This is a genomic window from Fibrella rubiginis (assembly GCF_017353185.1).
GTDB lineage: Bacteria > Bacteroidota > Bacteroidia > Cytophagales > Spirosomataceae > Fibrella > Fibrella rubiginis.
This window is the reverse complement of the sequence record NZ_JAFMYV010000002.1, coordinates 1-57,671: the sequence shown is the minus strand read 5'-3', so window position 1 is coordinate 57,671 and position 57,671 is coordinate 1. Positions and strand designations below refer to the sequence as shown.

At 54.7% G+C, this 57,671-nt stretch carries 36 protein-coding genes and 1 tRNA gene (1 of these 37 running past the window's edge); 19 read left to right on the top strand and 18 right to left on the bottom strand.

Annotation, left to right across the window (positions count from 1 at the left end):
- A protein-coding gene (locus J2I47_RS03750; RefSeq protein WP_207363224.1) for a hypothetical protein crosses the window boundary here: on the top strand, positions 1-164 show its end. The gene continues 568 nt to the left of window position 1, outside the view; 164 of the gene's 732 nt are visible here — the last part of the coding sequence; its start codon lies beyond the left edge, outside the window; its stop codon occupies positions 162-164.
- Between the two features lie 13 nt (positions 165-177).
- The gene (locus J2I47_RS03745) at positions 178-3,660 is read left to right on the top strand and encodes a VCBS repeat-containing protein (RefSeq protein WP_207363223.1); all 3,483 of its coding nucleotides are present in this window, start codon (positions 178-180) and stop codon (positions 3,658-3,660) included.
- Positions 3,661-3,806: 146 nt separating this feature from the next.
- On the opposite strand, the gene J2I47_RS03740 is transcribed toward J2I47_RS03745, so the two are convergent.
- The 6 genes from J2I47_RS03740 to J2I47_RS03715 all read right to left on the bottom strand — a co-directional run bounded on the left by J2I47_RS03740 (position 3,807) and on the right by J2I47_RS03715 (position 14,223).
- The gene (locus J2I47_RS03740; RefSeq protein WP_207363222.1) at positions 3,807-4,787 is read right to left on the bottom strand and encodes a glycoside hydrolase family 43 protein; all 981 of its coding nucleotides are present in this window, start codon (positions 4,785-4,787) and stop codon (positions 3,807-3,809) included.
- Between the two features lie 146 nt (positions 4,788-4,933).
- Positions 4,934-6,490: a DHA2 family efflux MFS transporter permease subunit gene (locus J2I47_RS03735; protein WP_207363221.1), complete on the bottom strand. Its 1,557-nt coding sequence runs from the start codon at positions 6,488-6,490 to the stop codon at positions 4,934-4,936.
- Between the two features lie 120 nt (positions 6,491-6,610).
- Positions 6,611-7,723: an HlyD family secretion protein gene (locus J2I47_RS03730; RefSeq protein WP_207363220.1), complete on the bottom strand. Its 1,113-nt coding sequence runs from the start codon at positions 7,721-7,723 to the stop codon at positions 6,611-6,613.
- An 85-nt stretch (positions 7,724-7,808) separates the two neighbouring features.
- Positions 7,809-9,155 (bottom strand): TolC family protein, encoded by a 1,347-nt coding sequence (locus J2I47_RS03725; RefSeq protein WP_207363219.1) that lies wholly within the window; start codon positions 9,153-9,155, stop codon positions 7,809-7,811.
- Positions 9,152-9,583 carry a MarR family winged helix-turn-helix transcriptional regulator gene (locus tag J2I47_RS03720; protein ID WP_207363218.1) on the bottom strand — a complete coding sequence of 144 codons (432 nt, stop codon included), beginning with the start codon at positions 9,581-9,583 and terminating at the stop codon, positions 9,152-9,154. Before J2I47_RS03720 ends, J2I47_RS03725 begins: the two co-directional genes overlap by 4 nt.
- A gap of 491 nt (positions 9,584-10,074) precedes the next feature.
- On the bottom strand, positions 10,075-14,223 hold the full coding sequence (locus J2I47_RS03715) for a two-component regulator propeller domain-containing protein (RefSeq protein ID WP_207363217.1): 4,149 nt from the start codon (positions 14,221-14,223) through the stop codon (positions 10,075-10,077).
- A 482-nt stretch (positions 14,224-14,705) separates the two neighbouring features.
- Here J2I47_RS03715 and J2I47_RS03710 point away from each other — a divergent pair, with 482 nt between their 5' ends.
- Entirely contained in the window at positions 14,706-14,888 is a 183-nt protein-coding gene (locus tag J2I47_RS03710; protein ID WP_207363216.1) for a DUF3606 domain-containing protein, read from the top strand.
- Between the two features lie 327 nt (positions 14,889-15,215).
- Here J2I47_RS03710 and J2I47_RS03705 read toward each other — a convergent pair whose 3' ends face one another.
- Positions 15,216-16,493 carry a flavin-containing monooxygenase gene (locus J2I47_RS03705; protein WP_207363215.1) on the bottom strand — a complete coding sequence of 426 codons (1,278 nt, stop codon included), beginning with the start codon at positions 16,491-16,493 and terminating at the stop codon, positions 15,216-15,218.
- Positions 16,494-17,207: 714 nt separating this feature from the next.
- Here J2I47_RS03705 and J2I47_RS03700 point away from each other — a divergent pair.
- Complete coding sequence (locus tag J2I47_RS03700) at positions 17,208-19,493, top strand: S8 family serine peptidase (RefSeq protein WP_207363214.1); 2,286 nt, start codon at positions 17,208-17,210, stop codon at positions 19,491-19,493.
- 70 nt (positions 19,494-19,563) lie between these two features.
- Here J2I47_RS03700 and J2I47_RS03695 read toward each other — a convergent pair whose 3' ends face one another.
- From J2I47_RS03695 to J2I47_RS03685, 3 genes are all read right to left on the bottom strand, one after another.
- Entirely contained in the window at positions 19,564-20,385 is an 822-nt protein-coding gene (locus J2I47_RS03695; protein WP_207363213.1) for a M57 family metalloprotease, read from the bottom strand.
- Between the two features lie 239 nt (positions 20,386-20,624).
- On the bottom strand, positions 20,625-21,476 hold the full coding sequence (locus J2I47_RS03690) for a glycoside hydrolase family 16 protein (RefSeq protein ID WP_207363212.1): 852 nt from the start codon (positions 21,474-21,476) through the stop codon (positions 20,625-20,627).
- Positions 21,477-21,483: 7 nt separating this feature from the next.
- Complete coding sequence (locus tag J2I47_RS03685; protein WP_207363211.1) at positions 21,484-22,167, bottom strand: NUDIX hydrolase; 684 nt, start codon at positions 22,165-22,167, stop codon at positions 21,484-21,486.
- Between the two features lie 113 nt (positions 22,168-22,280).
- Between J2I47_RS03685 and J2I47_RS03680 the strand changes: the two genes are divergently transcribed.
- A complete protein-coding gene (locus J2I47_RS03680) occupies positions 22,281-23,570 on the top strand; it encodes a hemolysin family protein (RefSeq protein ID WP_207363210.1) in 1,290 nt (429 codons plus the stop codon).
- Between the two features lie 110 nt (positions 23,571-23,680).
- Here J2I47_RS03680 and J2I47_RS03675 read toward each other — a convergent pair whose 3' ends face one another.
- The 3 genes from J2I47_RS03675 to J2I47_RS03665 form a co-directional block, all read right to left on the bottom strand.
- Positions 23,681-25,120 carry a leucine-rich repeat domain-containing protein gene (locus J2I47_RS03675; RefSeq protein ID WP_207363209.1) on the bottom strand — a complete coding sequence of 480 codons (1,440 nt, stop codon included), beginning with the start codon at positions 25,118-25,120 and terminating at the stop codon, positions 23,681-23,683.
- Positions 25,121-25,238: 118 nt separating this feature from the next.
- The gene (locus J2I47_RS03670) at positions 25,239-28,061 is read right to left on the bottom strand and encodes a M16 family metallopeptidase (RefSeq protein ID WP_207363208.1); all 2,823 of its coding nucleotides are present in this window, start codon (positions 28,059-28,061) and stop codon (positions 25,239-25,241) included.
- A 134-nt stretch (positions 28,062-28,195) separates the two neighbouring features.
- Positions 28,196-29,527 (bottom strand): Gfo/Idh/MocA family protein, encoded by a 1,332-nt coding sequence (locus J2I47_RS03665; RefSeq protein ID WP_207363207.1) that lies wholly within the window; start codon positions 29,525-29,527, stop codon positions 28,196-28,198.
- A 227-nt stretch (positions 29,528-29,754) separates the two neighbouring features.
- Here J2I47_RS03665 and J2I47_RS03660 point away from each other — a divergent pair, with 227 nt between their 5' ends.
- The 10 genes from J2I47_RS03660 (at position 29,755) to J2I47_RS03615 (ending at position 41,542) form a co-directional block, all read left to right on the top strand.
- Complete coding sequence (locus tag J2I47_RS03660) at positions 29,755-30,789, top strand: threonine aldolase family protein (protein ID WP_207363791.1); 1,035 nt, start codon at positions 29,755-29,757, stop codon at positions 30,787-30,789.
- A gap of 36 nt (positions 30,790-30,825) precedes the next feature.
- Positions 30,826-33,057 (top strand): sensor histidine kinase, encoded by a 2,232-nt coding sequence (locus J2I47_RS03655; RefSeq protein ID WP_229374265.1) that lies wholly within the window; start codon positions 30,826-30,828, stop codon positions 33,055-33,057.
- 14 nt (positions 33,058-33,071) lie between these two features.
- Entirely contained in the window at positions 33,072-34,343 is a 1,272-nt protein-coding gene (locus tag J2I47_RS03650) for an exo-beta-N-acetylmuramidase NamZ family protein (RefSeq protein ID WP_445451875.1), read from the top strand.
- 145 nt (positions 34,344-34,488) lie between these two features.
- On the top strand, positions 34,489-35,544 hold the full coding sequence (gene pheS, locus J2I47_RS03645; RefSeq protein WP_207363206.1) for a phenylalanine--tRNA ligase subunit alpha: 1,056 nt from the start codon (positions 34,489-34,491) through the stop codon (positions 35,542-35,544).
- 192 nt (positions 35,545-35,736) lie between these two features.
- Positions 35,737-36,069, top strand: a complete 333-nt coding sequence (locus tag J2I47_RS03640) for an arsenosugar biosynthesis-associated peroxidase-like protein (RefSeq protein WP_207337584.1) — start codon at positions 35,737-35,739, stop codon at positions 36,067-36,069.
- Positions 36,070-36,187: 118 nt separating this feature from the next.
- Complete coding sequence (gene arsS, locus J2I47_RS03635; protein WP_207363205.1) at positions 36,188-37,234, top strand: arsenosugar biosynthesis radical SAM (seleno)protein ArsS; 1,047 nt, start codon at positions 36,188-36,190, stop codon at positions 37,232-37,234.
- Between the two features lie 235 nt (positions 37,235-37,469).
- Positions 37,470-38,438: an arsenosugar biosynthesis arsenite methyltransferase ArsM gene (gene arsM / locus J2I47_RS03630; protein ID WP_207363204.1), complete on the top strand. Its 969-nt coding sequence runs from the start codon at positions 37,470-37,472 to the stop codon at positions 38,436-38,438.
- Positions 38,439-38,524: 86 nt separating this feature from the next.
- On the top strand, positions 38,525-39,721 hold the full coding sequence (locus tag J2I47_RS03625; protein ID WP_207363203.1) for an exodeoxyribonuclease VII large subunit: 1,197 nt from the start codon (positions 38,525-38,527) through the stop codon (positions 39,719-39,721).
- Between the two features lie 130 nt (positions 39,722-39,851).
- Positions 39,852-40,043 (top strand): exodeoxyribonuclease VII small subunit, encoded by a 192-nt coding sequence (xseB, locus tag J2I47_RS03620; RefSeq protein ID WP_207337588.1) that lies wholly within the window; start codon positions 39,852-39,854, stop codon positions 40,041-40,043.
- 155 nt (positions 40,044-40,198) lie between these two features.
- Entirely contained in the window at positions 40,199-41,542 is a 1,344-nt protein-coding gene (locus J2I47_RS03615) for an OmpA family protein (protein WP_207363202.1), read from the top strand.
- Between the two features lie 101 nt (positions 41,543-41,643).
- On the opposite strand, the gene J2I47_RS03610 is transcribed toward J2I47_RS03615, so the two are convergent.
- The 3 genes from J2I47_RS03610 to J2I47_RS03600 all read right to left on the bottom strand — a co-directional run bounded on the left by J2I47_RS03610 (position 41,644) and on the right by J2I47_RS03600 (position 47,611).
- Positions 41,644-43,266, bottom strand: coding sequence for an NADP-dependent glyceraldehyde-3-phosphate dehydrogenase (locus J2I47_RS03610; RefSeq protein WP_207363201.1), 1,623 nt, complete (start codon positions 43,264-43,266; stop codon positions 41,644-41,646).
- A 71-nt stretch (positions 43,267-43,337) separates the two neighbouring features.
- Positions 43,338-47,195: a PVC-type heme-binding CxxCH protein gene (locus tag J2I47_RS03605; RefSeq protein ID WP_207363200.1), complete on the bottom strand. Its 3,858-nt coding sequence runs from the start codon at positions 47,193-47,195 to the stop codon at positions 43,338-43,340.
- A 332-nt stretch (positions 47,196-47,527) separates the two neighbouring features.
- Positions 47,528-47,611, bottom strand: a tRNA-Leu gene (locus J2I47_RS03600).
- Positions 47,612-47,722: 111 nt separating this feature from the next.
- On the opposite strand from J2I47_RS03600, the gene J2I47_RS03595 reads away from it, so the two are divergent.
- Positions 47,723-48,463 carry a class I SAM-dependent DNA methyltransferase gene (locus J2I47_RS03595; protein WP_207363199.1) on the top strand — a complete coding sequence of 247 codons (741 nt, stop codon included), beginning with the start codon at positions 47,723-47,725 and terminating at the stop codon, positions 48,461-48,463.
- 73 nt (positions 48,464-48,536) lie between these two features.
- Here J2I47_RS03595 and J2I47_RS03590 read toward each other — a convergent pair whose 3' ends face one another.
- Together J2I47_RS03590 and J2I47_RS03585 are read right to left on the bottom strand one after the other, a co-directional pair.
- Positions 48,537-51,278 (bottom strand): TonB-dependent receptor, encoded by a 2,742-nt coding sequence (locus J2I47_RS03590; RefSeq protein ID WP_310587618.1) that lies wholly within the window; start codon positions 51,276-51,278, stop codon positions 48,537-48,539.
- Positions 51,279-51,548: 270 nt separating this feature from the next.
- Positions 51,549-52,787, bottom strand: coding sequence for an ABC transporter permease (locus J2I47_RS03585; RefSeq protein WP_207363197.1), 1,239 nt, complete (start codon positions 52,785-52,787; stop codon positions 51,549-51,551).
- Between the two features lie 169 nt (positions 52,788-52,956).
- Between J2I47_RS03585 and J2I47_RS03580 the strand changes: the two genes are divergently transcribed.
- The 3 genes from J2I47_RS03580 to J2I47_RS03570 all read left to right on the top strand — a co-directional run bounded on the left by J2I47_RS03580 (position 52,957) and on the right by J2I47_RS03570 (position 57,607).
- Complete coding sequence (locus tag J2I47_RS03580; RefSeq protein WP_207363196.1) at positions 52,957-54,216, top strand: asparagine synthetase B; 1,260 nt, start codon at positions 52,957-52,959, stop codon at positions 54,214-54,216.
- 349 nt (positions 54,217-54,565) lie between these two features.
- Complete coding sequence (locus J2I47_RS03575; protein WP_207363195.1) at positions 54,566-55,804, top strand: hypothetical protein; 1,239 nt, start codon at positions 54,566-54,568, stop codon at positions 55,802-55,804.
- A gap of 138 nt (positions 55,805-55,942) precedes the next feature.
- Positions 55,943-57,607: a DUF8832 domain-containing protein gene (locus J2I47_RS03570; RefSeq protein WP_207363194.1), complete on the top strand. Its 1,665-nt coding sequence runs from the start codon at positions 55,943-55,945 to the stop codon at positions 57,605-57,607.
- Positions 57,608-57,671 lie beyond the last annotated feature (64 nt).

Sequence of the window (57,671 nt, the reverse complement as noted above, 5' to 3'; positions counted from 1 at the left end):
TATTTCAGACCGACATCAACCAGCATTTCAATGGCGTCTACTACAGCGTTGGTGTGTCTGTCTTTCCGGCCCTGGTAACGGATATGTGGCGTTTTCTGCGCAAAGGTGATCGTATCTCGCCCGTAAAAGCGCCTCAGCCCCGAACCGGTAGCCAGTATGAATAGTGTATTTTTAACCATGCGTTTCCCCTCCCTCTTCGCCCTAGTCGTATTCATAGCTGGTTGCCAGCAGCCAGCCCCTACCCTCTTTACGGCGCTCGATGCCAGCGATACCCACGTCACGTTTGCCAACACGATCACGGAAACCGCCGGCCAGAACGTGATGACCTATGAGTACATGTATAACGGCGGCGGCGTGGCAACGGGCGACCTCAACAACGACGGGCTGGCCGACATTTATTTCTCTGGCAACCAGGTTGCTAACAAACTATACCTGAATAGATCACTACCCAAAAAAGGCGAGTCAGGCACGGCACTTGTTTTTGAAGACATCACGTCCGCCGCGAAAGTGGCCGGTCGGGCGGGGCACTGGAAAACGGGCGTGACCATGGCCGACGTGAACGGGGATGGCTGGCTGGATATCTACGTTTGCTACTCGGCGCTGAAAGACCCGGCTGCCCGCGCCAACCAACTGTTTATCAACAACTGCCGTAAGCCCGGCGACGTACCCACCTTCACCGAACGCGCCGCCGACTATGGCCTCGACGCCCCCGGCACGTTCTCTACGCAGGCCTCCTTCTTCGACTACGACCGTGACGGCGACCTCGATATGTTTCTGGTCAATCATGGCAACATGTTCTATTCGCCGTTTTTCAACACCCACAAACTCCGCAACAAACGCCATCCCTACTTTGGCAATCGGCTGTACAGGAATGAAGGGGGACACTTCACCGACGTCTCCGACGAAGCGGGTATCCACGGGGGCGGCATCAACTTTGGGCTGGGGGTGGCGGTGAGCGATCTGACCGGCGACGGCTGGCCCGATCTGTATGTGGGCAACGACTACGAAGAGCAGGACTATTTCTACGTCAACGACCAGCACGGGCACTTTATCGAATCCACGAAAGCGGCGTTCACGCACATGTCGCGCAACACAATGGGCATCGACGTTGCCGACGTCAACAATGACGGGCTGCCCGACGTGGTCACCACCGATATGCTGCCCGCCTCCTGGGAACGCCAGAAACTGTTGAAAGGCTCCGACGAGTACGACCGGTTTCAGCTTATGGTCGACAGTGGTTTCGGCTATCAGCACATGCGGAATATGTTGCAACTAAACAGGGGAGACAAGAGCAGAGCGGCAAGAGACAAGAGGCAAGAGCAGGTGATAAAGATTGGAACACCAGACATGACGCTTGCCGGTCCAAACACTGAATTCTCTGCCCTCAACGCAAAGCCCTTCACTCCTTCTTTCTCCGAAACGGGGCAGCTATCGGGCATATCGAACACGGACTGGAGCTGGTCGGCGTTGCTGGCTGATTTTGATAACGACGGGCGGAAAGACCTCTACATTACCAACGGGATTCCGCGCGATTTTACGAGCCTCGATTTTCTGAAATATGACGTCGAGGAGGCCAAGCAACGGGTATTGGCACAAGGGAAAACCGTGGAGCAGAACCTGCCGGCTGCTGACCTCATTGCCAAACTCCCCGCCACCCCCACCGACAACGTGGCCTACCACAACCGCGACGGCCTTCACTTCGACGACGTTACCAAACGCTGGGGACTGGCCGAAGGAGCCGTGTCGACGGGGGCGGCGTATGCAGACCTAGACAACGACGGCGATCTGGATCTGGTAATTAACAACACCAATGCCCCCGCCGCCATCTACCAGAATAACGCTGAGCAGCAGACCGCCAATCAGCACCTGACTATCAAGCTGGCGGGAGAAGGCGGCAACCGGTTTGGCGTTGGTGCACTCGTGACCATCACGCGGGGCGATTTACAGCAAACTGAAGAGCTTATACCCACGCGGGGCTTCCAATCGTCGATGGCACCAGTGCTGACGGTGGGCTTGGGCAGTGGAAAAGATCCCGTGCAGGTGCAGGTGCGCTGGCCCGACGGGCAGATGAGCGTGGTGCCGAACGTAACGCCAAATACGACAATTACGATTCAGCAGGCGGGGGACGTCTTACCCGGAAAAACGCCTTTACCGGCCCAGAACAGCCTTTTTAGTGCAGCCACTGATGCGGGCATTTCGTTTGTTCACCACGAAAATCCGTACGTCGATTTTAAGCAGGAGCCGCTCATTCCCTACCAGTTGTCGCGGCAGGGGCCAGCCCTGGCCCAGGCCGATGTGAACGGCGACGGTCGCGCCGACGTGTTTGTGGGCGGAGCAACGGGGCAGGCGTCGCAACTGTTTTTGCAACAGCCCAGTGGTCAGTTTTCGCCCGCACCCGCTGGTACTTTTCCACCGCCCGAAGGCGGCCTAAACACCCCCGCTGATGCTGTGGCCGCCCTCTTTTTCGACGCCGACGGTGATCATGATCCTGACCTGTATGTGGTGCGCGGCGGCAACGAATATGCCCCCGGTTCACCCGCCTATCAGGACCAGCTATTTTTGAACAACGGCGGACGGTTTGCACTCGCACCAGTGGGTAGCCTGCCCGTAGAACACAGCCCCGGCAGTTGCGTAGCCGCCGCCGATTATGATGGCGATGGCGACCTCGATCTGTTTGTGGGCGGGCGGGCCGTACCAGGTCAGTTTCCGGTGGCTGCCCCCTCCTACCTGCTCAAAAACGACGGCAAAAACAGCGCGGGCATCCCCCATTTCTCCGTGGCCCAAACCCTGACGCCGGGGATGGTAACGGGCGCAGTCTGGGCCGATATCAATAAAGACAACCAGCCCGATCTGCTGCTGGTGGGCGACTGGATGCCGGTGAAACTGTTCCAGAATAAAGCCGGAACACTAACTGAGGCAGACGCTCAAACAACGGGACTAGCGCAGACCGGTGGCCTCTGGACGTGCATTGTCCCTCATGACCTCGACGGGGATGGCGACCTGGATTTTTTGCTTGGCAACCTCGGCGAGAACGTGCAGTGGAAAGCCCGCGGCGACACTGCCCTGACCATCCTGGCGGCCGATGTCAACGATGATGGCCGCGTGGACCCCATCATCAGTCAGCGCATCAACGGTGTCCATATTCCCCTCGCCTCCCGCGATGAACTGCTCGACCAGATCAACGGCCTCCGCAAACGCTACATCCGCTATGCCGACTATGCCAAAGCCACCCTCGAGACGATGTTCGATGCCCAAACGCTGGCAAAAGCACAGGAGCTAACCGTCAACACACTCAGCAGCAGCATCTTGGAGAACCTGGGCAATGGCAAGTTCCGGCTGCGTGCGCTGCCCGCTGAGGCACAACTCTCTACAGTACAAGGCTTTGTCGTCCAGGATTTCACCCACGACGGCATGGCCGACATCCTGCTGGCGGGCAATTACTACCCCCTCCGCGTGCAGCAGGGCCGCTGCGATGCCGGGCAGGGGCTACTACTTATTGGGCGAAGTAAGAGGCAGTTTGTGCCCATGACCAGCCGGCAAAGCGGCCTGTTTTTCACCGGCGATCTCCGGCGGTTGGTGGCAATACCCATCAACACAGGCACGCTGGTGATCGGAGCCTGCAACAACGGCCCAATAGTGGGACAGGTTAATGTACAATGAATAATGTACAATGAATAATGTACAATGAATAATGTACAATGTACAATGTACAATGTACAATGGCTGACGCACGAGCATTACGCGTACGCAGACCATTGTACATTGTACATTATTCATTGTCCATTAACCATTCATTGTCCATTAACCTATTTCCCAATCACCCGTTTCGCCACCCCTTCTTTGGTGATCTTGACGGGTAGAATCTGGCCTTTTTCGTCGAAGTACATCCGGTCGATGCAGGTCTCGCGGTGATTGCCGTCAGTTTCGGTGAGGGGGCGGCGGTGGTAGACAATATACCATTCATCCGTGCCGGGCACGTTGATGACCGAGTGGTGACCCGCGCCGGTAGCCACGGTGGGGTCCTGCTGCAAAATTTTACCCACCCGACGAAACGGCCCAAACGGGGAATCGGCCACGGCATAGGCCACCGAATAATTCGGGCCGGTCCAGCCGCCTTCCGACCACATAAAATAATACTGCCCTTTCCGAATAAACATAATCGGCCCTTCTACGTAGTCCTGGGGCGTGATTTCGCGGAACGTACTGCCATCGGGGAAGGGGATGAAGCCGGTGTAGTCGGGCTTGAGCTGCGCGATGTTGCAGTGGCCCCAGCCGCCGTAGATGAGGTATTCCTTACCGTCTTTATCCCGAAAAACAAACTGATCGATGGGCTGCGCCTTGTTGTAAATATGGCCGATGAGGGGTTTGCCCAATAGATCTTTAAACGGCCCGGCGGGTGAGTTAGCCACCGCCACACCAATACCGCCCACCTCACCTTCGTGGACGTCGTTAGCCCCGAAAAAAAGGTAATATTTTCCCTTCTTTTCCACTACGGCGGGTGCCCAAAGCGCTTTTTTGGCCCATTTAATATTGGTAGTGTCTACAATGCGCGGGTGCTTTGTCCAGGTGATCAGGTCGTTCGACGAGAACGCGTCCATGAACGTCTGCTTCTCATACTTGTCGGAATAGGTGGGGTAAATCCAGTACGTCTTGCCGAAAATGGTGGCCTCCGGGTCGGCGTACCAGCCGGGAAAAATGGGGTTTCCCGATGTGGTCCTGGCCGTTTGGGCGTTGGCCGCAAAGGCTGACAAAAACAGGCAGAAAAGAATAACGTAGCGGTTGGTCATGAGGCAAGAGTTGAGCGGTTCGTACATCGGGCCAAAAGTACGAAAGGGGAGAAAAAGGAGGAACGGAGGAAAGGTAGGAATGGAGGAACGAAGCGAACAAGCCCATTTCTCCATTCCTACCGTTCCCCCGTTCCTCCTTTTTCTCCCTACTCCATCGCCATTTCGGTATGGGCGGGGGCTTCAATTTTTTTACCGATAAACAATAGCAACAGTGGTACACACAGCAGAAAAAATGCGCCGATGACCAAAAACGCATCGGCGTAGGTCATCACCAGTGCCTGCTTCATCACCGTACCCTGCATCAGCCGGTAGGCCTTGCTCGTGGCCGTTACCAGGGCGTCACCCTTCGACAAAAACAGATTCGTATACTGCCTGATTCGGTCGGTAGACAATGGGTTGTAGATCGACACATTATCGCCCAGCCGCGAACTGTGGAACATGGTGCGGGTAGTGATGTAGGTCGTCATAATGGCCGTGCCGAACGTACCGCCCAACTGCCGAATCATGCCCGAAAGGGCCGATCCCTGCGGAATTTCGACGCTTTTCAGGTCAGACAGCGTTACGGTGGTCAGCGGAATGAAGATCATACCCATGCCAATGCCCCGGATGATGAGCGGCCAGAAAAAGTAGTCTGGTCCGGCGGCGAGGCCGATGTGCGAGAGGTCGAAGCAGAAGCCGAAAAACAGCAGGAAACCGATGGCTGCATACCAGATGGGCGAGATCACGTTTTTGCGCATCAGCCCACCTACCACCGGCATCATCAGGCCCGTCATAATCGACCCCGGCATGAGCAACAGGCCCGTCTGACTGGCCGTATAGCCCAGGATGGTCTGGCAGAAAACGGGGATGATAAACACCGACGCAAACAGCCCGAAACCCAGGATGAAGTTAAAGAGTGTACCCACCGCAAAACGCCGCTGCCTGAGCAATCGCAAATCCAGAATAGGCAGCTTTACAGCCAGTTGTCGCCAGATGAAACCGATTAACCCTACGGCTGCCGCGATAGACATGCCCACGATGAAACGGGAATCGAACCAGTCTTTCTCTTCGCCTTTCTCCAGAATGATCTGCAACCCGCCAATACCCATCACCAGCAGGATCAGGGCCAGCCAGTCTAAGCCCCCAGCTTCCATTTTTTCGGCGGGTTCTCTGATGTAGGCGTAGGTAAGCACCGTAGCCGCAATACCAAACGGGATGTTGATGTAGAACACCCAGTTCCACGACAGGTTATCCGTAATATAACCACCCAGCGTTGGGCCGATGGATGGTCCGATGATGACCCCCACACCAAAAATGGCGTTGGCAATGCCGAGGTCTTCTTTCGGAAACGTCTGAATCAGAATGGATTGCGCTGTAGTCAGGAGTCCGCCTCCCCCAATGCCCTGCACCACGCGAAAGAACACCAGTTCCCACACATTGGTCGACATGCCGCAGAAAACGGAAGCAATTGTGAAGAAAATAATGGAAGCGGCAAAGTAGTTTCGGCGACCGAGTTTGGCACTCAGCCAGCCCGACATCGTGATCATCACCGCACTCGCAGCGGCATAGCCCGTCACCACCCAGCTAATGTCGCCGAGGGAAGTGCCGAGGTTGCCCATCATCTGGTTCAGCGTCACGTTGACGATAGACGAGTCGATGGTTTGAAGCAGAGCCGCCACGGTCACCGTGATCACCACTACCCATTTATCAAAGCCTAGTTTCATAACTACGTTGGGTTAGGAGAAACAAGAGGTATGAGACGAGAAACAGGAACAGGGCGTTAGCAACCACAATCTTGTTTCTTGCCTCTGACGTCTTGCCTCTTACCTCTCACTTCTTGATTCTTACTTGTTCTGCAAATCCACCGCTACCGTGGCGCTCATGCCGGGGCGGAGGCGGGCGTAGAGGGGACTTTTCTTGTCGACTTCAATGCGAACCGGAATGCGCTGCACCACTTTCACGTAGTTGCCCGTAGCGTTGTCGGGGGGCAGGAGCGAGAATTTGGCACCCGTAGCCCCGGCAAACGACCCTACGTGACCGGGCACCTTTTCGTCGCCGAAGGCATCAACGGCAACCTCAACGGCCTGTCCCGGCTGCATCTTGGCCAGCTGTGTTTCTTTGAAGTTGGCCGTTACCCAGACGTTGGCCGCGCTCACTACCGAACACAGCGCCTGCCCCGGCTGAATGAGTTGCCCCACCTGTACCGTCCGGCGCGATACTACGCCCGTCACCGGCGACCGCACGATGGTGTAGCCAAGTTGCAGACGCGCCAAATCCAGCTCAGCTTGCCGTTGTTTAATGGTAGCCTGGACCACCGACACCTGGCTTTCGGTGGCCCGGCGCTGTGAGTTGGTCACACCCGTTTGCGTACCCGCCGCGCTCACCTGCGACTGCGCCGTTTGCAACTGCGCCTGGGCGGCCTGAAGCTGCGCCTGGGCAGCGTCACGCTCAGCCTGAACGGCGTCGAACTGCTGCTGTGGCACCGTTTTTTCGGCTAAAAGGCGTTGGTACCGCTCGAAATCCTGCGATGCTTTGCGGGCGCGAGCCTGCGCCGCCGCCACGTTGGCCTGGGCAGTAGACACCTGATTACGAGCCGTTTGCACCGTGGCTTGCGAGCTTTGAATGGTCGCCGCCGCCACGCTGATGTTCGACCGGCTCACCCCCACCCCGGCCTGCGCCGACTGCAAAGCGGCTTCGGCCTGTGCTACCCGGATGCGGTAGTCGGCATCATCCAGAATAAAGAGCGTATCGCCCTCTTTCACAAGCTGGTTGTCCTGAAACTTGATGGCCTTCAGATACCCGCCCACTTTGGGCGTAACGGGGTCAACGTCACCGTCGATTTGCGCGTCGTCGGTGGTTTCGTAGCGTTGGAGGTAGCGGAATTCGCTGTACCCGAAAAAGAGCGCGGCCACCAGCACGATCATGCCGCCAATACGGAAAATTGATTTGGAATTCATTGTGAGTTCAATGTTCAAGGTCTAATGTTTAAAGTTCCTTTTTCGCTGGCGGAGCGACCTTAGACTTTAAACCTTGGACCTGTAACTAGTTTAAGTTTATGCCCGTGGCTTTAAGCAGGCGTTGGTAAGCCAGTTGTGCATCGACGGTGGCGTTGATGACGTTGAGTTGAGCTTGTACCAGAAAGCTGTCGGCCTCCAGCAGGTCCGTTGAGCCAACCAACCCGTTGCGGAACCGCGATTCGGTGAGGCGGTAGTTTTCCTTTGCCTGCGTCACCGCCGTGCGGATTACGTTCTGCTGCTCCAGCGCCAATTGGTAGTTATTATACGCCGTTACCACCTCCGACCGGATCTGGTCATTCTGCTGCTGACTCTGCAAACTCGCCTGATCAATGGCAATTTTGGCCGTATTCAGCTTGCCCTTCATATTATACAGCGACCCGATGTTGTAGCTCAGCCCCGCACCCACGTTCCAGGCCGAAATAAATTTTCCCGCTTCGGGAAGGATCGTCGCGCTTGGGTTGATGTAGTTGTAGCCGCCCGATACGCCAAAGTGTGGGTACATGCCGCTTTTCACGTTGCGGTACTGGGCGTCGGCAGCCTGCTGGCGCAGGGTGTTGGCTTCCACTTCCGGGCGGGCCTGTGCAGCTTTAACTAAGAAATTGGGCAGTGGTTCCAGCGTCGTGACGGGGTTAGTCAGGGTGGTATCCACCGTTACGGTTTGGTCTTCGGGCAGGCCAACAAGCAGGTTGAAATTATAAAGCGCCGTTTGTCGGGCCTTGTCTACCTGGAGGCGGCTAAGCTGGAGATTGTTACGCTGCAACTGAATCTTCAGCACCTCGTTGGCCGTGACCACACCCTCTTTTTGCAGGTTCTGCGCTTCGCGTTCCCGCTCGTCGAACTGTTTGATATTCTGCTCAATAACCGTAGTTGACTTAATCAGTTTCACGATGTTGTAGTAAGCATCGGTCACGGTATAGACCAGTTCGGCGCGATTGCGCTGGGCATCGAGTCGACTGGCACGAGCCAGCAACTCAGCCGACAGCCGGGCCGATTTCTCAGCGAAACCACCAAACACCTCTTTGCTCACCGTCACGCCGCCAATAGTCGCGTTGAACGCCCCGCCCGGCAAACCAAACAGTGGTTTCCCGTCGGCACCCTGCCCCAGCGAAAACGGTCCCGTGAGACTGTAGCGCGAATAAGCCAGCGAGGCGGCGGCCTGCGGCAAACTCCGGTCTTTGGCCTCCAGGGCGCGGGCCTCGGCAGCCTGCGTGCGCGAGTCGGCCAGTTTTATGCCTTTGTTGTTCTGCAAAGCCAGTTGAATGGCCCTGTCGAGCGGCAGACTGGCCGCACTTGGTTGGGCCGCGTTAGGCTGGGCCATAACCCCGCCAAGCCCCAAGAGCCATAGTCCGGCCCCAATCACGTATTTTTTCATGCTATGTTGATTCTAATTTTATCCAGGAGGGTATTCATCGTCGCTACTTCGTCGGGCGTCAGCATACTGATAATCGATTCGAAATCGTTGAACTCAACCGCCGCCGTTTCCACCAGTTTATGGCCAGCCTCGGTGAGCCGAAGCATCACCCGACGCCGATTTTGCGGATCTACGTCGCGCAGGATCAGGCCTTTGGCAATAAGCCGGTCGGTGAGACGAGTAAGGTCGGGGTTGAGGTCGGTCATTTTAGCTTTCAACTCCCCTGCCGTCAGGCTGTCGGGGTGCACCCTCGACAGCAGCCGCAGCACCACATACTGCTGCACTGACAGGTCGAAGGGGGCCAGTTTTTGCTGGAAATGATTGGTGATGTAGCCCGCCGTTTTGTGCAGGCTACCAATCAGCCGGTGGTATTCATTGCGGTAGTCCATAGTGCCTATCGAACGGATGACACCTAAACAACTGATATTTGTTTAAACGAGTTTTGTTTAAACAAAAATATATGCACAATTGGGCCTGCTCAAACAGACTAGCCAGTTTTTCCGCTGGTGCCCAACCTGCTGTTTTTAATAAGCCGGACCGTCGAAGCTGCTTAAAGTAAATGGGATAGTAATCGCTTCGCCACAAACGGCGGACCCATCCCATCTGTCCATGACAACCAAACTAGACGCTGTCGACCCGCTGATAGAGGCTTTCGTTGCGATTTAGTTGCCACTAAACCCGTTGTCGAACTGTCACCTGACCCACATACCGGACGAGGACGATGCAGATCTCGTTATGCTGTATGCAGATATTATGGTCAACTCAAAACGTTTTGAGTTGATCTAACCGTACTGACAAAAACACTTGATTTCATTTTAGCAATCGTCAACCATAGTCAGTCGCATACGTAGGTGAATCCTACGGCTGGGATACGATTCCGCTACGCCATGCTCCTGAAGCTACTGGGGGAGACTCCTTTCTCTTCCGAAAAAACGCGGCTAAAATACCGGGGATTGTCGAAGCCGACCGCATAAGCAACTTCTGCAACGCTCAGGGCTGAATGTAGTAGCAGTTCTTCGGCTTTTTGCAGGCGAAGCGCCCTCAAATAAGGGATTACCGACGTGCCTGTTAGCGCCATTACTTTGCGGTACAACGCGTTTCGACTCATGCCCATCAACTGACAAATCATGTTGGTGTCAAGAGCCACATTATCCAGATGCTGTTCCAGAGTACTACGCAGTTTGGCCACAAACTGGTCTTCCCGCACATCAGCCCCGTCAACGGAAACCGGACCAGGTTTTGGATTGCCCAGTGCCTGCTGGCTGTAATAATACTGCAGCAACCGCCTGGTATTCAGTAGATTATTTAGCACTAGTAGTAACTCCTCGCGCCCAAAAGGCTTAACCAGATAGGCGTCACTCCCCCGCCGTAAGCCTGTCATCCGGTCATCTACGGCGGCCCGGGCCGTGAGTAATACAATAGGAATATGGCTGGTGCGTTCGTCGTTCTTCAGGGTGTCACAGAGGTCAAACCCGTCTTTGGCGGGCATCATCACGTCGCTCACAATCAGGTCCGGTATGATGTCTATGGCCTGGTCAATGCCGATCTGTCCGTTTTCGGCCCGCACGATCTGGTATTCCTCCCGTAGGCAGGTCTGAATGTAAGCGGCCACATCGTCATTATCTTCCACCAGCAGCAGCAAGGGGCGGTCAGGAGTCTTCTCCACCCCGGCTTCGGCTCCATCGCCGATCTCGCCCGGATCCCTCCAGCGGTCTGTCGTCATGGCCGGATCCGAAGCGGACAAAATGGGCATGAGCCGTATGTCGTCGGCCGGGGGTGCCTGCCGGGTTAAGGGCAGACGAACCACAAATTCAGCGCCCAGCCTGGAGGGGTCTGGTTCATCCAGACCGGATCGGTTACGAACCGCCAGGCCGCCTTGCATCAGGTCAACCAACTCCCGCACCAGCGACAGACCAATACCGGTACCACCGCCGGTAAATTCTGCCTGACGCGGCCCGGCTGAATCGTGGGGCCGCTGATAAAAGCGGTCAAAAATTTTGGTTAGGCTGGCCGGGTCAATGCCAGGTCCGGTATCGCTGACGGTGAGCTGAATCCACGGGTCGTTTAGATGACCGGTTGGCGTAAGTGGCTCGTAGTAGCCCGCCGGGGTAAGTGGCTGCCAACGGGGCAGAATAGCCATTTCACACATTACCTGCCCCCCCGCCGGGGTGAACTTGAGAGCATTGCTCAGCAGGTTAGCCACAATATCCTGTAGCTTATCCGGATTGATATCAGCCTCACAAGTGGCTTCTTCAGCGTGTACGATCAGGCGTACCCCCTTCGCCCGGGCCGTGAAATCAAATGATTCGCCGACGAAGTGTATAAAGTACACCAGGTCCATTCGTACGAGTGTGAGCGGCATCTCGCCAGCCTCCAGCCGGGAAAGGTCCAAAATCTGGTTGACCAGCCGCAACAGGTTGCGGCCGTTGCGCTCGATCAGGACAACCGACTGCCGCAACCGGGGGTCGGCCTGCTGGTGGAGGCTATCGGCCATGCCTAGAATCACCGTCAGGGGTGTGCGGAACTCATGGGAGATATTGGTAAAAAAACGTGATTTGGTCTCGTCGAGCTGTCGCAGATCCTGCGCCTGCCGGGCAATGATCCGGGTTGCCTCGTCGATCTGGGTTTGCAGCCGGATTTGTGCCTGCTGGTGTTGCCAGTTCCGCCACCGGCCCCATCCCCATACCGAGCCGATTAGAAGAAACAGCATGAGCATGAGAAACCAGTTACGCAGGTAAAAAGGGCGTTGTATGCGGACCTGGATGGTCATGTTCGCCGATGATATCTGACCATCGGCCGCCTGCCCTTTTATCAATAATTGATACTCGCCGTAGGGTAAGTTACTCAACCGTAGTGAGGGTTCAGTCTGATACGTCCATTGATTGTCAAGTCCCTTAAACTGGTAAGCGTACACGTTTTTTTGGGAGTCGGCGTAATTGAGCAGCGCAAAGTCCAGTACACTCGTCCGGTCACCGGGCTGTAGAATAATGCAGTTACTTTTTACCACTTCTTCGGTTTTGTCAACCAGTTTGTCTAGCGCGTAATCAAATTGGCGAAACGAGACGATTTGCAGCGGAAGGGTAATTGGAGGTTTCTCGTGTTCAAAATCGGGTGGATTAAATGCGGTTATGCCGTTCAGACCGCCGAAATAAAGCTGGCCGTTCTGGGCCTGAACATGAGCAATGCGGTTGAATTCATTGTGGGTAATGCCATCCTGTACCGTGTAAGACCGGGTGGTCATTCGTACCGGATCAAACTGCATAATGCCGTAGTCACTGCTCAGCCACAGATGGCCCCGCCGGTCGGCATAGACGGCGTAAATATTGTCGTTGGACAACCCATCGGTACGTCTGAGTTGTTGGTAGGTATTTTGCTGCCGGTTCCACCGAACGAGCCCTGCATTAGCCGTCGCCAGCCAAAACAAGCCTTGGGTATCCTGGTAAAAATGCTGATAACTGTCGGTAGGCAGCTGAAAGCGCCCCTGGCCTCCACTCCAGTAACGAGCCGTGATACCCCCTGATGGATCAACCGTATATAAACCAGTAGTCGCACAGATCCAAAGAGTCCCCTGTCGATCGGCACCGATATGAAGCACATGCGACTTGGCTAGTTCGGGAAACTGGTTGTAGCTAGTAAAAGGCAAAACCTGTCCCGTTTTAGTCTCGACAAGCCAGAGACCTACCATTCCACCTGCCAGAAAGTGCTGGTTACTAAATGGGGACATTGTCCAGATCGATCCGCCATTGGGCAATGGAGAGACCGTTTGCGAATCGGTTCGAATGTCATACGTGACTAAATCCATCTGGCCTATTTTTAGTTTTCCAGGCTGACTATTGCTTAAGCCGTAAGAAATGCCACTCACTAATAGCTTTTTGACTAACTCACCCGATAGATCGCAGCTAAATAAGCCTTTTTTTTCCAGGTTGGCGTATAGCTTATCCCCAACAACGGAAATACCCCGAATGGATGCCGCCTTTTCTTGAATGTTGGTTGGCTCGTAAAAGAAGCGGTGAAAGTAGTTTTCCGTTACCTTAACCTGGTACACCCCAAAACTGGTCCCTAACCACATCCAGCCGTTTCTGTCGGCGAAGAAACAGCGATTGTCAATCGACTGGCCTGCCAGTTGCTCCTTCAAATCCAATAGGGTTCCTTTGGTGACACTTCGTAAATGGGTGCCAGTCCAAATCAATCCGCTACTATCAAACGCATAGTATACTGGGGAGAAAAACGCAGTTCTTCCTTGCCGCAGTGAAGCCGGTAGTTGGTGTTGATTCCCCAACTGATCTATACTATACAGTACTCCCTGTAAATCGGTGTCTGAATTGTAGACAGTATAGAAAAATTCGATACCTGCATGTGGCTGGCCCAAACAGACGTTAATGGTGCCTGGATCATGTCGAAAGTTATGGAGAACACGGCCATCTGCGGTTAGTTCGACCAATTGATTGCCATCAGCGGTGGCCCAGATGGTGTTATGGGCGGTAACATGGTGAATGGTCAGATTTTTATAGTGGGCGAGGGGCACGTAGCAAAGGCCGGACCTGGGATGGTAAGATATCAGGATAGCCGGTTGATAACTGGCGAAGAAGATCGTGCCGTCAGGACTGCCTAACACATGCTGCCTAACATGTAAAGAACTTGTCAAGGGATACTTTTTGAATTTCTCATCAAATGAAATAGCCGTGCTCGTCAACGGATTAAACAGGGTAATCCGCACCCTACTGTCCTTATAAGCGCCCATGAGCCACAAAAGGCCATCGGCGTCCTCGGCAATAGACTCTATCTCATCGAAATCGAGCCCGTTACGCTCTTTAGTGAAGGTGGTAAATTTTAGCCCATCGAATCGGTTTAGACCAAACTTGGTACCGAACCACATAAAGCCCCGCCGGTCCTGTAAAATGGCGTTTATTTCCCGATGCGACAAGCCGTTTTCAGGGCCATAATGTTGTACAGAAGCAGCAAATTGCTGGGCCTTAGCTACCGAACAAAGGCAGAACAGTATACATACGATAAGGCGTACAGCTTTCAACTTGAATTATAAAGTGGTTTACCACGAACTAAATTAGCTTGTAAGCTCGCTCATTTGAGCCAAATTCTAACAAATTTATATACGCTAACAGGTCAATACTAGGTAGATAAAATGTCAGATTTCAAACCAAACTCAACATCACATTTTGGTCTCGACACGTTAGCTTTGAGAGCTTATCTGAACAGCTTGATATACTTGCCGCGTCGACGACCGTCCGCAGCAGAGGTCCGATTTTCGACATTAATCAGGGAATAATAGTCTATGCCTAGGTGCAAATGACGCACATTACAATACATGCCCCTCAACCGATATAGTTGATAAGCTAATGATAAGCATTTTCACTGATTATCGCAGGACATACCCCTCAAAAAGTGGTTAAGATTGCTACAAAACGGCCACATTTCACCATGCTGCTGGAATCACTTCATTTGTTTCACATAGCAGGATGATGTAGCCTTTTACTCACGTAAACCCCAATCAAGATGGCAGACGACAAGAGTAAAACTGGACCCGCCGACGACAAACGGATCAATATTCATGAAGACTATGAGGTTGCTTACTGGACCAAAAAGTTTGGCTGTACTAAAGAGCAGTTAACAGCAGCCGTCAAGGCGGTAGGCGTGATGGCCGCTGACGTCGAAAAATACTTGACAAGTAGAAAGTGAGGCTAACTGAATAGCCGTTGCCAGCAGGACTTTCTGCCTGGCTCCGGCATTTGGTTATTAGAGTCTTGAGCACCCTAATCAGGTGGTCGATTTGATTCTAAATATGAACTGAAGCCGCCGACAGTTGTGGTTGGGTAAGCGGGCTCTGTACGCTGATGCGGATGTCTTCGTTGACGTATTGACCTAATGTTTCCATTTAGGTCATATTAAATCTTATTGTCTGGCCAACCTGAGCAGCATACGAGGTGTAAGACCCGTCTATTTTTTCTAAAAGGAGAGGCGGTGGGATGCTTTGGGGTGTGCGCCGTTTATGCCAACCCCGACAGTTTAAACAGCCGGTTTGTGGCGTTCACCGAATTGCAAAATTCGTTTGGCAATCCAGGACGCATCGTCCTGGATACCCCAGATGATGCCTGACGCTCTTTTGCGCAGCCAGGGAAGCCCTAGAAAATACAGCCCATCCACCTCAGCGATACCATTATGGTGTCTGAGTGTTCTGTCTTCGTTGAAAACGGGTAGCTTCAGGTAACTAAAATCACTACTGAAGCCTGTTGCCCAAATCACGGATGTGATGTTATTGGCTTTTAGCGAAAGCGTTGTAACGGAGACTATGCAGGAAGCGGTTTCGTCGGGCAGGTCGTTGGGGTCTTCTTCGGGCGAAGGTGCCGCTATGTTTTCTTGGCGAATGTAGTCGTCAACGGCGCTCTTCAACTTAGCGGAAAACGCATCGGCGAACAGTACATGTTCGGCAGCATTGGGCTGAAGGTAAACCGTATCGCTGTCGGCGTTTTCCACTTTGCCTAAAATTACCGCACCTTTTCGGGCTAACGATTGCAAACTGCAGGTTTTTCCACGAATGCCTACGCCGGAGACCTGCGGTGGTCTCGTCTGTAACAAGTCGGGGCTTGCTTCCTCATGCGTCGTATCGTACAAGCCCATCTCGAACATCCAGTCGAAAATATCCCTACCTCTGTACGTTCGGGGTATGCGGCCTACTTTGCAGGTGGACAGGAAAACTTGGCGGCCCGCATTGCTCAGGTCTTCGGCTATTTGCGTTCCCGATTGTGCACTGCCCACCACCAACACGGCTCCTGGCGGTAACTGCGCCGCACTGCGGTATTCAGAGGCATGTTTTTGGACAATATCGGGGGCGATCTTTTGGGCAAAATGTGGAACGGTTAGTTTGTTTTGCCCGCCGGAAGCAACGACAACTTGTCGGCTGTAATAGACTTCTGGAACGCCCTGGATCGAAACACGAATGGAGAAGAAAGAGCGTGTTTCGTCTTTTTCGATAGCTGTAACAACCGCATTTTCAACAATGGGCAGGGCGAACTCTTGACCATACGCTTCTAGTTGGGTTACGAACTCCGGTGCGAAAGAAAACGCTTCTGAATCCTGGAAAACGGCCGTTTGTCCTGGCAACAGGTTTAGCCTATTGACCGAATTAAGTTTAAAGGAGTCCCAACGTTGCGAACGCCATGACTCGCCAATCTTACCCCGTTCGAATACCAGGTGGCTAAGCTGGTGATCGGATAACAGCTTGCTGATGGCAAGACCCGCATGACCCGCACCGATGACAACGACATCGAGAAAAGGATGATCCATGATGTTAAGCGCTTGCCGACTGGTATTGATTCGTGAATTAATCTGTGAGAGCGTGCTTGGATTGTGAAAAGCTAGTAGTCAGCTCAATTTTGTAGCGGCCAAGCAACAAAAGTATGACTCCTCAACGGTCAGCCGCCCTTGTCTTTGAGTTGGATGGAAGCTGTGCGGGAAAGTACAACTTTTACCCCAAAAACCTGACGCCGGTGGGCAGTATCACCCGTCCGCCGCATAGACACCGCCGCGGCGGACCGTCCCTATGATCTTGATCTCGCTGGTTGCACTGACCACCGCGTCACTTGTCCAAAAGCCCCAACAAGGCTTGTCGGTAGCCGAAACGGTCAGTCTGACAGGAATTAGTATGTCGAGTGCATATGCTACGGATTAGAATTGACAGATATTAAAAATGAAAAGAGGTGATTGTAGCAATACAGTTCTACGTACAGAAAAGCCGCCTTCATGTGCAGTGGGGACGGCTTTTTTTGCTTATAATTAGTTCGGTGCATTTTGTTCATTCTAAAAGCAATGATTCTCCGTCTGGGCACAAACGGAGAATTTTCCCGTGTGTTTGATTGTGCCCATAATTTTTCTGACACCACCGTCCAAACGGGTACATTTGTTTTGTAACCTGATTCTTCCAATTCACCCATGCGATTCTGCTTTACAGTGCGCGTTTTGCTCTGCCTGTGCTTGGGTCTCCTGCGTACGGCAAGCCCATTGGCTGCCCAATCCCAACAGGCTCGCAAGGCCGTTAGTGGCTATGATCTGGGGCAGCATGGTCTTCAGGCAGCACGGTTGCGCTACCCTTCGCTGACCGGCGCAGGCCTGGTGGTATCGGTGAAGGAGCAACCGTTTGACACCTCAGACATCGACTTTCGGGGGCGCGTTGTCATTAGCCGGGCCCTGGCCAAATCATTCACCGACCATGCCTCTACCATGACCACCCTGCTGGCTGGTGCGGGTAACACTGCCCCCAGCAGCCGGGGGGTTGCGTGGGGGGTACGGCTGGTTTCGTCGTCCTACGACAGGCTGGCCCCCGACACCCTGCCCGACCTTCGCAGTCAGGGCGTTTCTATTCAGAACCATTCCTACGGGGTTGGTATCGAACGCTTGTATGGCCCCGACGCTCGCGCTTATGACAGGCAGGTTATAGAGCAGCCCACCTTGCTCCACGTATTTTCGTCGGGAAACAGCGGACTGGAACTACCCAGAAATGGGCCATTGCCGGGGCCGTTTATGACACTGACGGGAGAGTTTAAACAAGCCAAAAACACCCTTGTCGTGGGGGGCATCAGCAGCCGGGGTGTGCTGGAAGCCCGCAGTTCGCGCGGCCCCACCGTTGATGGTCGCCTGAAGCCCGAACTGGTGGCCTACGGCGATAATGGCACTTCCGAGTCAGCGGCGCTGGTGTCGGGCGTGGCGGCGCTGCTGCAACAAAGCTACCGCGACAAAGAAGGTACGTTGCCCACCGTTGCCTGGGTAAAAGCCTGCCTGATAGCCAGTTGTGAAGACATCGACCTGCCCGGCCCCGACCACAGCGCGGGGTTTGGCAACCTCGATGCGCTGGGAGCCGTCACACTGGCGCAACGGAATCAGTACAAAACCGGCACTGTCACGGGTGGCAACACGCAGTCGTTTACGCTGGTGGTGCCGCCCAATATGGCGCGGCTGGCGGTGGCCCTTGCCTGGAACGACACCCCAGCCACTACGGCTGCCCTCCGGCAAAACCTTGATCTGCTTCTTGACTTGCCCAATGGTACTACCATCCGTCCCTGGGTGCTGTCGGCGGCGCTGCACCCCGACTCGGTAACGCTGCCCGCCCGACGGGGAACTGACCGGGTGAATAACGCAGAACAGGCATCCGTCCAGAATCCCATACCGGGCGTGTACCGCATCCGGGTGGTGGGCACTGCCCTGCCCGACGGGCCACAAGCCTACGCCGTAGCCTACACCCTCGATTCGGTACTGACGTGGTTCAACCCTACGGGCGGGGCCGTGCTCACTGCGGGCGAGGCGCAGCCCATCCGCTGGCTTTGGCGGGGCGATAAGGCTCTTCGCGGTACATTGTCAGTGCAAACGGCAGGCGAAACCAACTGGCAACCCATCGCCGAAGACATCCGCCTGGCTGACCAGCTTGCCTGGTGGACTCCACCCAACCGCACACAAACAGCCCGCTTCAGAGTGGTGTCAGACGCTGGCACCTTTCTGTCCGACACCTGTGCCGTGGCACAGACCACGCGGTTGCGGGTAGTACTCAATTGCCCCAACCTGGCCGCAGTTAGCTGGCGCCGGCAACCCGGCGTGGTGGCGTATCAAGTGTACAAACTGGGCACTCAGTATCTGGAGCCGCTCCGGCAGACCACCGATACCGTTGCGTTTTTGACACCGGCCGATGGCCTCTACGTGGCTGTTGCGCCTATTCTTGCCGGAAGGCCTACCCAGCCGGGCTTTACCATCAACTACCAGTTGCAGGGCGTAGAGTGCTACGTGTCAACGTGGCTGGCCCGCCAAACCGTAGCTGACACTGCCCGCCTCGACTTTACGCTCAGTACCGCCTGGAACCTACGGTCACTCACGTTCGAACGAGCTACGAGTGCGCAGGGCTTTGTTTCGCTGGCAACCTTAACCCCTACCGCCAGTCAATTGAACTACACGTTTACCGACCGACCGCCAACAACCGGCACGGTCCGCTACCGCATCAGGATCACTACCCAGACCGGCGAAACCATCCTGACCGACGAGGAAACGGTCTATCATATTCAGGCCAACGAACAGTTTCTGTTTCCAAACCCCGTAGCGGCGGGCCGACCCGTTACTGTGGTGATTCAGGCTCCCGATGGCATTGGCACCTGGATCTCGCCCAACGGGCAGCGCGAAAAATCGGCGCGGCTCACCGGTACCGTGAAAGAAATGCCCACTACCAACCTAGCCACGGGCCTTCATTTCCTGCGGGTAATCGACTCGGCTGGTGTTCAGCACATTACACCGGTGTTAATTCAATAAAAAACGCGAAAGCCCGGCTGTAAATAGCCGGGCTTTCGCGTGGACGTTACTGCCAGGAAAGAGAAAACGGTTAATACAGTGCGTCTAACGCAATTTTGTCATTCGCGTTGAAAGGGCGGTTGGTGGTGCTGCCAATGCAGGCCAGCATCCACGAGTTAGGATCAGCCGTGGCTGGCGTGCCTGGAATCTGGATAGCACCTATGCTGCTGGCTCCTTCGTTGGCAACTGCACCACCGCAACTAAATGACCGGTCCATGTAATCGGTATGGCGGAAGCCAATGCAGTGGCCCATCTCATGCGCGAAAATCGATGCATAGTTATTCAGCTTAACGGTATTAGTAGCAGGGTCGAATGCTGTCAGGAACGCAGTATTTACTTTCACCTGGTTAAAGGGATTGCCACCACTGGGGAAACCAGCCGAAGCCAGATAGCCCACACCAGCGGGCGCGGCTACAAACCTGATATCACCTCCGGTGCGCACGCGGGCAAACTTAATTTGCAGCGGTTCGGCATTATACCGTGCAATAGCTACATCCATTGCTTCCGTGTAACCAGCAGGCAGGCCAGTAGCCAACGACACTGTAATCGTACGGGGAAGGTTATTGACAAGGTTAGTGGTGCGGTACTGCTCTTCATTACCCACCCGCAACAGCTGTAGCTGCTTACCATTATCGAGTTGATGTTCGTCGATAAAGATGTCATTTTCAACGATGTAGCCGCCTGCTACACGTTGCATACCGGCAGTACTGAAACCGAGAGATTTTATATTGGCTTCTATCGCCAAATCGATTTCCGTCAAATTGACAGGTGCTGCGTCTTCAGGAATAGGCTGGCACGCATAAAGTACGCCACCGGCAACGAGTGCAGTCAGGTATAGGGTTAACCGTTTCATAAAGTAAGGGGTCTTTGTGTGTGTTTTGTGTGATGCAGTAACGGAACAAAGCAAGCATTTTTACCGGGCTTATTACAGCCCTCAGGTCAATTATTTATTAGAAGCGTCCTTTTTCCATTAAAAGGGTCTGTTGACGTAAAATAGACTAGCTACACACAAAAAAACGGCAGCTTACGGGCTGCCATTTCAAGTAACGGTTTAGTCTATACGATCACTATACTTCGAGTACACATCCCTCCTTACTGCTTCTGATAAACCCGCACGTAGTCGACCTCAAACCGACCTGGAAAAACCGTGGCTGATGGGTCGCCTCCCTGATCCCCACCAACAGCCAGGTCGAGTAATATATAGTGCGGCTGCCGGAACGGATTGAAGCCGGAACCATCTGTATTGATCGTTTCCGACAGGTTTACGCGGTTAAGCAGCGTGTCATCTACATAAAGGGCAATAGCCGTTTCGTCCCAATCCATACGCCAGATATGGAATTTACTGGCCCAACCCGGATCGTTGAACATGTCGACTGGCTTTCTTACCGTCCGCCATTCCGCTTTGTATTGGGTACTTGTTCCCCAGGCTACGTTGGCCAGCAACATGTTCCGGTAGTATTCCATGATATCAATTTCGCCGTTGGATGGCCATTGACCGGTTTGACCAAGTGTCCAGAACGCGGGCCACAACCCGGCGCGGGTGTCAATACGTCCGCGCATCTCGAAACGGCCATACTGCCAGCTATGCAGGCCACGGGTGATAAGGCATGCCGACGAATACTGAATGGTGGGGCGGCTGGTGTTCCAGACACTGCTACCGGCCGAATAGGTGGGATTGGGCCGGTTTTCGCGACGAGCCTCAATAACGAGGAATCCATTCTGACAGCGGGCATTGTCGGGCTGATACCATTGTAGCTCGTTATTCCGCACGAAGCCCCGTTCATAAGTCCAGTTGGCGGGGTTGGGCGGGCCATTGGTCGTAAACTCATCAGCCCACACCAGCTGGTAATTACCCGGCGCTTGCAGGGGTGCATTAACTGACTGCCCGTAGCAGAACGGCGCAAGCAGTAGCAAATGAGCGATCAGAAACAGCTGTAATTTCATCTATGTATCACGACTGCTTTACCAGCATGGCCTGTTCAACCACATGGCGAATGGAACTGTAGGAGTTAGCTAGGGCCACCTGCGCTTGTTTTGGCTCCATAAACGCTACTTTTTCAATTTGCTCTTCGGCCTGCGGGGCCATCTTACTGTCGTCGATAAGCGACATGCGGTACCATTTTGTCCGCTTCAGAATACGATTCCCGTTAAGGGTATAGGTATGGTAAGTAGTGCAGATTCTGTCGCCGAGGGCCACGCGGGCACCGGTTTCTTCCTCTACCTCCCGCACAGCCGCCGTCTTTGAGGCTTCGCCATCGTCGAGCTTGCCCTTGGGCAGGTCCCACACGCCCCGCCGGTAGATGAGCAGCATCCGTCCCCCGGTCATGACCACGCCCCCGGCGGCTTTTACTACTTTGTAGCGCGATTTGATCCGTGTTTCCACCGCGTCTTTGTCCAGGCACTGCAACGTGACAGACAGCAAATGACTGATGTCTTCATCTTCCAGCAACCCAATGAGCCGTTCGGCGGTAGCGGGCGTGGCGTTCAGAATAAGTAAATGACCGTTGAGGGCGTCGGCTTTGAGCGAATCGAGCCGGGCATCGACAATACGGTCGAAATCAGTGAGAGCCGCCAGTTTTTCGGTGGCTTTTGGGCTGATGAGCCGCAATGGGCGGTCGTCGATAAATACGATCATGCAGAAGAACTACGAGGCTGATTGACCCGTAAAGCCCGCAAAAATAGCGAACTAGGCGTGGTTGAAGGCCCAATAGTTCTGCTATTTTTGCGAGCAGGACAATTGTCTATTACGTGGAGCTACTTATCATCCTGGTGCTGACAATTTTGAACGGCATCTTTTCAATGTCGGAAATTGCGCTGGTGTCATCACGCCGGTCACGCCTGGAAGCAGCGGCTAAAAACGGCGACCGGCGGGCCGAAACCGCCCTCGCACTGGCTAATTCACCCAACCGGTTTCTGTCTACCGTGCAGATCGGCATCACGCTCATCGGCATTTTGCTCGGTATCTTTTCGGGCGACAAACTCACCACCGACCTTCAGAACCTGATTGCGCAGGTGGAGTTGCTCCGCCCCTATGCCCATAGTATAGCCGTGGTTGGCGTGCTGCTGGCCCTGACCTACACCTCGCTGGTGCTGGGAGAACTGGTACCCAAACGCATTGGGCTGTCGAACCCCGAAGGCATTGCCAAAACGATGGCGGCCCCCATGAACATCCTCTCTCGGGTGACATCGCCGTTTATTGCGCTGCTGACGTTTTCGAGCGATTTACTCATTAAACTACTGGGTATTAAGCCCAACGAGAGTGCTGTCACGGAAGAAGAGATCAAAAGCCTGGTGCAGGAAGGCAGCACGGCCGGGGCCATTGATGAGATTGAGCACGAAATTGTGCAGAACGTTTTTCAACTCGGCGACCGTAAGATCACCTCGCTGATGACCAGTCGGCAGAGCATCGTTTACCTCGACCTGGAGGCCGACGTAGCCGAAAACAAGCAGCATATTCTGGAATACCGCCATGCCATTTACCCCCTCTGCAACGGCAGCGTCGACGAGGTAGTAGGCATTATTCACTCCAAAGATCTGCTGGGTAAAGACCTCGACACGGAGCTTACCCAACTGGAGAGCCTCAAGCGCGATGTGCTGTTTATTCCCGAAAACAACCGCGCCTACCAGGTGCTGGAACGCTTCCGCGAACGGCGGCAGTATGTGGGCATCATCGTAGACGAGTACGGCGGGGTGCTGGGCATTGTAACCCTCAACGACATTCTGGATGCCCTGGTAGGGGATATTTCCGACACCAGCGAATTCAGCTACGACATTCACCAGCGCGAAGACGGCAGTTACCTGGTAGACGCGGCCATGCCGTTCGACGATTTTCTGGGGCATTTCGACATCACCCTCTCCGCCCAGGCCCGCCGCGATTTCACCGACTTCGACACCCTCGGCGGCTTCGCGCTCCACATCATCCGCGACATTCCGAAAGTGGGCGAAACCTTTCACTGGCAGCAATTCACCTTCGAGATCGTCGACATGGACAAAAACCGCATCGACAAGATCATGGTGCGCCGGGGAGAGGAAGAGTGATTTACGATGTACGATTTACGACTTACGATTTTTGCTGACGCATGAGTACGCTTACTCTGGCCTACTCATGCGTCAGCAAAAATCGTAAGTCGTAAATCGTACATCGTAAATCAATAAAACACTTCCGTTTTGTTGGCTTCAAGCTGGTCAATCACGCGGGCGTAGGGGCCTACTTTGGCGTCGTCTTTGGTGACTGGGTTGCTGCGCATGTAAAGCTTTTTGAGCTTCGTTAGCTGCGCAAGGGTGGCGGGCAATGTCTGGATGTTGTTGCCCGACAGGTCGAGGTCCTGCAATTCGGGTAGGGCAAGTACTACGGCAGGCAATTCGCTAAACTGGTTGCTGCCAATGTCGAGCAGGCGCAGGTTGGTCAAGCTAGCCATTTCGGCGGGGAGTTCGCGGAGTTTGTTGTGGTGCACAAACAGCGTAGTTAGCCGGGGTAGTTTAGCCAGTTCTTTGGGCAGTTTGGTGAGGCGGTTATTGGCCACGGCAAGTTGCTCCAGCGCCTTCATCTTACCCATCTGTTTAGGCAGGGTGAGCAGGTCATTATGGTATAGATCCAGGATGGTCAAATGTTTCAGCTTCCTGATTTTTTTGGGTATGCTCGTCAGGCCCGCTTCGTAGAGATTCAGGTCATAGAGCCGTTTTAACTTTTTTAGTGGTCTGATAGCCAGCTCATTCAGGTTATTGTGTCCCAACCAGAGACTGGTCAGATGCCGATTATTCGAAACTGACTTAGGTACACGCGTGAGCTTATTGTACTGCACGTTGAGCGCCTCAAGGTGCGTGTTTTTGGCAAAAAAAATACCGTCGTCGCCAATCTGATTTTCCAGCAGACTCAGCCGTTTCAGGTTAGGCAGATCAGCGGTGAGGCGCAGGGGTAGTTGCGTCAGTTCATTCTTCGACAAATCAAGTTCTTCCAGATTCTGAAACCGGTAGAGTTCATCAGGTATGGCTTTCAGATTGAGTTGGTTGAAAAACACATACCGCACTGTATCGGGGCGATTGGTGAGCCGGGCAGCTTCGAGGGTGCTGATGGTGCTGTCGCCGGTGCGGACGGTACGTTTCTGCACGAACGATGGACGACCCACCACATACACGCCATTGAGTGCGAATGGCTTGGGTAACTGAGCCATCAACGGTGTACCTTGATAAAACTGCGTCAATTCTGTCAGTAGTTTACTAACCTCCTGCACACTGGCGTCTTCGTTAGGGCTCACAATGACCCATTCGGCAGTGCCATCGGCACGGTAGAAAGCCTCATAATGAAAGAAAACGTTGGTAGCCAATACTAAGGATATCTTTTTTATCAAGTCCATCTGGGCCGTGTTAAAAGCTTTCATGGCCTTGCGCGGTGTTGTCTGAGCTTGATCAGATAACGCCTGAACTTGATCACCAAATGGTATGTGTGTCTTAGCCAGTTGGGCAGGGCTTACGCCAAACTGAGCCGTGTCGGCTTTCAGAATCACCTGAACGTCAGCGGTTTTTTGCTGCGCCCAACCTATCGTGGCTATACTAAGTAGCCCCCCTACTAAAAGTGCGTTGCGTATCATAATGGTCTATTGAGTAAAGGATAAGTATAGCCTAGTAGATGCATCTGGTAAACGGTTTCCACAAAAAAAGCGTAGCTATTCTTGAGACAGCTACGCTTTTTATACCAGTCCGTTACGATCAATCCTTCTTGCCGGCACCTACTGCTGCGGGGGCGGGCGGAACGGGCTTGTCGGCGAGGGCTTTCTTGGCTTTGGCAAAATCACCCGCCTTGATAATCACCAGCTTTGTGGGGTCGATGTATTTTTTCACCGCCGCATTGATCTGAGCTGGCGTCAGGGCCGCAAACTTCTTGTCGAGGTCAGCATCAAAGGCCATTGTCCGGTTCAGGAACAGGTAATTGTTGAGCGTGGCGGCCAGCGAGGGGTCCTGCGCCCGCGTTACCTGCCGCGACTGCAAAAAGCCCGACTTGGCGGCGGTCACTTCGTCGGCGGTGAAGCCATCGGTGCGCATCTTGTCCAGTTCTTCGCGGAAAGCTTTTTCCAGCCGTTCGGTGTTCTCCGGGTTGTACATGGCGTAGGTGGTGAAGTTGGCTGATTTATCCAGCGAGTTGGCGCTCATCTGCGACCCTACGCCGTAGCTGATGCCTTCTTTTTGCCGAATCCGGGTGGCCAGCCTTGAGTTTAAAAAGCCACCACCGAGCATGTAGTTGCCCAGCACCAGAGCCGGGTAGTCGGGGTCGTCGTCGCGGAGGGGAAACATGTAGCCCGCCAGCAGCATGGCGTTGGCTTTGTCGGGCGTTTCCAGGGCCATCGTTTCTGCTTTCACGGGTTTCACCTCGCTCACCAGGCGGCTGAAGGGCATTTGGGCCTTCCACGAGCCAAATTCGTCCATAATCACCTTCCGCAGTACGGGTTCGTCGAAATCGCCCACCACAGAGACGGTGGCGTTTTGTGCACCGTAGAACTGCTGGTGAAAGGCCTTCAGGTCTTCCAGTTTGGCTGCTTTCAACGCGGCCACCTGCTCATCAAAGGTCTGCGTATAGCGCACATCGGCTTTGTCGTAGGGGCTGATGGCCCGGCTGTAGGCAATGCTGGCCTGCGACATCGGCTCGGACCGTTGCGACTCGATGTTGGCCAATTGCTCCTGCCGGAGTTTGTCGAATTCATCGGCACTGAAAACCGGATTTTTCAACACATCCGACACCAACCGCACTACGGCGGGCAAGTTGTCCCTGTCGGTTTTGATGATCACGTTTACCGTGTTGCCCCCGCCAAACACGTCTACCTGCGCTTTCAGCTTATCCAGTTCGTCTTTGATCTGCTGCCGGGTGCGACTGGTTGTGCCTTTGTTGAGCATGTTGGCTGTCAGTTCGCTGATCGTTCCTTTGTTCATCAGGCTCTTCACGTCGCCGTAGCGGAGGGTCATGCGGGCATTGACCTCGTTGCCTTTGGTCAGCTTGGGCAGCAGGGCCAGTTCAACCGTGTTGGGCTGCTCGATGCGTTTGGTCCGCCCGTCGATGTTAGCCGGCGAGGCATCAAACGCTTCGCCCTGCGCCACCAGCGCACGGCCTTTGTAGCCGCTCACCAGCGCTGCCACGTCGGGGGCTTCGGGCACTTCGGTGCGGTCGGGGGTGGCGTCGGGGATAAACAGGCCCACGGTGCGGTTGCTGGGTTTAAAGTATAGCTTAGCCACGCGCTGCACATCGGCGGGGGTCACTTTCTCCAGTTGGTCGCGGTAGATGAACCCCAGCCGCCAGTCGCCGGTGGCAATGAACTCGCTCATGGCCAGACCTACGCGGTCGGTATTACGAAACTGAAGCTCTACGTCTTTGAGGAGTTTGGCACGGGCACGGCTCACTTCTTCTGCACTGGCCACCTCCACCGAGGCCGAGTCGAGGGTGTTGAGCATGGCCGTTTTCGCGTCATCGATGGATTTGTCTTTCAGCAACTCAACGGCGAAATAAACGAAGCCCGGCTCTTTCAGGCTGAAGGTGTAACCGTACTGGCTCGACGCTTTTTTGGTTTCTACCAGCTTCTTATACAATCGCCCGGCGGGTTCGCTCGTGAGCAGTTCCACCAGCACGTCCATGGCGGCGTAGTCAGGGTGCGAACCAGGCATGATGTGGTAACCAGCGGCTACTACTTTGGTGTCGCCCACGCGGCGCAGCACCACGTTACGCTCCCCGTCCTGAACAGGCTCGATAGTATGCGAATCCTGCAGCAGGCGCGTTGGGCGGGGAATAGCGCCAAAATAAGTGTTGACCATCGCCAGCGTTTTGGCCTCGTCGATCTTGCCCGCTACCACAAGCACGGCATTGTCGGGCTGGTAATAGCGCTTGTAGAACGCCTGCAAATTTTCGATGGGTACGCGCTCAATATCAGACCGGTTGCCTATAGTGCTTTTGCCATAGTTGTGCCATAAAAACGCCGTAGCCACCACGCGCTCGTTGAGTACATTCTGCGGCGAGTTTTCGCCGATTTCAAACTCATTGCGCACCACCGAAAACTCGGTTTCGAGGTCCGTTTTTTTGATAAACGAGTTCACCATCCGATCGCTTTCCAGGTCGAGTGCCCACTTCAGGTTCTCGTCGGTGGCGGCGAAGGTCTCGAAATAGTTGGTGCGGTCGAGCCAGGTAGTGCCATTGGGGCGGGCACCGTGGGCGGTGAGTTCCTGCGGCACGTTGGGATGCTTGGTCGAGCCTTTGAAGACCATGTGTTCCAGCAGGTGAGCCATGCCCGCTTCGCCCAGCCCCTCGTGCCGCGACCCCACCAGGTAGGTGATGTTGACGGTTATGGTGGGCTTCGAAACGTCGGGATACAACAGCACTTTCAGGCCGTTTTTCAACTGGTATTCCGTAATGCCTTCTACGGAAGCGCCTTTGGTGACACCAGCCGGTAACGGAGGTGCTGCGGTTGTTTGGGCGAGGGCCAGCAGCGGACCGCCCAGAGTGAGTGCCGCAGCAAAGCTCCAGCGAAGAAGTAGGTTGGGGTTATGTGTCATGAACGTAGAAAGTGGTTTTTAGGAAGTATGGGGTTGGGTGCTGGTTTTTTGTCACCCAACACCGCATTAACGATAGCAAAATACACCAAACAGTTGCAGGCCTGTTTTACTATTTATCTGTTGGTAAGTGACTTTTACACCGTCGGCAATTGCCAGGGGCTGTTGTAGTGGGCCTTCACCATCTCGGTGGCTTTGGGGTCATCGACTACGGTTTGGGTGGCTTCGTTCCAGACCAGCTTACGACCCAGTCGGTAGGCCATATTGCCCAGATGCGCGTGCAGGGCTACATTCCGCCCCACTTCGGCGGGGGCGTTGGGCTGCTGCCGACTGCGAATGCACTCCACAAAATTGCGCGTGTGCCGGTCCAGGTCGTTGCCGTACATCCGTTTGGGGGGCTGGGCGGGCAACAGGTATTGGCCGTTGTCTGTTTCGGGCAGCAGTTCCCAGCCATTGCGGTCTACCACTACCGTGCCCAGGTTGCCAATAAAGGCCACGCCATGTTCGCGGTCGTAAGGGCCGCGGGCAATGCCAATGGCCTGCTCCCAGAGTAGCGTGAAGTGGCCGAAATCATAGACCACCTGCATGGTGTCGGGAGTTTCACCGGCATGGTCGGGAAAGCCGAACCGCCCACCCGCCGCCACGACCGATTTGGGCGCGGTAACATTCATGCCCCAGAGCGCCATGTCGATCATGTGGGCACCCCAGTCGGTCATGAGCCCGCCGGCATAGTCCCAGAAATAGCGGAAGCTGCCGTGGAATCGGTTGCGGTTGAAGGGGCGTTTCGGGGCCGGACCCAGCCACATGGCGTAGTCAACGCCCGCGGGTGCCGGTTCATCGGGCAATACCGGAAACGTTTTTCCGTAGGGCATGTAGGCCCACGTCTTCACTGTCCGGATGGTGCCCAGCTTTCCCGACCGCACAAAGTCAACGGCGGCTTTCCAGTGCTCACCACTGCGCTGCCACTGCCCCACCTGCACAATGCGCTGGTGTTTACGGGCGGCAGCTACCATCAGGTTGCACTCGTCAATGGTGGTGGCCATCGGTTTTTCCACGTACACATCTTTGCCAGCCTGGCAGGCCATGATCGCAGGCAGGCAGTGCCAATGGTCGGGTGTGCCAATCACCACGGCGTCTATACCCTTGTTTTCCAACAGCTTACGAAAGTCATTATACAGCACTGGCTTTGTTGGCGGTGTACCGACAGGTGTCATCTTCTCCAGTTCAGCCGCCCGTTTGTTCAGCACGTTCTGGTCAACGTCGCAGAGGGCCACGCAACGCACACCCGGATTTTTGAGCATGGATGTCAGGTCGGCCCAGCCCATGCTGTTGCCCCCGATGAGGGCTACTGAAATAGTATCGGCTGCCACCGACGATGGCGGGGCAGCTGCAAGGCCCGTTGGTAGCAACGCACCAGCGGCAGCGATTTGGGTAGATTGCCGCAAAAAACGGCGACGGGAAGTAGTCATAGTGGAGAACGAGGATGACGCGGATTTAGCCGGTACGCCGGTGCGGGATCAAAACGAATTTTTTACCGGAACGCGGATTAGTCGGATAAGCAGATTAGCACGAATTTTACCTTTGCAAGCATAAACAAACGTACCGCCGACTTTAGTCCGTATCTACCGCCCTGCGGACTAAAGTCCGCGGTACGCGAAAAAATCCGCACGGTCCGCCGCCGCGTTCCCCTTAAAATCTGATGATCGATCTCCGTAGCGATACCGTTACCCGCCCTACCCCTGCCATGCTGGCTGCTATGATGGCGGCCTCCATTGGCGATGACGTCTTTGGCGAGGACCCCTCTGTGAATGCCCTGGAGCAAAAAGCCGCAGCCATGTTCGGCATGGAAGCGGCCCTGTTTTGCCCCTCCGGCACCATGACTAACCAACTCGCCATTCGTACCCATGTGCGCCCCGGCGATGAGGTCATATGCGACCAGCTCTCGCACATTTACTTATACGAAGGCGGTGGCATTGCCGTCAACGCACTGGCCTCGGTGGCCCTGCTGGCGGGTGAACGAGGCAAGCTCACGCCCGAACTAATCGCCCCCGCCATTAACAACCCTACGGATCCCCACCGCCCCCTGTCGCGGCTGGTGTCGCTGGAGAATACCGTCAACAAAGGCGGAGGCTGCTACTATACCATTCCCGAAATCGCCGCCATCCGTCAGCTTTGCGACGAACGCGGCCTGGCCCTGCACCTCGACGGAGCGCGGCTGTTCAACGCCCTGGCAGAAACCGGCGATGCACCCGAAGCCTACGGCCGGCTGTTCGATTCGATCAGCATTTGCCTCTCAAAAGGGCTGGGCTGCCCTGTAGGCTCATTGTTGCTGGGGTCGGCGGCGTTTATTGCGCAGGCAAAACGGTTCCGTAAACTTATGGGCGGCGGCTGGCGGCAGGCCGGTTTTCTGGCCGCAGCGGGCATCTACGCCCTCGACCACCACGTGGGGCGGCTGAAACAAGACCACGCCCGCGCCCGCCGTATTGGGCAGATCATGGCCGCTCAACCTGATGTCCATTCGGTGCTGCCGGTTGATACCAACATCGTAATTATCCGGTTGCATGAGGGCATCACCAACACCGATTACATCGCAAACCTGAAAGAGCGCGGCATTCTGGCGGTAGCCTTTGGTCCTCAACTAGTGCGCTTTGTAACCCACCTCGACCTCACCGATGAGCACATTGAGCAGTTTGGGCAAGCACTTGCAGGGCAGACCGTTGGTGCTGCCTAACTTGCGGGTATCCCTGCGGTGAATAGACCGAACCTTATGCGCCTGCCTATCTTCCTCATACTCTTTCTATCGACCCGGTTTGCCATTGCGCAACAGCGTGTAATCGCGCTCGACACGCTGCCAAAGTCAGGGGAGATCACATTACAGAAAGGGTGGCGGTGGCATGACGGCGATAACCGCGCCTGGGCCAGCCCTACCCTCGACGATAGCCACTGGGACAGCATCCGCCCCATCCGTACGCTCGACATGCAGCGCAAACCCCTGGCCGGTAATATCGGCTGGCTTCGGCTGCGTATTAGTATAGACAGTTCATTAGTTGGCAAGCAACTATACTTCAATGTAGATCAGGCCGGCGCATCTGAACTCTATCTGGACGGGCGGCTGCTACGGCGGTTTGGCAGTGTCAGTGCCAACGCCAGCAGGCAGGTTGATTATTCGCCTACGCGCTTTGAGTGGTATCCGCTGACCACCAAACCTGGCCCGCATGTGCTGGCTGTACGCTGGGCATACCACAAACCCGCCTGGTATGTACCCATTGACCGGGTCACCAACCAGTCTATGTTTGAGGTCACGCTTCGTCCCGCCGACACGCTCATGGAACAGGTGGCCCTACCCAAAGCGCAGAATTTCCGCAGTCCGCTGATCGTGGGGGTTTTTCTGATGCTCAGTGCCGTACAGTTCCTGTATTATTTGTACCGGCGGCAGCGGGTAAACCTCTACTTCGGCCTCACCAGCCTGTTTTTTGCGCTGGCACGGAGCAACGCCATTATTCGCCCGTTCCAGACCGATCTGATTACCGCCAGCTGGCTGGCGTTTGTGAGTGGCTTATGCTACATGCTCTATTGCATCTACCTCTGCGCCACGTTTTACGTGTTTCTGAATAAGCGGCTTACCTGGCTTTTCTGGGCCTTGACGGCCGTTGTCTTGTTTGCCTTTTTCGTCGATCATTTTACGGAACAGGAAATCATACCTATTATATTGCTTATGGCTGGCCTCGGCGGGTTATTTATCGACCTGCTCGTTGCCAGCGTAACGGCACTTCGTACCCAGCAGGCCAATGCCCGGCTCGTGCTGATTCCTCTACTGACTATGGTGGGTGTTATGGTGGGCATGATCATCGTTACCATCATTCTGCGAGATCGTAATTCGGTAACGATGGAACTGATTGGCAACGCCGCCACCCTGATTATCAACCTGACTATCCCGCTTACACTGGCCGTGATACTGGCCCGCGAAAACGCCCAGACCAACCGCGACCTGGAGGCACGGCTGAAAGATGTGGAGAAACTGTCTGTTGAGAAAGAAACCATTCTGAAAGACCAGAAAGCCACCTTGGAGAAGGAGGTGGCTCAGCGCACGGCCACGCTCAACCGGTCGTTGCAGGAGTTGCGCAACACCCAGACGCAACTGGTGCAACGCGAAAAAATGGCCTCTCTGGGTGAACTGACAGCAGGTATTGCCCACGAAATCCAGAACCCCCTCAACTTTGTCAACAACTTCGCTGAGGTGTCGGGTGAGTTAATTGCCGAACTCCGGCAGGAACAAACCCGCCCCGACCGTGACCCCACACTGGAAGCTGAACTACTCACCGACATTGAGCAAAACGTGGTTAAGATTGGTCAACATGGCGGGCGGGCAGCCAGCATTGTGCGCGGTATGCTCGAACATGCCCGCACCAGCACCGGCGAACGTCAGCCTACCGACATCAACGCCCTCGCCGATGAGTACATGCGGCTGAGCTACCACGGTCTTCGTGCCAAAGACAAACGTTTCAACGCCACGCTCGTCACTGAGTTCACCCCCAGTCTCGCCCCTATCAGCGTGGTGAGTCAGGACATTGGTCGGGTGCTGCTGAACCTGTTCAACAACGCGTTTTATGCCGTACAGGAAAAAGCAAAAACGACCCCGGAAGGCTACAAACCCACGGTGACAGTCTCTACCCGACTTGTTTCCACACCGCCCACAGAACCCTCGAACCGCCCTGAAGGGGCACCATCATCAGCCCGGTCTACCGGACCGGGGCCAGAGAACGGGGGGCCGGGGAATGGGCATGTTGAGGTTCGGGTGAATGACAACGGCAATGGCATTCCGCAGCACCTGCAACGCAAGATTTTCCAGCCGTTTTTTACCACTAAACCTACCGGCGAAGGAACCGGCCTTGGCCTTTCGCTTAGCTTTGATATCGTCACCAAAGGCCATGGCGGCAGTTTATCCGTAGATACCAAGCCCGGCGAATACACCACGTTTATACTGATGCTACCAGCCTGATAACCTTACTCACTATGATCACTAAAAGCATTCTGATTGCTACAGCCATTGCGCTGCTTGCTGGCCCATCACCAGCAGTCCTGTGGGGCCAAGAGCGGGCGGGCACGATGCGCCATGTAGGGGCGGGCACGATGCGCCTAGAGCGGGCGGGCACGATGGCCCGCCCCTACAAGGTTTTTACGCCAGCAAAAGCCTCCGTTCAGACTGGGGCGGAACAAACCAACCTGTACACCAGCAGCCTGCGGGGTAAGCGGGTAGGCATGGTGGTGAATCAGACGTCCATGATTCGGCAAACGCACGTGGTAGACAGTCTGCTGGCCCTGGGCATTACCATCAAAACTATTTTTGCACCGGAGCACGGTTTCCGCGGAACGGCCAGCGCAGGTGAGAAAATTGGCAACGGGCGCGACCCAAAATCGGGTGTGAGTATTGTGTCGCTCTACGGCAAAAATTACAAACCCGCCGCTGCGCAACTCGATTCGCTCGACGTGGTTGTGTTCGATATTCAGGATGTTGGCGCCCGGTTCTACACCTACATCAGCACGCTTCACTACGTGATGGAAGCCTGCGCTGAGGCCAAAAAACCGCTGGTGGTGCTGGATCGGCCCAACCCCAATGGCCATTACGTTGACGGCCCCGTGCTCGACCCGGCCTTTAAATCGTTTGTAGGCATGCATCCTATTCCGGTGGTGCACGGCCTCACGGTGGGTGAACTGGCCCGGATGATCAACGGCGAGAAGTGGCTGGCCGGGGGTGTGCAATGCTCACTGACGGTGGTGCCCGTGAAAGGCTACACCCATGCCACGCCCTACACGCTGCCCGTTGCGCCCTCGCCCAACCTACCCAACCGGCAGGCGGTGCTGCTGTATCCCTCGCTCTGCTTTTTCGAAGGCACCAACGTCAGCCTGGGCCGCGGCACCGACACTCAGTTTCAGGTAATAGGCTCACCTACTTACCCCAGCGGCCCCTACACGTTTACCCCCGTCGACAAACCCGGCGCCGTAAACCCACCCAACAAAGGCAAGCTCTGCTACGGCTATGACCTGACCAAAATTGACGCCCAAAAACTGGGACTTTCGCTCAAATACCTACTCGATTTCTACCAGAAAACACCCGATAAAGAGACGTTCTTTCTGAAAACCAACTTCATCGACAAGCTGGCGGGTACGGACCAACTGCGCAAACAGGTCATCGCGGGCGTACCCGAAAAAGCCATCCGCCAAAGCTGGGAACCTGCCCTAAGCCGTTACAAACAGCTTCGCAAAACATATTTGCTTTACCTTTGAAAAAACACCCCACCCCCAGCCCCTCCCCTGAAAAACAGGGGAGGGGAGCCGCTCTAGAGCAACTTCGCTAAGCGGAGCTTACGCCAAAGTAGCTCCCCTTCCCTGTTTTTCAGGGAAGGGGCTGGGGGTGGGGTCACCCCTTTTTATGATCGAATCCATTGCCCAGCTATACGCCGAAATTGAACAGGCGACCGTAACCAATAAAGAGCAACTGGAGCAGTATCGGCTGCGCTACCTGAGCAAGAAGGGGGCCGTTACCGAACTGTTCGAGGGCCTGAAAACCGCCGCTGCCGAAGACCGTCGTGCACTGGGTCAGCAGCTGAACGGCCTTAAAAACCTGGCGCAGGACCGTTTTCAGGCGTTTCAGGAGCAGGTGGAAGCTGCTGAACAAACCACGGCGGCCCAACCAGCGTTTGACCTGACCCTGCCCACGGTGCCTAACCTGATGGGTACGCAGCACCCGCTCAGCATTGTGCGGCAGCGCATTATCCAAATCTTCGAGCGCATTGGTTTCAACGTGGCCGACGGTCCGGAGATAGAGACGGACTGGTACAACTTCGGGGCGCTCAACTTTGCTGATAACCACCCCGCCCGCGAAATGCAGGACACGTTTTTCGTGGAGAAAACAGATACGCCCTCGCAGGACATACTGCTGCGGACGCACACCTCCAACGTGCAGATTCGGTTGATGGAGCAGGTGCGCAACTCCCCCGGTGGCTTTCGACCCATCCGGTCGATTATGCCGGGACGGGTGTATCGCAACGAGGCTATTTCGGCGCGGGCGCACTGCCAGTTTCACCAGGTCGAGGGCATCTACATTGACCACAATGTGGGCTTCAAAGACCTGAAAGACACGCTCTATCATTTTGTGAAAGAGCTGTTCACGAAAGACACCAAAATCCGGTTTCGTCCCTCCTATTTCCCCTTCACCGAACCCAGTGCCGAGATCGACATTTCGTGCCAGATTTGCGGTGGTAGCGGTTGCAACGTCTGCAAATACACGGGTTGGGTAGAAATCGCGGGGTCGGGCATGGTTGACCCCAACGTGCTAACTAACTGCGGCATTGACCCCGACGAGTTCACCGGCTTCGCGTTCGGCATGGGCATTGAACGCATCACAATGCTGAAATACCAGGTCCGCGACCTCCGCCTTTATTTCGAAAATGACGTCCGCTTTTTAAGGCAATTTGAAGGACTTTAATCAATGAGCGATTGAGTGAATGAGCGACGGTCCGGCGTCCCGGTGAGTGAATAGCTTGGAGCGCTTTGCGCATGTACCTTATGTGCGCAAAGCGCTCCAAGCTATTCACTCACCGGGACGCCGGACCGTCGCTCATTCACTCAATCGCTCATTAAGCTCTTCTCGTACATACCTTCAATTAACCTCCTCCCTATGCAGACCTATTATGACCCCGCTGATCTGAAGAAGTTCGGCAAAATCGGTGAGTTCCAGAAAGAATTTGCCGATAAATTCTTCGCTTATTACGGCGCTGTTTTTGCCGAAGGTGCCCTCACCGCCCGCGAAAAATCGCTGATTGCCCTGGCTGTTTCGCACACCGTGCAGTGCCCTTACTGCATCGACGCCTATACGTCTGATACCCTCGAAAAGGGCTGCTCGGAGCAGGAAATGATGGAGGCCGTCCACGTAGCCGCCGCTATCCGGGGAGGTGCCACGCTGGTTCACGGCGTGCAGATGATGAACAAAGCCAAGGAATTGAGCATGTAGGGATTTACGATTTACGATTTATGAATTACGATTTGGGCTTACGCATGGGTTTACTCCAGTGCAAGCCGAAGCGTAAGACCAAATCGTAATTCGTAAGTCGTAAATCGTAATTCATAACGTGAAATCCCTCAAAGCCTCCGGGCATGCGCTGGCTAGTTCAGCGGCGCAACTTGATCTCATCGAAGGAGACAACTTTGGTAAACTGGGCTTGCCGTCTTTCCACGAGCAACTTGGCCACATTGGCTTGTTTCCATTAAAGCCCACGCAGATCGACATTTTTCAGGTCAACATAGGCAAAATGTGCAACCAGGTTTGTCAGCACTGCCACGTCGATGCGGGGCCAGACCGGAAGGAGATCATGACCCGCGAGACGATGCAGCAATGCCTCGACGCGCTGGCCCAAACCACCATCGGCACGGTTGACCTCACGGGTGGCGCGCCCGAAATGAACCCCGATTTCCGGTGGTTTGTGACGGAGTTGACCAAGCTGGGGCGGCACGTGATTGTGCGCTGCAACCTCACCATCATCGTGGCTAATCCGAAGTACCACGACCTGCCCGAATTTTTCCGCGACAACAACATCGAAGTGGTCAGTTCACTGCCCTTCTACAACGCCGACAAAACCGACCGGCAGCGGGGCAAAGGGGTCTTCGCCGACTCGATTCGGGCCATGAAAATGCTCAATGACGTGGGCTATGGCGTGGAAGGTACGGGCCTGTTGCTAAACCTGGTCTATAACCCCAACGGCGCTTTCCTGCCGGGTAGTCAGGAGGGCCTGAAACGCCAGTTCAAGCGCGTATTGAAGGACGAATTTGACCTGACGTTCAATGATTTATACGCCATTACGAATATTCCCGTCAGTCGCTTTCTGGACTATCTGCTCAAGTCGGGCAACTATGATGGCTACATGGAAAAGCTCGTCAATGCCTTTAACCCGGGTGCAGCGGTGGGCGTAATGTGCCGCAACACGATTTCCATTGGCTGGGATGGTCAACTCTACGACTGCGACTTCAACCAGATGCTCGACCTGACCGTAGCCAGCCCCATCACCCACATCCGCGACTTCAACGCCGACACCCTCAACCAACGCGCTATCATCGTAAACGAACACTGCTACGCCTGCACGGCGGGAGCCGGTTCGAGTTGCGGAGGAAATACTGTTTAGGTTAAGGTCTAAAGTTGGCTACGGCGAGTGGCTTTGCGCTGTGGTGTGGCTTCGCGCTCGCAGCCCTTCGACAGGCTCAGGGTGACAGTCCATCTGATACAGTTCAGTGAACTTGATTCAAGTTTCCTGTCACCCTGAGCCTGTCGAAGGGCTGCGAGCGCGAAGCCACACCACAGCGCAAAGCCACTTGCCACAGCCATCAATCCGAAATCCGCAATCGTAAATCCCAAATCCCTTGTCCTACCTAGACGCGACCATCGACGTATACAAACAGGCTGCCGAAACGCCTGACGTTGGCCTTTGCTGCACCACCAACCCCGTGTGGCAACTGCCCGGCCTGAGCATGCCCAAAAAAATGCTCGACATGAACTACGGCTGTGGCAGCACCGTAAACCCACGCGACCTTGTCAACAGCCCCACTGTGCTGTATGTGGGCATTGGCGGGGGCATGGAACTGCTCCAGTTTGCCTATTTCAGCCGCCGCCCCGGAGCCATCATTGGCGTTGACATTGTTGACGAAATGCTAGCTGCCTGTCAGGAGAATCTGGTGGAAGCCGAGGCACAGAACGACTGGTTCCATCGCGATTTCATGGACATCCGCAAAGGCTCTGCTTTGGCCCTGCCCGTCGATGACGACAGCGTTGATGTGGCCGCGCAAAACTGTTTGTTCAACATTTTCAAAGCTGAAGACCTGCGGCTGGCCCTCGAAGAAGTGTATCGGGTGCTCAAACCGCGCGGTCGGCTGGTGATGTCGGATCCGACGTGTGAACAGCCCATGTCTGCTGAACTGCGCAACGACGACCGGCTACGGGCTTTGTGCCTCACGGGTTCATTGCCGTTGCAAGACTACCTCGATATGATTGCCAGCGTGGGGTTTGGTACCATTGAGGTACGGGCCAAACGAGCCTACCGGGTGCTGTCGCCGAATCATTACGCCACGAATGAACTGATTTATATCGAAAGCGTGGAAGTTTGCGCCATTAAAGACCCGATGCCCGCCGACGGGCCTTGTATCTTTACGGGACGAACCGCCATTTATTACGGCGACAATGACCATTTCGATGACCACAAAGGCCACGTCCTGCTGCCCAACCAACCCCTGGCCGTGTGCGACAAAACCGCCGGTGCCCTCGCCGCGCTGGGCCGCAACGACATCTTCATCTCGCCCTCAACGTATTTCTACGACGGGGGAGGATGTTGTTGATTTCGGATTGGGGATTGTTGCTTACGCCAGAGTAAACCCGTGCGCAATCAACAATCCCCAATCCGAAATCCGCAATCCCAAATCCCATGTCTCCCATCCGCCTGTCTGATCTTGCCTATACCATTGATGCCGTGCTCGAAGAGAGCTTTGGGGGGAAGGCCATGTGGGTGGTGGCCGAAACCAGTGACATCAAAAATTACCCCGACCGGCAGTACTGTTTTATGACCCTTGTGGAGCGCGAGGGCAACCAGACGGTGGCTAAACTGGAAGCGGCAATCTGGCGAAAAAACTACCCGATCATCAGGCAGTTTGAGGCGGCTACGCAGGTGGCCTTTGCCCGAAACATTCAGTTGCTGATGCTCGTGTCGGTGAGCTACCATGCCGTCTATGGTATGCGGCTGGAAGTACATCAGATCGACCATGCTTATACGCTGGGCAATCTCGAACGGGAACGCCAGGCTGTGCTGGATAGCCTTGTACGTGACTATTCGCAGTTTGTCTGGCTCGATCAGGGGCAGTATATCACCAGTAATCAGATGCTCGACCGCCCATCGGTCTGTCAGCGCATTGCCCTTATCGGCGCACCCAACTCCGACGGCTGGCGCGACTTTCGGCAGGAACTGGCCAATAACCCCTGGGGCTACCGCTTCATGATCGACGAATACGCCACCCAGGTACAGGGCGCGGGTGCCGACAAGGCCATCTGTGCCCAACTGGAGCAGATTGCGGCTGGCAGTGTCCCCTACGATGTGGTCGTGATGGTGCGCGGTGGTGGGTCGCAGCTCGACTTTGGAGCCTTCGATACCCTGCGTATGGGCGTTGCCGTGGCCAGTTTTCCTTACCCTATTGTGGCTGGTATCGGCCACGACCGCAACGTGAGCATTACCGACATGATGTGCCACCAAAGCGTGAAAACGCCCACCAAAGCCGCCGCTTTTTTGCTGGAACATAACCGCACGTTTGAAGAAACCTGCCTGCAACTAGCCTTCCGCGTGGCTGAATCGGGCCGAACGGCTTTGCTGGAAGCTCGTGAAGAAGTTGACCAGCTCACGGACCGTTTTCGCTATGGCACCCAACTTTACCTCCGCAACCGGCAGGTGGAGTTAACCGAAAAAGCCACCACTATCCGCCATCTCGACCCTGTGAATATTCTCAAACGGGGTTACGCCATGTTAAGCCAAAACGGCAAAATCATCACCCGCGCCGCCCAGTTTCAACCCCATTTGCCCGTTGAAGCAGAGATGGTGGACGGCGTTGTACGGTTAAAAATGAACAAGGTATAATGTATAATGTACAATGAATAATGTACAATGAATAATGTACAATGTACAATGGCTTTGCGCACTACATATCAATAGGCGAAGCCATTGTACATTATTCATTGTACATTGTTCATTATCCATTTTCTCCCCTATGACGTATCAAGACGCTTATGACCAGCTCACCACGCTGGTTGACGAAATTGAAAACGACACCGTGCCGCTAGATGAACTGCCGGGTAAAATCAGGCTGGCAACAGAACTGATTGCTTTTTGTCAGCAGCGACTACGCGCCGTTGACGACGACTATCAGCAAGCCGTGATTCAATTGCAGAAAAGGCAATAGATACACATTAATAAACAGGCCTATGGGCTGCCATTGGAAAACTGTGTTTAATTTTGACCTTCCTCTGAAAATGAATCACATCTCTAATGCGGCACAGACAGTAACGAAAGTGACTGGTATACCGCTGTATTGACACCGTATCTGACTGCGTACTTATGACATTATTTGGTGCTTTTAATGAGGTTTTGACCCCCGACGTACTGGCCAAAATCGCTTCTTACGAAGACGAACCCGCCGAAAAAACCACGAAGGCGGTTGAAGGCCTGGTTCATACCGTCTTTGGTGGTTTGTTGAAACGAACCACCACCGAGATCGGCGTAAATCAGTTATTTAGTCAACTCCAGAAAAGCGGCTACGACGGCTCACTAACCGCTGACTTATCGGCGGTGTTGAAAGATGCCACCCAGACGCACACCGTTATCACCAACGGCAACGAGGCCATCAGCCGGTTGCTGCCCGCCATGAAAAGCTCCATCGCGGGCATGATTTCGTCGTATGCGGGCATCCGTAACTCGTCGGCTATTTCGTTGCTGGGCCTCACCGCCGCCGTTGTTCTCGACGTGCTGGGGCGGCAGGTAAAAGAAAAGAAACTTACCGCCGACGGCCTGGCGGGCTCCCTGTTCGATCAGCGCGAAGCCTTCATCAACGCCGTGCCGGAGGGCCTGTTTCCCCAATTGGTAGAGAAAGTGGGTATCCAGCAAATCGTGGCGGGGGTAGCCGCACCAGCCCGGAGCAATGCCCCGTCCGCTAGTGTGCGCCCAGCGTCGGCTACGCGTCCTATTCCGGCCTCGACGGTCTCGTTTGAGCCCGAACCTGATAGCGGTTCGGATGGCTCGGCCGGCAAATGGCTCATCGGCCTGGCCTTGCTGGCGGCCCTGGGGGTAGGTGGTTTTTTCATCTACCAGAACAGCGTCAAAAACAGCGATAACCCCAGCGAAGCCGTTTCATCGGAACTACCAGCCAATTCGAGCGACTCTGCCGCTGCAGATACGGTAGCCCGTTCGTTGGCCGTACCGGTCGATACCACCGCCCGCCCGGTGTCGACGAGTAGCACGTCGGCTACCACGGCTACTGGTGTGGCTGTTGCCAATGCCGGCGCTACCGATGCCACGTTCAATACCGCCCTCACCACCTACCTGAATGATCCTATCCAACCGAAGGGACGCATTTTTGGCCTGACGGGCGTTACGTTCGCGCCTGGTTCGCTTACCATGACGCCGGCTTCACAGGGGCAGGTAAATGAATTAATCGCCATGCTGAAGGCCCGCCCCACCATGCAGGTGCAATTGCAGGGCTACGCCGACGATGCGCCAGTGGGTAGTGGCGTGACTAACAAAGCCCTCTCGTTCAAGCGGGCTAACGTTATTAAGCAGCAGATCGTAACGGCGGGAATCAACTACCTCCGCGTAGACGCCATCGGCCTGGGTACGGGCGTGAAAGTAGGCGAGTTGGGCAAACAACCCATGCGCAAGATCAACGTGAAGATTATTTCGAAGTAGAGTACGAGGTTTAAAGTCTAAGGTCTAACGTTTAAAGTTGGCTGACGCAAGAGTATGTTAGCGTCAGCCAACTTTAAACGTTAGACCTTAGACTTTAAACTTTAAAAAATAAAGTTCGTACTAAGGAATTGCGAGTCGTGTTCGCCCACGATCTTGTTAACAAGGGCCACGTTGGCGTCTGTCTCCTTGGTAGCCACCACCGACCGGATCGAGAATGACCGAAGCGCATCTTCTACAGACAGAGTGCCTTCTGCCGAATCCTTCCGACCCGTGAATGGGAATGTATCGGGCCCGCGCTGGCATTGGGCGTTGATGTTCACCCGGCAAACGATGTTCACCAGCGGGTCAATCAGTTGCCCGATCTGCACCGGATCATTGCCGAAAATACTCGTTTGCATGCCGTGGTCGGCGTTGATGAGATATTGTAGTGGCTCTTCGATGTTATCAAATGGTACCACCGGAATAATAGGCCCAAACTGTTCTTCACGGTAGAGTTTCATACCGTCTTTTACAGGATATACCACCGCCGGAAACACCAGTGACTCGTGGGCCGCGCCGCCGCCTTCATTCATTATCCGTGCACCCTGCGCTTCGGCTTCAGCAATGCAATCAGCAATATAAGCTGGTTTGGTAGGTTCGGGCAGGGGTGTAATGTTCACTCCCGCCTCCCAGGGCATACCCGGCTTTAGCTTGTTGACAGCAGCCGATAGTTTCTCTGTGAACTGATCGGCAATGGATCGGTGAACCCAGAAAATCTTGAGCGCCGTGCAGCGTTGGCCGTTAAATGACAGGGCTCCTAGTATACCTTCGCTCACGGCCACGTCGAGGTCGGCGTCGGGCAGCACGATAGCGGCGTTTTTGGCGTCGAGGCTCAGCACAGCCCGCAGGCGATTGCTTTTAGGGTGCATTTTTTTCAGGCTATCAGCCACTTTACTCGACCCAATCAGGGCCAGCACATTTACCTTACCCGACTGCATCAGGGGCGGCACCACGTCGGCACCGCGCCCGTAAATTGAGTTGACTACGCCCTTCGGAAAGCTCGTGCGAAAGGCCTCGAGCATGGGGTAGTGCAGCAACGAACCATGCTTGGGTGTTTTGAACAGGATCGTGTTGCCCATCAAAATCGCCGGAATCAGGGTCGTATAGGTCTCGTTGAGCGGGTAGTTGAATGGCCCCATGCTCAACACTACGCCGAGCGGTGCCCGCCTGATTTGGCCGATAATGCCCTCGGTAATCTTAAACCGCGACCCCGCCCGGTCAATATCTTTGTAGGCGTCGATGGTGTCGTAGATGTAGGTCACTGTCCGGTCGAATTCTTTGGTCGAGTCGGCGAGATTTTTACCGATTTCCCACATCAACAATTTGACAACCAACGCTTTCTGCTCAATCATCTTACCAATAAACACCTCCATGTGCTTGATGCGGTCGGTCACGCTCATCATGGGCCATTCGCCCCGGCCATTATCATAGGCCGCCGATGCAGCATCGAGGGCGGCCATCGCTTCGGTAGGGCCAGCTACAGGAAATGAGCCAACCAGCACCCGTTGCAGGGTACCCGTCTGGTCGGGCATACAAACCGGCGAGTAGACTTCCGATACGGGACCGTTCCAGGCTACCATGTCGCCATTAAGCAGGTATTCGCGCTGATGCAGCGGTTCAATGCGGTAATCGGCAGGCACGTCGGCCATGGAGGCCGGAAAAAGATTCGTTGGTAACGATGTCATGTAGCTACTAATCAAAAGTGAGTACAGGTCGTACTATAAACACAATAGTACGACAACTAACGCATACCCACTTATTTCTTTGCCAAGGGCTTTTTCAAAGGCATCGTAGTGCGCAGATAAGCCACCAACTCCTTCACTTCCGTTTCGGAAAGTGGGTCCAGCAAGCCCGTAGGCATCATAGAGACAGGGTTCACCTCCCGCGACTGAATGTCTGACTTATTAATTGCCACGGCATTCTGCCCAACCACCCGGAGCGTAAGCTGCCGTTCCGTTTCTTTGGCCACATTGCCCACATACGTACGGCCATCGCGGGTGGTGATGACCACCATTTTATAATCATCCTGAATTTCAGCGCTGGGGTCCAGAATGTTACCGAGCAGGTAGTCCAGGTTAGCCCGGTTCGACCCCGTCAGTTCAGGACCGATGATGCCGCCTTCACCGTAGAGCTTATGGCAAGGACCGCAGGTGTTCAGAAAAACGGTCCGGCCTTTCACTAAACTGGCGCTGGCTACGGCTTCGTCGGTGAGGAGGTTACGGTATTTGGCATACGCTTTCTCATCCAGCGACACATGGTCGATAGGTCCCCAGACCTCCACAAAGCCACTACCCACCACGCGGCGCAACTGCCGGGCTATGTAGGTGGGCACGTCGCGTTTGGCAATTTTATTTTTAGCTAATGCCTGCGTCAGCATCCAGCCGTAGCTAGGCCGCGAAGCCAAGGTTTGAATAGCCGCTGTCTTCTCGGCGGGGTTTAGTTTCGGATACTGTTCCAGCAACTGTTTTCCCAGCGGCTCGTTGTCGTAGCTGGCTACGGCCCGGATGGCCTCCGGACGTAGGCCAGGGTCGTTTAGCAACGCGGGCAGGACGCGCAGCAGTTCGGGCCGCTGTTGCACCGCCAGCGTTTGAAGCGCCTGCTGCCGCTGTTCAATGGGCATCCTGGCCTCATTGAGCACTGCCAGCCTTTTTATGGCCATTTCGGTGCCTCCGAAGTGATTGCCAATGTCGGTGGCTAGGTTGGCCGCTCCATCATTTGTGCTTTTCAGCCGGGCATAAGTGACCTTCCAATTGGCAGGGGCGGTTAGGTCAGAGCGGCCCTCCACCCCGTCGCGCATACCTTCCAGCAAATTAATCTTGTTTTTAGGCTGACCCGCGATAGTTGTCACGAGGGCCTCAGTGGCGTTGGCATCAACCGCCCGGCGGGCAACAAACTGCGTCACCAAGGGTAGCTGGCTTTGTGTGGCCAGGGCCAGGGCACGTTTGGGATTTTCTTTCACTAACGGCTCCAGTCCGTACCAGATCATTTTGGGCAGATTGTGGTCAGTGGCATCTTGCCGGTGAGAAAGCAAACCCTCGGCCAGTTTCCAGCGAACTTCATTGGGTAACCGCTGCATAGCCGAAGCCAGGTACAGCCGCACCACTGGTGATTGATCCTGCCTGGCCATAGTCTGAAAGGCCGCCAACGCCTGAGTTGAAGGGGTTTTATCTTCGCACAGCAGTTGCACGGCCCACGCCCGCACGTAAGGTTCCTTGTCGGCCAGTGCCCGCGTAAGTTCGTCAGGAGCCAGGCTACCCGTCACGTGCATAGTCCACAGGGCACGAAGCCGCCAGCTGGTGTTGGCGTTGGTCTGGAAGATCGTGTGCAGGGCCGCCTGTGCCGACGGGGCAAGTTTTCCGCTAGCGGCCCGACTTTGCAGGATAACCCGCGCCCGGCGGGCATGCCATTCGCTGGGACTGGTTTGCAGGGCCACTAGCTGGTCATCACTCATTTTACCCAGATCGCTATAACGCCCCGGCCAGTTTTGGGCCTGCGACTCGGTGGGCATGATACGAAAGATCCGCCCGGTTTCTTCATTGAGCACACTCGACCCACAGATGTCGGCATCGTGCCAGTCGAGCACGTACAGCCCTCCTTCGGGACCAACTTCCATGCTAAAGCCAACCCACTGGGCGTTGTTGGCCATCATGAAGTCTTCGCCATGCGTCCCCACAAAGCCCGATCCTTTGGGCGTGAGCACGTCTGACAAGATGCCATGTTCGTGGATGTTGGCCATGAAAATACGGCCCTGCTGCGTTTTGGGAAAGGCGTCGGACAGGTAGACCCGTGCCCCGCCATGCGCCGAACGGTGGCTATGATCGGCAATGGTTTTAATGTCGTCGTAGACGTAAGGGTTGAAGTGCTGCCCCCCCTGCCGGTGATAAATACCACCCGGAACCACGTGCCAGAGGTGCGGAATCACACAGGCCGTGATGAGCATCTGCCCCTTGGCATCGTAGTCGATACCCCAGGGGTTGCTAAACCCGTGGGCCACCACCTCAAACTTGTCTTTGATAGGGTGGTACCGCCACACCCCGCCGTTAATGTCGGTGCCTTCGCCCGCCAGCACGTCGTCCGGGAAAGGATCATTGTGTTTATACAGACGGCCTTTCCCAACTGGCTTGCGCACCTTCGAGGGCGTAGCAAAGCCCTGACACCCATAGAGCCAGCCGTCGGGTCCCCAGTGGAAACTGTTCAGCGTTTCGTGGCGGTCGCGGATGCCCCAGCCCGTCAGCCGCACCTCGATATTGTCCATATCGGCCTTATCGTCGCCATTTTTGTCCGGCACGAACAGCAGATTAGGCGGGGCGCCTACAAATACGCCGCCGAAGCCCACGGCAATGGCCGCCGGAAACGCGATACCTTCCATGAATACCTTGCGGCTGTCGGCTACGCCATCGTGGTCGGTGTCTTCCAAAATCAGGATGCGGCTGTCGCCCGAATTGGAAAAGCCCTTGCCCCTTGACTCGTAATCGCGGTTTTCGGCAATCCACATTCGCCCCCGGTCGTCCCAGCAGAAGGCCATTGGCTGGGTCATGAGTGGTTCGGCGGCCCAGGCGTTTACCTGATAGCCCTTCGTTACCGTCATGGCCGCGACGGCTTCGGATGGGGTAAGAAATTTAGCCTCCCGGCCTTCTTTCTGGGCAACGCCCCACAACACCGTTGAGTTATAGATACCCGCGTTACCAATAAATTCGCCGAAGGTTTTGTTCAGGGCAACGTCGCTGAGCGTACCCGTATAGATCACGATCTGGTGTTTGAGCACCTCTGTCTCGCCCTTTTTGATATGCCAGTCGCCATTGCGGGCGCGAGCGGGGCCAATACCCAGCTGTCCGTCTACGCGCCAGGGGGTAGGGTAGTTGCGATTTTGAGGGTGATCCAAAATGGCGATGTGGGCCAGATCGTTGCGTCCGTCCACCTGCATTCCCACGTCGACCCAGGTGGCGGGTTGGCCTTCGGCTTTTTCGTTACGCTGGCGGGCGGCATTAACCACCTCACCACGAATGCCTTCATGCCAGGGCATACGCAGAAACAAGCCACCATAATCATACTTACCAATCGTAACGTCGGTCCGGGCGTCACCATTCCACTCTAAGTTGAGCAAAAACGTGCCGTTCTGTTCGCGCATAGACCAGTTTTGAGTCTCGGTCAATACAGTTTTGCCGGTCGAGTCGATGAGGTTATAGACGGTTTGCCAGCCTACGGTGTTGCCCTTGGTGGGCATCACCTTCGCCGACACCCGCCGCCAGTAGTCGCCCTGCGGATGGTGAAAGTAATCGCGGCCATTCACGCGGGTAAACCCCCAGTATAAACCTGTCTGGTGTTTGTGGTGGCCGGGGCTATACTCAGTCAGTACTCCTTTGCCGTCGGGCGCAACAATAGGGTGCAGGTAGGGCCTGAAATCGGCTTTCGTCACCTGGGTGAGTATGGGATTTTTCTCACCAGCGCGGTATACGCTGATGGCTTCGCCGTTTTTGTCCTGCTTAATCACCAACGGCTTTGGCCCGCCAACAACCGTAGCCAGCGTAGTAGTGGCCTGACTAACGGGAACAGGCCGAAACGCATAGGAAAGGCCAAGAAAAATAAGGCTGATACTAAGGATCGTGAGTTTCATAACTAGCTAAAGGCATGATTACCCAATAAATCCCTTTCCGCCCCTTTTTTACCAACCGGGTATGTTAATTGACAAGCGCCATTTTTCTACCGACGCTACGCTGTTATGTTATGTCCCGATGGGACAAGTAGTTGCACAAGATGGAAACGCCCCCCTTGATAATGCGCTTTGTGGTTTTCATAGCTGTGACGGAGCTAAAATCTTACTCTTGAAGGGTTTTGCACTGCGTCTGACTAATGAGGTGATGCGTCCATCTCAAGTGTAGCACTAGGGGTTACACCATTGAGATAGGCACAAAAAAGCCCCTCCACAGTGTAGAGGGGCCGTTTTCGTACCGGGTGCCGGACTCGAACCGGCATGTCCTTGCGAACAATGGTGTTTGAGACCATCGCGTCTACCGGTTCCGCCAACCCGGCAGGTTAAATTCGGTAGCTGTTCTGTTGAACGTGACGCAAAAGTAGCGTTTTGCGCCTGTAAATGCAATATTTAGCGACCAATTCAGTAACGCTCACCCGTAAACTACACTCATGACTAAGCTCTATTCTGATCTGGCTTATCTCTATGACGCACTCTATCAGACGTTTATCGACTACGACGCCGAGTTCAGCCTATACAAGCGCCTGTTACAAAAACAGAAGGCAAAATCGGTACTCGAAATTGGGTGCGGGAGCGGGCACCTTGCCGGCCGTTTCGTGGCGGCGGGCTACGATTATACAGGCGTAGACATTAGCCAGCAAATGCTGGAATTAGCCCAAAAACGATGCCCGGAGGTCCATTTTGAGCAAGCCGATATGCGGACGTTACGCCTGGAACGCGTCTACGACGCCATCCTGATTACGGCCCGTAGCCTCAGTTACATCCTCACCAATGCCGATGTGCTCAGTACGTTTCGGCAGTTGAAAAATCACCTCGCTTCCACCGGCACACTCCATTTTGACTTCATCGACGCCGCCTCGTTCCTGCCCGATCTGAATCCTGACACTGTGGTGGAACACCGGGCACTATATGGTGGGCAAGTTTATCTGCGCCAAAGCCGCTACACGCCCAACCTCACCACCAGTTTCGGCTGGGACTGGCATTCTGATTTTTTTATTGAAGTGCCTGGACAACCCTTACAGCCCATTGCCCAGGATGACGCCACATTGCGAGCTTTTCTGCCCGATGAGATTAAGCTGCTTCTGCAACTGGCCGACCTGACCGTTTTCGCCGAAAAAAGACAGTCAACTTACGCGTTTGATACGTGGATTTTTTCGGCTAGACATGCATAAAAAAAGCCCCGTCTGTAGCAGACGGGGCTTTTTTAGTTCAGCAGAGCGGTGCCGGGGGCGTTCCGCTCCAGAATTAGAACCGGATGTTCAGGTTGGCGAAAAAGGTAGTGCCTAACTGGCTGAACTGCGAGCCATTGTAGCCCAGAATGTCATACCGGCCGCTGAAGCCCAAATCTCCGCGGAGACGTGCTTTGGCAAGGGGGTCAGCAATGGCTTTGGCACCTTCCGAATCCTGCGCAATCAGGTCCCACTTCGGCAACACATTAAACAGGTTATTGACAACGAGCGTACCCGTTACGTTTTTGCTAAACAAATACCCAACGCTTAAATCCGTCACGGCAGCAGGTACGAACGTAGCCTTGATATGCTCCATAATGGCACCGCCATTGTCCAGATCCTGGAACGACGTTGAGCCAAACAGGGTGCTGTTCAGGTTGATGTTAAACTTACCAATACCGTAGTCGGCCCCGAAGATTACCTTGTAACGGGGGCGGCTTTCGGTCAGCAGCGACTTGATCTGCGTGTTCAGAATGGTGGCGCCAGCCGCTTTGATCGGGGCAGGGTCGGTGGGCGTACCCACGATCTCATTGTTGATCGTGAAGTTGCCCGCCACGTTCAGACCCAGCTTACCCGCTCCCAACAAAATATTCCGGTACGATACTACGGCATCGAGGCCTGAGTTGTTGGTTTCGATACCATTGATGAAGAACTGAATGCTCGTCACACCATACTGATTCAGGATCCCGTAGAGTGAACTGGTTTTGTCTGACGAACTAATCGACGAGCTATACACAATCCGGTCCTTCACGTTGATGTTGTAATAATCGAGCGTGATGTTCAAGTTTTTGGTAGGGTTCAGGGCTACTCCCAGCGTCAGGTTAGTCGATTTCTCGGGGCGAAGAGAAGGAATACCCAGCAGACGGGCCTGCGCACTGCGGTTGTTGAACAGACCTGACGACTGAATCTGGCCGCCCACAAACGATGCCTGGATCGATTGGGCGTAGATCTGATGCAGCGTAGGGGCGCGGAAACCCGTTGAATATGAGGCGCGTAGGACTACTTTATCGTCGGCTATTTTGTAGCGCGTCGAGACCTTAAACACGTTGGCGTTGCCGAAATCGCTGTAGTTCTCGGTCCGAACCGTACCGTTGAGCAGGAAATCCTTGGTCACGTCGTAGCTAAGGTCAGCGTAGGCGCCAATGTTGAAGCGCTGATTGACGCCAGCATTCAACGGGTTCAGACCAGGAAACGAATTCGACCCCTCCTGCGTGTACGACGCTTCGTCACCCGCAATGATGGTGTACTTCTCTGAGCGGGCTTCCATACCAAAAGCCAAACCCAGCTTGTCTGTCACCTGCTTCGAAATATCGACGTTACCCACCAGATGGCTGAACTCATACCCACCGGGCTTAAACCGGGTAGGGCTTGATTTTCCTAATGACCGGTTCACGGTATTATCAACGGTGTAGGTCTGGCCGTTAAAACCCGTGGTCAGGCTCACATCATGCTTCCAGCCGTTGGTTTCGCCTTTTACACCCAACGTCGCGTTATGGTCGATCATGTCACCTTCAAAGGTGGGCACGTAGCCGATGTAGCCTTTGTAGAGGTCAACGTTGTCTTCTTTAGGAAACGCCAGCGTGGCAGCAGTAAGGTAGTTCTTGCCACCATTGTCGGTAGGGCTGTGAAGCAGACCCCGGTCTTGCCGCCAGTAGGGTGTACGGAAGTTGGCAAAGCTCGATACGCGCTTCATCACCATCGCCGCGTTGCCATACAGTTCCAGCTTATTACCCAGCGAAACGCCGCCGTTGATGAGGAAGCGGGCTGCCGAGGTTTCGCCGGTGCCGTTGATGTTGTTGGCCGTCGGAAAATCTTTCAGGTAAGCATCAATCAGTGCATCAGAGGCGGCACTGCCTCCAAAAGCCGCTTTTTCTGAGGGTGCGTAGATCGTACCAGAGCGTACGGCGCTGTTTTGCTGCTGCAGGTTGAGGGTATAGTTCAAAAAGCCGTTGCCGCCCAGATTGCTACCTCCGTTGAAGGCCACGCTATACATCCCACCGTCTCCTTTCGAGGTAATACCCGTGTTGATGTCAAGACTCGAAAAGTCGTACTTGTCTTTCAGGATGATATTGATAACCCCGGCAATAGCGTCTGACCCATATTGGGCTGAGGCTCCATCGCGCAGGATTTCAACGCGCTTGATAGCCTGCGTCGGGATAGACGAGATATCAACGCCCGTTTCGCCACGACCGGGCGAGAACTGCACGTAGAGCAATGAAGACAGGTTCTTGCGCTTTCCGTTGACCAGAATCAGCGTGCGGCTGGGGCCCATGTTGCGGAGTTCCCAGGGGTCAAGTAGCGTTGTAGCGTCGTTAACGGGCGTATTGACGGTGTTGAATGACGGCACCCGATACTGCATCGACTTATCGAATGTGGGTTGGCCCGTCGTTTTCAAATCTGCTGCCGAGAGAATATCAACCGGAACGGGTGAATCGACGATAGACCGTTGCGAGGCCCGACTACCCACAACCACCACCTCTGACAGGTTTGACAGTGCCGCTTCGAGTTGCACATCCAGCGTTTGATCAGCACCTGCTACCGTCACCGTTTTAGTGACAGTATTAAAACCAATAAATGAGTACGTTACTTTCTGCGTACCATCGGGCAATTTCAAGGCGTATTTGCCTTCTCCGTCGGTCGTGGCGCCAGCGTTTGTTCCTACCAATACCACCGATACCCCAGCTAGTGGGGTTTTGGCTTCGTCTGTAATCGTACCTCTTAATACGGCCTGCGCCCATGACACAGTGGTGATGAGCACAAGTAAAATTACGGATACCACAGTACGGGTGGCTGCGTTGTACCTGTTAAGCATAGGATCTACGGTCTTTTTGATTAGAAGAGCAATTTTGTATTGCTCGTTAACAAATATAGACCACATAATTTTTTAATCCTTGCTTAACACCACATCCTATTCGTGCTAATCAGAAGAGACACTGGTAAAACTCATACAGTAAACTGGATAGATTATATATAAAATGCGGCTTTTTTGATCAAGTAGATAGAGTATACGCATTAATAAATGCGGATTTTACTCATACCGTAATGCCTCTATCGGGTCTAGCCGGGAAGCACGGATTGCGGGGTAAATACCTGAAAATAAGCCAACTGCTATGCACACCACAACGCCCAGCACCATCCACAGCCAGGGCACTACAAAGCGCCCGGCCCCGTTACTGATGGCGCTTGCTACTACGTTGCCCAGCATCAGGCTCAGCAGAATGCCAACTACACCACCCAGCAAACAGATGACAATAGCCTCGAATAAAAACTGTTGACGAATGCGGCTCGGCGTAGCTCCCAGCGATTTCCGGATGCCGATTTCCCGGGTACGCTCGGTCACAGAGACCAGCATGATATTCATAAGGGCAATGGCGGCTCCCAGCAGTGTTATGGCCCCAATGCCAAACCCACCCCAGCGCAGATACCCCGTTGTATCGGCAATGTCATCAAGCAGGGCATTGTCGCGCTGAATTTCAAACGAGTCGGGCTGGCCCAGCGGGTCGTGACGAATTTGGCGCATAAGCCCGGTGGCCTCGCCCACGGCCATATCCTGATCGTTAATCTGCGTAACCGACGCCGAAATGTTGAATGTCAACGCCCGGTCTCCAGCCAGCTGACGCCCTGTTTCAAAAGGTACCAGCACGATTCGGTCATCGCCAGCCCCAGAGAGCGAGCCTTTTTTGGCCAGTACACCCAACACCCGAAACTGCCCGCCCATTACTCGAATCACCTGCCCAATCGGGTTTATATTTTTACCGAACAGGGTACCGGCCAGTTCGCTGCCAATCAGGGCCACGTTGAGCGACAAGTCGATGTCATTGGCAGTGAAGGCTCTTCCCTGCGCCATTTTGTAGCTTTTTACGGGCAAATAGCCTTCGTCTATACCCAAGACCTGCACATTAGGGTTCGTTTTCTTTGAGCCATACTTCACCTGCCCCGCCCCCGTTATGGGTGCAGAAATGGTGATTGTGGCCCCGTATTTGTACCGTTTTTTAAACGCAAGGGCTTCGTGGTAGTCGATGGCCCGGTCTTTCTGGATCACCCGGCCACTAAACCGGCGCGTTTCCTGCCGGGGGCCAATGCTGAACGTGTTGGCACCCAGCCCCTCGAAACTGCTGTTAAGGGAAGCCTGAATGCCGTCGATAGCCGTGAGCGTACCCACCAGCGAGGTGATGCCAATGGCAATAATGAGGGCCGTCAGGATAGTCCGCAGCCGGTTGCTGAGAATAGAACGCCACCCTTCGCGGATATTTTCGAGTATATTCATTTTTAATGAACAATGTATAATGCACAATGTACAATGTCACTTACGGCAGAGTTAGTCGGATTAAGTACGCTGGCTGATGAGCCATTGTACATTATACATTGTTCATTGTACATTGAGCCTTTTTTTCTTCGTTACAAAGCTACTAGCTAACCAGCTTGCTGACCTGCCAATGAGACGCTTACTCCTACCGCTTGTCCTTTTTCTGCTCTCGACGGCCAGTTTTGCCGCCCGTATTCTGGTGCCGATGGACGAGGCGCAGAAAAACCACCTGAAGGCCTACGGAATTGCCTATTGGGTGCTGAAAACGCACGACACCGAAATCGACTGGCTGCTCAACTACCGGGGCGGGTCGTTTCTGATGCCGCAGTCACCTGCTTTTTCCAAAGAAATGCTCATTCGGGGCGTCACGTTCGAGACCATTTCCGACGCCGACGCAGCTAATATCCTGGCCGAAATCAATTCGCCCAACGCGAACATGGATGCCGTGAAGCTCCAGAAAGCGCCCAAAGTGGCCGTGTATTCGCCCAAGACCAAGCAACCCTGGGACGATGCCGTGACGATGGTAATGGCCTATGCCGAGATACCCTACGACGTGGTTTTCGACGAAGAGGTACTAAATAGCAAACTGCCCGAATACGACTGGCTGCACCTGCACCACGAAGATTTCACGGGCCAGTTCGGTAAGTTTTTCCACATGAAAGACCAGCCTTGGTATATCGCCCAGCGCCGCGAAGCCGAAGTGATCACCCAGAAGTTTGGCTTCACCAAAGTGCCGCAGATGAAGCTGGCGGTGGTGAAAAAAATCCGCGATTTTGCCCTCGGCGGGGGCTACATGTTTGCCATGTGCAATGCTACCGATACCTACGACATTGCCCTGGCGGCGCAGAACACCGACATTGTGGACACCTTCTACGACGGCGACCCGTTCGACCCGCAGTGTAACAGCAAACTTGATTTCAGCCAGACAATGGCTTTCAAGGATTTTCAGGTGTACACCAACCCGTATATGATCGAGTTCTCGAACATCGACAATCAACCCGAAGAACGCGGTCTGAGTGAGCACAACGATTACTTCACGCTGTTTCAGTTTTCGGCCAAGTGGAACCCCATTCCTACCATGCTGACGCAGAACCACCAAAGCACAATCAAGGGCTTTATGGGGCAGACCACGGCGTTTAAAAAGGCCTACATCAAACCGCAGGTAGACATTCTGGCCGAAAACCGGGCGGCGGGCGAGGCGCGGTACATTCATGCGCCCTACGGCAAAGGCTTCTTCACCTTCTACGGCGGCCACGACCCCGAAGACTACCGCCACGAGATCGGCGAGGAACCCACCGATCTGAACCTGCACCCCAACTCGGCAGGCTACCGGCTCATTTTGAATAACATTCTCTTCCCGGCGGCGAAAAAGAAAAAACAGAAAACGTAGAGATTTACGAATTACGAGGTACGATTTACGATTTTTGCTGACGCTCCTTTTGCTCTATAGCAATTTCATGCGTCAGCAAAAATCGTAAATCGTACCTCGTAATTCGTAAATCTCTACGTGGAAGCACCAACAGATAACAAATTCCGGTTGTGGTTTAAGCGCCTGGGCTGGGCCGGGTTCTTATTCTTCCTCATCAAAGGCCTCCTCTGGCTTTTGATCCCGTACCTGATTGCCAAAGGTTTCTGGTCGAAATAGCCGTTGCCGCAACAGTTCACCGCTCGTGTAATTCTACGGGCAACCCATTCCGACTTTTCTGCATCTTTGGTTCAACTCGTTCTGAACCAAACTCATGCAAGCTGCCTTTCCTGACTCCGCCCCGGCATACCCCCTTACTCCATCCCGCCCCACCGATTGGCGGCTCGGATTACCCACCTACGTATACGCCGTCGTTTTCGCCTCATTCTGCATCATCATGGGCCTGCTCTGGGACATAATGTGGCATATGAGCATTGGCCGCGACGGGCTGTTTTCGGCACCGCACGTGGTCATGTATACCGGCGCCCTGGTATCGGGCCTGTTTTCGGGCTACCAGATTCTGTCCATGACGTTTGAGAAAAATCACCCCGACCGGCCCAAGTCAGTGCGGTTCTGGGGCGTTTTCTACGGGTCACTCGGCGCCATGTATTGCGTGTGGGGAGCCCTGGCCATGCTTACCTCCGCCCCTTTCGACGACTGGTGGCACAACACCTACGGCCTTGACGTCCAGATTCTTACGCCACCCCATACGATTTTGCTGGTGGGTATGATGATGGTGCAGTTTGGGGCTATTGTGGCGGTGTTAGCCCAGCAAAATCAGACCAACAGCCAAACCGATCCCCGGCAGGCAGCCCGCATCCGATTGCTGTTTACGCTATCAAGCGCGTTTATGCTTAGCGTCTTGTTTGTGCTGGTATCGGAAAATTTGGGGCGGTATGCCTCGCACAACTCGTCATACTACACCAACGCCGCCATCATATTTCCGTTTCTGCTGATGACCATTGGTCGCGCGGTAAGCGGTGACACCCGGTTTCGTTATCCTATCCTGACGGTAGCAGCCGTTTATATGCTGGTGATTGCGGTGCCAAGCTGGGTACTCCAGCAATTTCCGGCCACACCTAAACTGAGTCCGGTCCGAAACCCGATTACCCATTACCAGGCGTTTGTTTTTCCCATGTTGCTCGTCTTTCCGGGACTCGCCCTCGATTGGGTGTTCAATCGTTTTTCAACAGGCCGCGTCGTTAAACCACTGAACGACTGGCTATTAGCGGCCATAGCGGCGATAGTCTTTATGCTTGTTTTCCTGGCCGTACAATGGCCGTTCGGTGGATTCCTGCAAGAATCGCCGCTGGCCCGTAACTGGTTCTTTATGAGCCATTCGTGGATGTACGCTGAAGATCCCAACTGGGAATACCGCTACAAGTTTGGCCCGTGGTTTAACCAAACGGCGGGTCAGTTTGCCACCGAATTTGGCATAGCGCTGCTTATCGCGTTTGTGTCTGCCCGCATTGGCCTGTGGTGGGGTAACTGGATGCGGCGCGTTGTACGGTAACGTCTCACGGACGGTCCGCCGCTGCGACGATTTGCCGCGACGGCGGACCGTCGGTGTTTTCCACCTGTTATAATTCACAGCACGGACGGTCCGCCGTCGCGGCGATTTGCTCCGTGAGACTGCTATTAAACCTCCTCCATGAAACGCCTTCTCCCCCGCCTGCTCTTTTTCTGTTTGTTTATTCTTTCAACCACCCATTCGCTCAGTAGTTACGCCCACGTGGGTAGTGCTGGCGTAGTTGTGCAAAAACGGGTGGGCAACTACCAACTGCTCATCAGTGTGCAGCCGCCCGACGTGGTGCCGGGCACCGCCCAGGTAACTGTTTATGTAGAGAAAGGTCGGGTAACCAGCATAGTGGGTCGGCCCGTTTTTTTCTTTGAAGGCGATGAAGGTTCACCCGAAGCCGAAGCCCTGAAAGCCGTCGGGAATGACCGTTATGAAGGTGCTATCTGGTTTATGCAGTCTGGCTCGACTAGTGTTGAGCTAACCCTTAATGGCCCCGATGGCAAAGCCGAATTGGTCATTCCAATGATGGCAAACTCGACCGCCACCCGCGAGATGCCCGCCGGAACTGGTGCCGGGCTGGCCGTAATGGGCCTGCTGCTGGTTGCTATGCTAATAACAATCATCGGGGCCAGCAATGCCGACGGTGTCAGTAAGCCGGGAGACGAAGCAACAAAAAAGCTAGGCCGCCGTCGACTGGCGGGGATGGTTGTCGGTGGGGTTGTTTTAGTGATGGTGCTGTCGGGCGGACGGATGTGGTGGAATAGCTGGGCCGACGAATACCGGACCTACCAGCTTTATAAACCTGTTCCGCTTATCAGCAAGGCCATTCCTGACGACAAAGGACAAGTGGTGCTCACCATGCAACCTGACACCACCGGCTTCAGCAAAAACTGGCAACGTCGGCGTGATTTCAACCTGCTCGTGCCCGACCACGGCAAGCTCATGCACACGTTTCTGGTGCGTATGCCGGGTATGGACGCCTTCGCGCATCTGCACGCCACCCGTCGCGATTCATTGCATTTTGAGGCACGATTACCCAACTTGCCCGGTGGTCGTTACCTGCTGTTTACCGATGTGGTCTACCGCTCAGGCTACGCCGAAACCCTCACCGATACCGTCGATATTCCGGCGGTGAAAGTCTCCGCTGCTCAGGCCGCGCTCCGCACCGTCGACCCCGATGATAGCTATTTGCTCACTGAACCGATGGGCGTGAAACAAGAAGCTGTTGGAAAATTACACCTCGACAACGACATGGTGGCCTGCGGAAAACCCGGTGCCAGCACCCGCCTCACCGACGGTTCGACCATGATCTGGACCGACAAACCCAGCCCGATACTGAACGCAGGCGAATTATACACGCTGAAATTTGCTGTGGCCGACCCGGCTGGTAAAGCAGCCAAACTGGAACCCTACCTGGGCATGGGCGGTCACGCCGCCATTCTCCGTTCCGACGGTACAGTCTACATTCACCTGCATCCCGTGGGTACGTATTCAATGGCCTCAGAAACCATGCTGGTTAACCGCATTGCCGATACCTCACGCACAGCGCCCCGACTCAATGGCGCCCGTTTCCGCGACAGCATTGATACCTACCTGACCCAGTTCAAAGCCAAACCAGAAACCGAAAAGAATGCTATGCTCGCCCTGCAAATGCCCGGCATGGACCACGGCACCGGCATCAATAACATGGTTACGTTCCCCTACGCCTTCCCCCGCCCAGGCCACTACCGTATCTGGGTACAAGTAAAGCGCAATGGCCAGGTGCAAACCGGCGTGTTTGATACGCAAGTGAAGTAGGCAAGGTTAATGTACAATGCAGAATGTACAATGAACAATGGCTTCGCGAACGTACCACGGACTT

Excerpts from the sequence above, each read along its gene's own strand:
- J2I47_RS03710 (WP_207363216.1), top strand. The coding sequence starts at position 14,706 with ATGGCAGACGACAAGAGTAAAACTGGACCCGCCGACGACAAACGGATC.
- J2I47_RS03695 (WP_207363213.1), bottom strand. The coding sequence starts at position 20,385 with ATGAAACGGTTAACCCTATACCTGACTGCACTCGTTGCCGGTGGCGTA.
- J2I47_RS03585 (WP_207363197.1), bottom strand. The coding sequence starts at position 52,787 with ATGAATATACTCGAAAATATCCGCGAAGGGTGGCGTTCTATTCTCAGC.
- J2I47_RS03655 (WP_229374265.1), top strand. The coding sequence starts at position 30,826 with ATGCGCCTGCCTATCTTCCTCATACTCTTTCTATCGACCCGGTTTGCC.
- J2I47_RS03580 (WP_207363196.1), top strand. The coding sequence starts at position 52,957 with ATGAGACGCTTACTCCTACCGCTTGTCCTTTTTCTGCTCTCGACGGCC.
- J2I47_RS03745 (WP_207363223.1), top strand. The coding sequence starts at position 178 with ATGCGTTTCCCCTCCCTCTTCGCCCTAGTCGTATTCATAGCTGGTTGC.
- J2I47_RS03675 (WP_207363209.1), bottom strand. The coding sequence starts at position 25,120 with ATGATACGCAACGCACTTTTAGTAGGGGGGCTACTTAGTATAGCCACG.
- pheS (WP_207363206.1), top strand. The coding sequence starts at position 34,489 with ATGATCGAATCCATTGCCCAGCTATACGCCGAAATTGAACAGGCGACC.
- J2I47_RS03595 (WP_207363199.1), top strand. The coding sequence starts at position 47,723 with ATGACTAAGCTCTATTCTGATCTGGCTTATCTCTATGACGCACTCTAT.
- J2I47_RS03625 (WP_207363203.1), top strand. The coding sequence starts at position 38,525 with ATGTCTCCCATCCGCCTGTCTGATCTTGCCTATACCATTGATGCCGTG.
- J2I47_RS03670 (WP_207363208.1), bottom strand. The coding sequence starts at position 28,061 with ATGACACATAACCCCAACCTACTTCTTCGCTGGAGCTTTGCTGCGGCA.
- xseB (WP_207337588.1), top strand. The coding sequence starts at position 39,852 with ATGACGTATCAAGACGCTTATGACCAGCTCACCACGCTGGTTGACGAA.
- J2I47_RS03725 (WP_207363219.1), bottom strand. The coding sequence starts at position 9,155 with ATGAAAAAATACGTGATTGGGGCCGGACTATGGCTCTTGGGGCTTGGC.
- J2I47_RS03685 (WP_207363211.1), bottom strand. The coding sequence starts at position 22,167 with ATGATCGTATTTATCGACGACCGCCCATTGCGGCTCATCAGCCCAAAA.
- J2I47_RS03610 (WP_207363201.1), bottom strand. The coding sequence starts at position 43,266 with ATGACATCGTTACCAACGAATCTTTTTCCGGCCTCCATGGCCGACGTG.
- J2I47_RS03575 (WP_207363195.1), top strand. The coding sequence starts at position 54,566 with ATGCAAGCTGCCTTTCCTGACTCCGCCCCGGCATACCCCCTTACTCCA.
- J2I47_RS03735 (WP_207363221.1), bottom strand. The coding sequence starts at position 6,490 with ATGAAACTAGGCTTTGATAAATGGGTAGTGGTGATCACGGTGACCGTG.
- J2I47_RS03665 (WP_207363207.1), bottom strand. The coding sequence starts at position 29,527 with ATGACTACTTCCCGTCGCCGTTTTTTGCGGCAATCTACCCAAATCGCT.
- J2I47_RS03615 (WP_207363202.1), top strand. The coding sequence starts at position 40,199 with ATGACATTATTTGGTGCTTTTAATGAGGTTTTGACCCCCGACGTACTG.
- J2I47_RS03730 (WP_207363220.1), bottom strand. The coding sequence starts at position 7,723 with ATGAATTCCAAATCAATTTTCCGTATTGGCGGCATGATCGTGCTGGTG.
- J2I47_RS03570 (WP_207363194.1), top strand. The coding sequence starts at position 55,943 with ATGAAACGCCTTCTCCCCCGCCTGCTCTTTTTCTGTTTGTTTATTCTT.
- J2I47_RS03650 (WP_445451875.1), top strand. The coding sequence starts at position 33,072 with ATGATCACTAAAAGCATTCTGATTGCTACAGCCATTGCGCTGCTTGCT.
- J2I47_RS03690 (WP_207363212.1), bottom strand. The coding sequence starts at position 21,476 with ATGAAATTACAGCTGTTTCTGATCGCTCATTTGCTACTGCTTGCGCCG.
- J2I47_RS03705 (WP_207363215.1), bottom strand. The coding sequence starts at position 16,493 with ATGGATCATCCTTTTCTCGATGTCGTTGTCATCGGTGCGGGTCATGCG.
- J2I47_RS03740 (WP_207363222.1), bottom strand. The coding sequence starts at position 4,787 with ATGACCAACCGCTACGTTATTCTTTTCTGCCTGTTTTTGTCAGCCTTT.
- J2I47_RS03640 (WP_207337584.1), top strand. The coding sequence starts at position 35,737 with ATGCAGACCTATTATGACCCCGCTGATCTGAAGAAGTTCGGCAAAATC.
- J2I47_RS03720 (WP_207363218.1), bottom strand. The coding sequence starts at position 9,583 with ATGGACTACCGCAATGAATACCACCGGCTGATTGGTAGCCTGCACAAA.
- J2I47_RS03605 (WP_207363200.1), bottom strand. The coding sequence starts at position 47,195 with ATGAAACTCACGATCCTTAGTATCAGCCTTATTTTTCTTGGCCTTTCC.